Genomic DNA, 55,433 nt, shown 5'->3' with positions numbered 1-55,433 from the left:
CGACGATCTCGCTGACCAGCCCCCGGCGGTCGGCCTCCTCGGCGCCGACGCTGCGCCCGGTCAACATCCAGTCCGCCGCGACGCTGGTACCGACGATCCTGGGCAGGTGGTAGCTCATGCCCATCTCCGCACCCGAAAGCCCCAGCAGGATCGCGGCGTTACCGAAACTCGCCGCGGTGGAGCAGATCCGGATGTCGGCGGCCAGGCACAGCGCGAGGCCCGCGCCGACGCACGGCCCGTTCACGGCGGCCACCACCGGTTGCGGCAGGGCCCAGATGGCCTGCGGGAGTGCGGCCATCGTCTCCTGGAAGCGCATCCGGTCGATCGCCGGTGCCGATACCTCCAACATTCCGGCACCGAAATTACGCACGTCGATGCCGGAGCAGAACCCGCGCCCGGCGCCGGTCAGCACCACGGCGTTGACCGAGGTATCGGCGGCGATCTCGGCGAGGGCCTGCGCCAGTTCGTCGCGCATGATCTCGTTGATCGCGTTGAGTTGCCTGGGCCGGTTGAGCTGCAGGGCGACGATGCCGGGTTGGTTGCGGTCGACGATCAGCGCCTCGGGCACGTCAGACCCGCTCGATGATGGTGGCCGTGCCCATGCCACCGCCGGTGCACATCGTGACCAGCCCGGTGTTCAGGTCGCGGCGCTCGAGTTCGTCGAGGACGGTGCCGATGAGCATGGCTCCCGTCGCCCCGATCGGGTGGCCGAGCGCGATCGCCCCGCCGTTGACGTTGACCTGCGCCGGATCGAGGTCCAGGTCGCGGATCGTCTTTAACGGCACCGCCGCGAACGCTTCGTTGATCTCCCAGAGATCGATGTCGTCGGTGGACATCCCGGCTTTCTCCAGACACCGTTGGGCGGCGGGTCCCGGCGCGGTGAGCATGATGACCGGCTCGCTGCCGATCGCCGCCGTGCACCGGATCCTGGCCCGCGCGGCAACGCCGTTGGCGTCCAGCCAGCGTCGGGATGCCACCGCTGCGACCGCCGCGCCGTCGACCACGCCGGAGGAGTTGCCCGCGTGGTGCACGTGCTCGATGGCCGTCAGCCCCGGATACCGGTCGAGGCAGATCTCGTCGAAGGTGGCGGCCTCACCGTCGACGCACGCCGCGCCCATCTGCGCGAACGCCGGCGGCAGCTTGGCCAGCTTTTCCAAAGTCGTTCCGGGCCGGGGATGTTCGTCGCGGTCGAGGACGACCTCACCGCCGGCATCGGTCACCGCGATGACCGATCGGTCGAAGTATCCCGCCGCGATCGCATCGGCCGCGCGCCGCTGGCTCTCGACGGCGTACGCGTCGACGTCCTCGCGGCTGAATTTCTCCAGCGAGGCGATCAGATCCGCCGAGATGCCCTGCGGCACCGTGGGATGACGTTCGCGGAACGCCGGGTTGTCGCCGTCGATCGTCGGCACGCCGACGCCGACGCTCCACCGCGACATCGACTCGACACCGCCCGCGACCACCAAATCCTGCACGCCGCTGGCCACGCCGGTCGCCGCGACCGTGATCGCCTGCTGACCTGAACCGCAGAACCGGTTGAGCGTCATCCCGGGCACGGTCTCCGGCCAGCCCGCGAGAAGCACCGAGAGGCGGGCGATGTCGTCGCCGTGCTCGCCGGCCAGAATTCCGTTGCCCGCGACCACGTCGTCGACGTCAGCCGGATCGAAACCTGTTCCGGCACATAGCGCCTTCAGGCACTGCGCGAACAGCTCCTGCGGGTGGATGCCGTGCAGGGCGCCGTCGGCCCGGCCCCGTCCCCTCGGTGTGCGTACGGCGTCGACGATCCAGGCGTCCATGTCAGCGCCGCGGCAGACCGAGGACCTGGGTGGCGATGATGTTGCGCTGGATCTCCGAGGTGCCGCCGGCGATGGTTCCGGAGAAGCTGCGTGCATAACGCTCGAACCAACTGGCGAAGTAATGGTCGAGGTTCATGTGCTCGTATCGACCCGTCGTCGACGGATGAATCAGCCCGTCGGCGCCTGAGGCGGTGAAAGCGGTGTCCATCGCCCGCATCTCGGCCTCCGAGCCGAACAGCTTGAGCACCGACACCGAGGCGGTGTCCATCTCACCGCGGGCCGCGCGGGCCAACGCCGCCGAACCCATCGCCCGCAGTGCCTGGTAATCCATGATCGCCGTCGCGTATTGGTCGCGCTGCAGCGCATCGCGAGGGCGGAAATCGGAGATCATGTTGTCGATGCGGTCGGCGAAACCCAGCCACATCATGGTGCGTTCATGGCCGAGCGAGCCGTTGGCCACGCCCCACCCGCCGTTGAGCGGACCGACCAGGTTCTCGGCGGGAACCCGGGCGTCGGTGAAGAACACCTCGTTGAAGTCCTTGTTCTCCTCACCGCACAGGTCGGCGAACGGACGGCACACCACCCCCGGGGTGTCGGTCGGGATGATCAGCACGCTGATGCCCTTGTGCTTGGGCGCATCCGGGTCGGTGCGGACGAACGTCAACAGGAAGTCGGCGTCGTGTGCGCCCGACGTCCACACCTTCTGCCCGTTGACGATGAAATGGTCGCCGTCTTGGACGGCACGGGTGCGCAGCGACGCCAGATCGGAGCCGGCGCTCGGCTCGCTCATCCCGAGCGATGCGGTGATCTCGGCCTTGAGCACCGGCACCGCCCAGCGGTGCTTCTGCTCGTCTGAACCGAACGAAAGCAGCGATGCCGCAATGATGTTCACGCCCTGCGGGTTGAAGCTGTGATAGATGCGGCGGCGGCACAACTCGTCGAGGTGGACGAACTGCTGCAGCACCGTGGCGTTGCGCCCGCCGAATTCGGGCAGCTGGGCGGGCAGCAGCCAGCCGTTGTCGAACAGCAGGCGTTGCCAGTCGCGCGCCCACTGCGGCATGTGCGACACCGAACGCGGCCGCTCCAACGTCTGCGTTTCCGACGGCAGGTGCTCGTCGAGGAACGCCGCGAACTCGGCGCGGAACTCCTCGACGTCGGAATCAAAAGTCAGCTGCATGAAACTCCTCGGCGATGATCGCGCGATGCTCGGCGGCGCCGCCGAGCAGGTGCTCGCCGGCCTTGGCCCGCTTCAGCGCGAACTGCAGGTCGTTCTCCCAGGTGAAACCCATCGCGCCGAACAGCTGCAGGCCGTGGCGGAACACCACTGCCTGGGCCTCACCCGCCGACGCCTTGGCCATCGCCGCGGCCAGCCGCCTGCGCGGGTCGTCTTCGGCGATCGTCAGCGCCGCGAAGTACGCGAGCGCACGCGCGCGTTCGGTGGCGACGTGCATGTCGACGGCCTTGTGCTGGACGGCCTGGAACGAGCCGATCGCGACGCCGAACTGCTGGCGCTGCTTGACGTGTTCGAGGACCAGATCCAGGATGCGCTGGCAGGCGCCGACGGTAGTGACGGCCATCCCGGTCAGCGCGACATGGCGGGCCCGCTCGGGGTCGGCGGGAACCCGCGCGTCGTCGGGCACCCGCACGTCGGCGAAGGACACCTCGGCGACGTGCAGCACGGGGTCGAAGACCGGGCTGCGCCGCGTCGTGGTCCGGTCGGCGTCGACGATGAAGACGCCGGCCTCGGTGACGACGGCCAAGCGCTCGGCGCGGTCGCCGTCGAGCACGTGTCGGGCCGTGCCGTTGAGCACCCAACCGTCGGCGTCGCGGTGGGCGGTCACCCCGTCGTAGACCGCGGTGCCGGCCCGTTGCGGATCGAAGCGGTCACCGGCCAGCGGGGCGAACTGGGTCAACGTCGCCAGAAACGGGGTGGGGTCGGTGGCCCGGCCCAGTTCTTCGAGCACGATCGCCAGCTCGACGGCGTTTTCGGCGTCGCTGAGCTCGGTCCAGCCCGCGTCGACGTAGGTCTTCCACAGCGGCGCCGGGTCGACGCCGTTCTCCGCGATCCCGCGGATCAGGGAGGCCGGGCACTGCTTGGTCACCGCGTCCCGCACGGTCTCCTGCCAGAGCCGCTGGTCAGCGTCGAACTCCAATAACACCAAGGCCTCCCGGGATAATCAGACCGTACGAGAATAACATTCTCGTTAGATGCTGTAACCGTTCTCGATAGAGGACTACCACGTTTCGGCCGACGCATGCCAAGCGACTGACCAGCGCACACCCTGACCTGCACAGAAGTAAGCGATCTGCTGGAGAACACAATTCTTGCCTTTGAAGAACAAGGCTTTACTATGGGGATATGCCCGGCGTCTGCACGTGCTGGTGCCCAACATGGAAATCGGTCGACCGGACCGACATCGGAGGCCTGAGGTGATCGAACTTCCCGGGGGCGAGAAGACGCCTGTCATCGACGCGAGCGTGCACATCTTCAGCAAGTCGAACAAAGACCTGCGCGCCATCCTTCGTGAGCCGTTTCGCAGTCGCGGGTTCCCCGACTACGAGATGGACTGGTACGGCGCTCCCGGCGGCGAGTACGCCCCGGGCACCCAAGGGCCCGACCGGCAGTATCCCGGCTCGGATCCCGAACTGGTCGGAAAGCATCTGTTCGACGACGGCGGGGTGGACGTCGCCGTGCTGCACCCGATGACCCGCGGCATCATGCCGGACCGTCACCTGGGCACCGCGCTTGCCGCCGCCCACAACGAGATGCTGGTGTCACGCTGGCTCGAGGACAACCCGTACGCCGAGCGATACCGCGGCACCATCCGGATCAACCCCGACGACATCGTGGGCGCGCTGCGCGAAATCGACAAGTACAAAGATCATCCGCGCGTCGTGCAGATCGGGGTGCCGCTGCAGTCGCGCGAGCTGTACGGCAAGCCGCAGTTCTGGCCGTTGTGGGAGGCCGCCATCGAGGCGAACCTGCCGGTTGCGGTGCACATCGAAGTCGGCGCCGGTGTCGCCGCGGCGCCCACGCCGTCCGGCAACACCCGCACCTACGAGCAGTACGTCGGGTTCATGGCGCTGAACTACCTGTATCACCTGATGAACATGATCGCGGAGGGGGTATTCGAAAGGATGCCCGCGCTGAAGTTCGTCTGGGCCGACGGCGCTGCCGACATGCTCACCCCGTTCATGTGGCGGATGGACTGCTTCGGCAGACCCCATCTGGAGCAGACGCCGTGGGCGCCGAAGATCCCGAGCGATTACCTGCCCGGACACGTCTATTTCATCCAGGGCGCACTCGACGGGCCCGGGGATGTCGAGTTCGCCGGTGAGTGGTTCGGCTTCACCGGCAAGGAGAACATGGTGATGTTCGGCTCCAGCTATCCGCACTGGCAGCACAACAAGCTCACCGTGCCCGCGTCGTACACGCCGGAACAACGCGACAAGCTGTGCTGGCGAAACGCCGCGGAACTCTACGGCATAGACGTCGGGGCCGGCGTTGGCGCAAAGTGATAGAAGACTTCGGATAGGGAGGCCACGATGACGGTCACAGCGACAGAGAGAAAGCCGGCAACCGAGCGCGTCGCCATTCGGTGTGTCGACTCCGACGTGCACCCGACCCCGCGTCGCGGCGAGCTGGTCCAGTACATCCCGGAGCCGTGGCGCAGCAAGTACTTCCTCACCCGAAAAGTCGGCGAGCAGATCTACTACGACGCGCCCGACTACGCGCACTCGTACGCGATGCGCGTCGACACGTTCCCGCCGGACGGCGAATTCGCCTGCAGCGACCCCGATCTGGCGTTCAAGCAGCTGATCATGGAGGCGGGCGCCGACATCGCGATCCTGGAGCCCGCCGCCTACCCGGCCCGCACCGTCGAAACCCAGCACGCCATGTCGGTGGCGCTGAACGACTGGCAGGCCAACCACTGGCTCGACAGCCACAACAACTGGCACGAGCGGTGGCGCGGCTCGATCTGCCTGGCGATCGAGGACCCGCAGGCCAGCGCGCGCGAGATCGAGCGCTGGGCGGGCCACCCCTACATGGCGCAGACGCTGATCAAGGCCGAACCGCGGCCGTCATGGGGCGATCCGAAGTACGACCCGATCTGGGCAGCCGCCACCAAGCACGACATCACGGTCAGCTGCCACCTGTCGCGCAGCCACCATGAAGAGCTGCCGATGCCGCCGGTCGGCATGCCCAGCTACAACCACGATTTCATGGTCACCTACTCGCTGCTCGCGGCCAACCAGGTGATGAGCCTGATCTTCGACGGGGTGTTCGACCGGTTCCCGACGTTGCGCATCGTGTTCGTCGAGCACGCGTTCACCTGGATCCTGCCGCTGATGTGGCGGATGGACGCCATCTACGAGGCCCGCAAGCCGTGGGTGGACATCAAGCGCAAGCCATCGGAGTACGTCAAGGACCACATCAAGTTCACCACCCAGCCGCTGGACTACCCCGAGGACAAGACGGAGCTGACCCGCGCGTTCGAGTGGATGGAATGCGAGAAGATTCTGCTCTTCTCCTCGGACTACCCGCACTGGACGTTCGACGACCCGCGCTGGCTGGTCAAGCACCTGCCCCAGCATGCGCGCGAGGCCGTGATGTTCCGCAACGGGATCGAGACGTACAAGCTGCCAGAGACCGTTCCGGCGCTCGAGGGCCAGGTGCGGGTGTTCTGAGTTGACCGACGAGAAGAAACCGCCCCGGCTGGCCCAGGGGCGTGAACACGTCGTCGCCACAGTCGACGAAATCCCGCCAGGGACACACAAACTCGTGCCTATCGGCCGACACGGCGTCGGCGTCTACAACGTCCACGGGACGTTCTACGCGATCGCGAACTACTGCCCGCACGAAGGCGGCCCGCTGTGTTCGGGTCGTGCCCGTGGCCGCACCATCGTCGACGAAAGCGTCCCCGGCGACGCGGTGATGGTCCGCGATCTGGAGTTCATCTACTGCCCGTGGCACCAGTGGGGTTTCGAACTGGCCACCGGCACCACTGCCGTCAAACCCGAATGGAGTATCCGGACCTACCCGGTCCGTGTCGTTGGTAACGAGGTGCTGGTACAGGCATGACCACAACCGAAGAGAAGTCCGGGCCCACGCTCAAGCGCGGTGAGGAGGTTTTCGAGATCAACGGCGGAAACGTCGTCTACGAGATCCTCGGCAAGCAAGGCGAATTCATCGCGCTGACACCCGGCGGCCGGTTCAGCAAGGACATCGAGGGCCTGCGGCCGCTGGCGCAGGAACTCGTGAAGGGCGGTTACCGCGTGCTGTTGTGGGACCGGCCCAACTGCGGCAAGTCCGACGTGCAGTTCTACGGGCAGAGCGAATCACACATGCGCGCCGAGACACTGCACGCGCTGATCACCGGGCTCGACATCGGGCCGTGCATCATCGCCGGCGGCTCGGGCGGTGCCCGCGACTCGATGCTGACCACGATGCTCTATCCCGAGATCGTGCGGAAACTGGTGGTGTGGAACATCGTCGGCGGCGTGTACGGGTCGTTTGTCCTGGGCTCCTACTACATCGTGCCCAGCATCCTGGCCGTCCGCGGCGCCGGGATGAAGGCGGTTGCCGCGGTCGACGAGTGGAAGCAGCGCATCGCCGAGAACCCCGCCAACCGCGAGCGGTTCCTCGCCATGGACCCCGACGAGTTCCTCAAGCTGATGCTGCGCTGGCTCAACGCCTTCGTGCCGAAACCGGGCCAGACCATTCCCGGCGTCGAGGACGAGATGTTCGACAACATCAAAGTTCCCACGCTGATCATCCGCGGCGGGGAGAACGACATGGACCACCCGAAGCGGACGTCGCTGGAGATCAGCTGCCTGATCAAGGGGTCGACGCTCATCGACCCGCCCTGGCCCGAGGATGCCTGGGAGCGCGCCGGTGAAGCGCGCGCCTCGGGAAAGGTGAAGCGCTTCAACATGTTCGACACGTGGGTGCAGGCCGCGCCCGCGATCCTGAACTTCCTGGACGACTAGATGACGCGCGTCACCGGGTCAGATCGTGTGGATGTGCACTTCGCAGTTGAGCGACGCCTCCAAAGCGGTGTGGATGCGGCTTTCGGGCACCCGCTCCAGATCCGCCTGGCGCAGCGTCACGTGCACCACGTCCCAGCCGTCCTCCCCCGCCACCCGCTCGATCTCGCCGGTCAACCCGAACCCGGCGAGCACCCCGCTGGCGTCGGCGTCGGTGCCGCGGCTGATGTAGGTGAGCACACCCGGCACGGGCGTGGTGCCGAACGCCTTGGCGCACATGTCTACTGCGCGTCGTTGAAGTTCGGCCGGGTCTTCGCCGGCGATCAGGATCTCCACTTCGCGGCGCTGCGGCGGCAACGCGGGCAGGTTGTTGTCCACCACCTCGATACCCGCCGCCGCGACCAGGTCACGGAGGCGCGCCATGCCATCGCTTAGCTGCGCAGGTGTCAGCTCGCCGGCCTTGTCGACGCCGACACGCACCACCGCCGTTCTCATGTCCGTCAGCCTAGCCGCGGCCCGGAAGGACGTGTCATGACCTCAACGACAACGGATCTCACCGTCGCAGCGTGGCCCAATTGCCCACCCCGGCTGCTGCGGCCGGGACAACCGGGACCGGAGACCTACGCCGAGTACGCACAGGCCGGCGGCTACCGGAAGCTGACCGACGCCGATGCGCTGCTGGAACAGGTCGACCTGTCGGGCCTGCTGGGCCGCGGCGGCGCAGCGTTTCCGCTCGGCACCAAGCTCCGAACGGTGCGCGACGCGCGCCTCCGGGGTTCCGACACGGTGGTGGTGGCCAACGGTGAAGAGGGTGAACCCGCTTCGGTCAAGGATCGTTGGCTGCTGCGCACCCGGCCCCATCTGGTGCTCGACGGTCTACGCCTGGCGGCGGCGATCGCCGGTGCGACCCGCGCCTACGTGTACGTGTCCGACGAGCGGTCGGCGACGGCGGTCACCGACGCGCTGAGCGAACTGAGCCCGCAGGCGTTCGGCGACGCCGAGGTCACCGTCCTCACCGTGCAAGCCGGCTACGTCGCCGGTGAGGAGACCGCCGCGGTACGTCGCATCAACGGCGGACCGGCCAAGCCGACCGACAAACCGCCGCGGCCCTTCGAGGAAGGCGTCCTGGGCCTGCCGACGATGGTCAGCAACGTCGAAACGCTGGCGAACCTGCCGTATATCGCCGAACACGGCGGCCAGGGCTTTCGCGCCGTGGGCACGCCGATGTCACCGGGTACGTTCCTCGCGACGATCACCGGCGCCGGGAAGCCCCCGGCGCTCTACGAAATCCCGCACGGTGCCGCGTTTTCGACGCTGCTCGACGTACACGGCGTGGAGGCCGAATCGGTGCGTGGGGTGTTGATGGGCGGCTACTTCGCCGGGTTGCTCAACACCGACGTCCTGGAAGCCACCCTCGATCATGAAACGATCCGGCGCCTCGGCGCCGGTCTGGGCTGCGGTGCGATCTCCATCCTCACCGAAGACTGCCCGCTGGCGGTCGCCGCTTCGGTGATGTCCTACTTCGATCGGGAGAACGCCGGACAGTGCGGATCGTGTTTCAACGGTACGGCGGCGATGGCAGCGGTGCTGTGCGCACTGCGCGACGGCGTGGCCACCGACGAGGACCTGGCCCGGCTGGAGCGGTGGTCGGTGGTGCTGCGCGGGCGCGGCGCATGCGGCACGCTCGACGGCGCCACCAACATCGCCGCCAGCCTGCTGCGCCAGTTCCCCCAGGTGGTCACCCGCCACCTCGCCGGCGAGTGCCCGGCATGTCGGCCCGCGGTGTTTTCCGCTGTGCGGCCCTACGAAGTGGAGGCGGTGGCTCACCCATGAGTGACGGCTTGAGGATCAAGCTCGATCGCACGTTGTGTGACGGCTTCGGGATCTGCGCCAAACACGCACCCGACTACTTCTCGCTCGACGACTGGGGGTACGCCTCGCTGATCGGCGACGGCACCGTGCCCGAAAAAGACCGCGACGCGGTGATGCGCGCGCTACTGGACTGCCCCGTGCACGCGATCATCTACCTGGGCGAACACCGCCCCTCCGAGGACCAGAACAACCCCACGGAGGTTCGGGAGGCACCGGAGCCCGACCCCAACACCGATGACAGCGAGGCGATTTCGGGGTTTGTTCGGTGACACGGCCACTACCTGAGCTGACAGTCCTAAACGAGTTCTTCTGGACCGCAGGCGCAGACGGGGTGCTACGCATCCAAGAGTGCCAGGACTGTCAGGCGTTGATCCATCCGCCGCAGCCGGTGTGCCGGTACTGCCGCAGCCACAACATGGGGGTGCGCGACGTCTCCGGCAAGGCGACGCTGAGCGCCTTCACCGTCAACCACCGGTTCGGCTTCATGGACCTGCCGCCGCCGTACGTGGTGGCCCAGGTGGCCGTCGTCGAAGATCCACGAGTTCGGTTGACCACCAACATCGTCGACTGCGAACCCGACGAACTGAAACTCGGCCAGGCCGTCGAGGTCGACTTCCAGAAGCTAGAAGACGTCTGGCTGCCCGTGTTCCGGCCCACGGCCGACAGCCAAGCCGGACCCGCGGCCGTCGACGACGTCGCACCCGAGGACATCGGCCGCTACGTGCGCACTCCGTTGACCACCGAGAAGTTCGAAGACAAGTCCGCGATCACCGGTGTCGGCGCATCCCGGCTGGGCCGACGGTTGATGGTTCCCCCGCTCTCGCTGACCATCGAGGCGTGCGCGGCCGCGATCGCTGATGCCGGGCTGACATTCGAAGACATCGACGGACTTTCGACATATCCCGGTCTCGACATCGCCGGCATGGGCGAGGGCGGGGTCAGCGCGCTCGAGAACGCGTTAGGGCTGCGACCCACCTGGATCAACGGCGGCATGGACACCTTCGGGCCCGGCGGATCCGTCATCGCCGCCATGATGGCCGTCGCGACCGGCATGGCCCGCCACGTGCTCTGCTTCCGCACGCTCTGGGAAGCGACGTTCCAGCAGCTGATGAAGGAAGGTAAGGCCTCACCGCCCGGCGGTGCCCGCACCCCCAGCTGGCAGATGCCGTTCGGCGCCATGTCGGCCGCGCACACGTTGGCGCTCAACGCGCAACGCCACTTCGACCGCTACGGCACCACCCGGGAGACCCTCGGCTGGATCGCGATGAACCAGCGCGCCAACGCCGCGCTGAACCCCACCGCGATCTACCGCGACCCGATGTCCATGGACGACTACCTCAACGCCCGGATGATCACCACACCGTTCGGGCTGTATGACTGTGACGTCCCGTGCGACGGAGCGGTCGCGGTGATCGTGTCGGCCGTCGACGCCGCAAAAGACATGCCGCACAAGCCCATCCTGTTCGAGGCCGTCGGGACCCAGATCGTCGAACGCACCGACTGGGACCAGTCCACGCTGACCCACGAACCGCAGGTGCTCGGCCAGGCCGCGCACCTGTGGACGCGCACCTCGCTGCGGCCCGACGACGTCGACGTCGCCCAACTGTACGACGGCTTCTCGTTCAACTGCCTGTCATGGCTGGAGGCGCTCGGCTTCTGCGGCATCGGCGAAGCCAAGGACTTCCTGGACGGCGGAAAGGCCATCGCCCGCGACGGCGTCATCCCGCTGAACACCCACGGCGGCCAGCTGTCTCACGGGCGCACCCACGGGATGGGTTTGATTGCCGAGGCGGTGACCCAGTTGCGCGGCGACGCCGGGGAACGTCAGGTGCGAGGAGCCAGCGTCGCGGTGGCCAGCAGTGGCGGCCTCACCCCCAGCGGGGTCCTGCTGATGCGGACCGACACGTGAGCGCCCCGCGTCCGCGCGTCGTGCTCGCCGACGGTGTGCCGATGTCGGGTCTGCTGGCCGAGGTCGACGACCCGCGGGCCGTCATCGTCGCATTCCACGGGGGCTCCAGCACCGCAGCGTATTTCGACTGCCCGGGACATCCGCGGCTGTCGCTGCTGCGGGCGGGCGCCGCGGCCGGCTACACCACCGTGGCGCTGGACCGGCCCGGTTACGGCAGCTCGGCACCGTACCCGGAGGCGATGGCAGAACCTGAACAGCGCGTCGCGCTGGCATCCGGCGCCCTCGACAAGGTGCTCGGCGACAAGCCGCGCGGCGCGGGCGTGTTTCTGATGGGCCATTCGGCGGGCTGTGAGATGGCGGTGCGGATGGCCGTTACCGGCGCTGACGTCATCGGCCTCGAACTGGCCGGAACCGGGGTCCGATACACCCCGGCGATGGCCGACATCATGAAAGCCGCGATGTCCAACCAGCGCCCCGTCGGGCTGCGCGAGCTGCTCTGGACTCCCGAGGACGTGTACCCACCCGAGGTGCTCTCCGGTATGACGAACTCCTCGGGCGGGGCGCGCTACGAAGCCGATATGACGAACCACTGGCCCAGGCGCGATTTCCCCGGGCTCGCAGCGCAGTTGCGCGTGCCGGTCCAGTTCAGCGTCGCGGAATTCGAGCAGGTGTGGCGGACGGACCCGGAGACGTTGGCGAAGATCGGCGCGATGTTCACCTCGGCGCCGCGGTTCGTGCTCAACGAACAACCCGGGAGCGGCCACAACATCTCGTTGTCGGTCGCCGCCGATGCGTACCACGCCAAGGTGCTGGCGTTCGTCGAGGAATGTGTTCTGGCACAACAAGGATTGGAGACGGGTTGATGCGCGTCGGATTCATCGGACTCGGCAGCCAGGGCGGGCCCATGGCGCGCCGCATCGCCGAAGGTGGTTTCGAAACCACCCTGTGGGCGCGCAGGCAGGCCAGCCTCGAACCGTATGCGGACACCCCCGCCAAGACCGCGGGCTCCCCTGCCGAACTGGGCGCGGCCAGCGACCTGGTGTGCCTGTGCGTGGTCGGTGACGACGACGTCAGGGAGGTGCTGTACGGCGAGAACGGCGTGCTGTCGGCAATGACGTCGGGCGGCGTCGTCGCGATCCACAGCACCGTGCACCCCGACACCTGCCGTGAGGTCGCTGAAAAAGCTGCTGCGCAGGGTGTTTCGGTGATCGACGCTCCGGTCAGCGGTGGCGGCCCCGCCGTCGAGGAAGGCAAGCTGCTGGTGATGGTCGGCGGCGAAGAGGACGTCGCCGAACGATGCCGGCCGGTGTTCGCCACCTACGCCGACCCGATCGTGCACCTGGGCCCGTTGGGCAGCGGGCAGGTCACCAAGATCCTCAACAACCTGCTGTTCACCGCCAACCTGGGCGCCGCGACGAGCACCCTCGATCTCGGTGAGACCCTGGGCATCCCGCGTGACCGGCTCGCCGAGGTGCTCAACGGCGGCTCGGCCACCAGCAAGGCGCTGGGCAGCATCTCGATGTTCGGCGGAACCGTCGACGGGCTGGCGCCGATCGCCGGCGCGTTGCTGCAGAAGGACGTTCGGCACGCGGCGAGCATCGCGGCCACCGCATCGGCGCCCGAGGGCGCCGTGTTCACCGCGGCCGACGCGGCGTTGAAGAAGATGGACTTCCCGCGGTGACACGCGTCGGGTTCGTCGGGGCCGGCCGGATGGGTGCGCCCATGGTGTCGCGGCTCGTCGAAGCCGGCCACGAGGTCCGCGTCCTCGGCAGAACCGACGAGAAGTGCGCGGCGATGCGTGATCTTGGTGCGGACCCCGTCACCGAATTCGGCGCGGTCGGCGACGGCGCCGACGTCGTCATCGTCTGCGTGTTCACCGACGCGCAGGTGCAGCAGGTCTGTCTGTCCGGTGACCTGGTGTCGGCGATGACGCCGGGTGCGGTGCTCGTCCTCCACACGACGGGAAGTCCCCGCACCGCGCAGAACATCGCCGCCGAGGTCCCGGCGATCGACGTCGTCGACGCACCCGTGAGCGGCGGACCTCACAACATCGCGTCGGGCACCCTCACGTTGTTCGTCGGCGGATCCGACGACGCGGTGGCCCGCGCCCAGCGGGTGCTCGCGGCGTACGGCGATCCGATCCTGCATGTCGGCCCGCTCGGCGCAGGCCAGGCGGTCAAGCTGGTCAACAACGCGCTGTTCGCCTCGCAGATCGGGTTGCTGCGGGAGGCGGTCGCGCTCGGTGACCGCTTCGGCGTCGACGAACAGAACCTGCTGACGTCGATCTCGCGCGGTAGCGGTGCCAGCCGGGTCGGGGAGTTCATCGCCATGCGTGGTTCGGTGGCGGCGTTCGTCGACGACACCGCCGAGTTCATCGGCAAGGACGTCGCGGTGGTGCGGGAAATCGCCGCCGAACTGGGCGGCGGTCTTGGCGTTCTCGACGACGTCATCAAAGCGGGAATTCGGCAGTGACAACCGGCGATTCCGACTACTCAAGCCCATCCCGTGAGGCATACTATAGGCGTTACATAAATGCAGCCTCGCGTAACGGAAGCGGTCACTAGCCCGCCGCGAAAGAGGAGACCATGACCAAGCCCAAACTGGTGTTCGATCCGGTTTCGCAGGAGTACTTCGACAACCCCTACGAGATCTACCAGCGGATGCGTGACGAGGCCCCGATCTACTACGACGAGGACCAGGACTTCTATGCGCTGACCCGGCACGCCGACGTCGCCGCGGCGCTCAAGGATCACGAGGCGTTCTCGTCGTCGCGCGGATGTGACCTGGCCATGGTGCGGTCCGAGGAAGGTCCCGTGAAGTCGATCATCTTCATGGATCCGCCGGAGCACCGCCACATGCGCAGCCTGCTCAACAAGGCGTTCACCCCGCGGGCCATTCAGTCGCAGCGCGAGTCCATCACCGAACTCGTCGAGCATTACCTGTCGAAGGTCGACCCCGACAACTTCGATGTGGTGCAGGACTTCTCGGGCCCCTTCCCGGTGGAGGTGATTACCCGGATGGCCGGCGTGCCCGAGGAGTTCCGCCAGCAGGTGCGGCGCTGGATCGACACGAGCCTGGAACGCAGGCCGGGCCAGCTCGAGCTGTCCGAAGAGAACATGCAGGCCAACATCGACTCCGGTATGTATTACTACGGCCTGGTGCAGGAGCGCCGGCAGAATCCGCAGGACGACATGATCAGCCGGTTGATCGCCGCGGAGATCCCCGACGACGACGGAAACCTGCGCAAGCTCGACGACCTCGAAATCACCGGGTTCACCACGCTGCTGGGCGGAGCCGGCGCCGAAACCGTCACCAAGCTGGTCGGCAGCGCGGTGGTCGAGTTCGCGCGCCACCCCGAGCAGTGGCAGATGCTGCTCGAGGACCGCAGCCTGGTGCCCGCGGCTGTCGAGGAGTTGCTGCGCTACGTCGGCCCGGTGCAGTACAACGTGCGCTTCACGCTCAAAGAGGCCGAAGTGCCGAGCGGCACCATCCCCGCGCACAAACCCGTCTTTTTGATGAAGGCGGCGGCCAACCGCGATCCGCGTGCCTTCGACAACGCCGAGAGCTTCGACATCACCCGCGACCGCACCCAGGCGCAGAACCTTGGGCTGGGCTACGGCATCCACAGCTGCCTGGGCGCCGCGCTGGCCCGGTTGGAAAGCACGATCGCCCTGGAGAAGCTGCTCGACTTCATGCCGCGCTACGAAGTCGATTTCGACGGTCTGCAGCGCGTCACCATGCAGAACGTCGCCGGGTACCACCACGTGCCGGTGCGGGTGCTGAAGTGACGCGCAAGGTCGTCGTCGACTTCGGGTTGTGCGAAGCAAACGGCATCTGCATGGGGATCATCCCGGAGGTGTTCGACCTCGACGACGAGGATTACCTGCACGTGCTGCAGGACGAGGTGACGCCCGAAAACGAAGAGCAGATCAAAGAGGCGGTCCGGCAATGTCCGCGACAGGCCATCTCGATCGAAGACGCATGACAGCATCCGAAGTCGTCTTCGACCCGTTCTCCGAGGAGTTCTTCAACGGGCCTTGGGACATCTACCGCCGCCTGCGCGAGTACGCGCCGGTCTACTACAACGCCGAGCACGACTTCTACGCGCTGTCCCGCCATGAAGACGTGGCGGCGGCCTACAAGGACTTCGAAACGTACTCCTCGGCTTACGGTCTGGACCTGGCCACGGTGCGCTCGAATGAGCCGATGGTCGCCAAGATGATCATCGTGATGGACCCGCCCGAACACCGTCAGATGCGCAGCCTCGTCAACAAGGTGTTCACGCCGCGAGCCATCGAGGCGATGCGCCCGATGGTCACCGCGACCATCGACCGCCACCTGTCGCGGGTCAACCCGGATCAGTTCGACGTCGTCGCGGACTTCTCCGCGCTGTTTCCGGTCGATGTGATCAGCCAGATGCTCGGTGTGCCCGAGGAGTACCGACAGCAGGTCGGTCAATGGGTCGACATCACGCTGCACCGCGAACCCGGCCAGATCGACATGTCCGAGAAGGGCTTGCAGGCGGTCGGTGAGCTGATGGGCTTGTACTACAACCTGATTCAGCAGCGCCGAGCCGAGCCGCGCGACGACATGTTCAGCCGGCTGATCGCCGCCGAGGTCGAGCGCGACGACGGCGAGAAGCAGCAGCTGGACGACTTCGAGATCGCCGGGTTCGCGACCCTGCTGGGCGGCGCGGGCGCCGAGACCGTCACCAAGTTGATCGGCAATGCCGCGGCGACGTTCGCCCGCTTCCCCGACCAGTGGCAGAAGCTGCTCGACGACCGCAGTAAGATCCCGGCCGCGGTCGAAGAGCTGCTGCGCTACGAGGCACCCAACCAGTACAACGTGCGGCGTTCCATGAAGGAAGTCCACCTGCACGGGGTGACCATCCCCGCGGGCAAACCGGTGTTCCTGCTTGCCGGTTCGGCGAACCGGGATCCCGAGGCGTTCACCGACGCCGATACGTTCGACATCGAGCGTGACCGCTCCGAGGCGCAGAACCTGGGCTTCGGCTACGGGGTGCACAGCTGCCTGGGCGCCGCGCTGGCCCGCATGGAGAGCGCGATCGCGCTCGAACGGCTGCTCGACTTCATGCCGCGCTACGAGGTGCTGTGGGACCAGTGCAAGCGGGTGGCCGCGCAGAACGTCGCGGGCTGGTCCAACGTCCCGGTGCGTGTGTTGCGCTGATGCGGTTCGTGTTCGTACACGGCGGATTTCACGCCGCGTGGTGTTGGGACGCGACGGTCGACGAGCTGCGCGCACTCGGCCATGACGGCGTCGCCGTGGACCTGCCTGGGCACGGGGCCCGCGTCGACGAGGAGTCGACGCTGGCCAACCGCCGCGATGCGATCCTCGCCGAACTGCAATCAGGAGACGTCCTCGTCGGCCATTCCGGCGGCGGGTTCGACGCCACGCTCGCCGCGGACGCCGCACCGGATCGGGTGCGCCACATCGTCTATCTCGCCGCAGCGCTGCCCCGCGAGGGCCGCACGTACCCCGAGGCGATGGCGATGCGCGACTCCGAAGAAGGCGAGTTCGATGCCGACGTCGGAGACATGTTGGGCTACTTGAAGTTCGACGACGACGGGGCGATGTGGTTCGCCGACTTCGAGGGTGCGTGGCGCTACTTCTACCACGACTGCGACGAAGCCACGGCGCGGTGGGCCTTCGAGCGCCTCGGCCCAGAACGGTTCGGCGACACCACGGTGACACCGGTGTCGATGCCGCGGTTCTGGGCGGCCGAGTTGCCCCGCAGCTTCATCCGCTGTCTTCAGGACCGGTCGATGCCGCGTTGGCTGGCCGATACGGTGACGCGCCGCCTCGGTGTCGAGCAGCTGACCATCGACGCGTCGCACTCACCGTTTCTGAGCCGCCCGCGCGAGTTGGCCGAGTTGCTGGTGCACGCCACCACCACCAGCCCGATCGGCCCGCTGATACCCGACTGACCCGGCCCTCGCGGCAGCGCGACTACATGCCGTGGAGGATGACGCCGTTGCAGTCGGCCGCGGCCTGCCGCAGCTTGGCGGCGGCCTGATATTCGTCGGAGTAGTACCACTTCTTGGCCGCCTCCTCCGACTCGAACTCGAGAAGGACGGTCTGCGTGCCGTGCCAGGTGCCCTCGATCACCTCGGCCTTCTGGTCGAACGCCAGCACCGTGGCGGCAGCCATCGTCTGGCTGGCCGCCTTGCCGTACTCGGCCATCCCGGCCGGATCCTTGACGTCCTCGGTGATGAGGATATAAGCCTTGGCCACTGAAACTCCTTATGGGTCAGTCGATCTCGCTGATCGCTTGTTCTGGACAATTCTGAATCGCGTCCTTGGCGGCCCCTTCGAGTCCGGCGGGAACCTCAGCCGGATCCGCGACGGCCCAGCCGTCGTCGGTCATGTGAAACACCTCGGGGCACAGCGTCAGGCACATGCCGTGGCCGGCGCAGCGGTCCTCGTCGACGTTGACCCTCATCCGGCGTCGCCCTTCACCACATCGAACTCCAGATGCAGCTGGGTCAGCCCGCGCAGGATGTAGGTCGGGATGTAGTTGTAGCGACGCTCCCCCGCCGGACCGTGATGGGCCTCGCTGATCCGGATGTCGGTGGTGCGGTCCAACAGCCGCTCCAGGCCGACGCGCGTCTCGGCGCGGGCCAGCGGTGCGCCCGGGCAGCTGTGAATGCCGCGGCCGAACGCCAGGTGCTGGCGGGCGTTCTTGCGCTCGGGGTCGAAGGCGTCGGGATCTTCGAACCGGCGCGGATCCCGGTTGGCCGCACCGTTGATCACCATCACCGTGCAGCCGGCACCCAACGGTTGATCGCCGACGGTGGTCGGCACCCGCGACAACCGGAAGTCACCCTTGACGGGGCTCTCGATGCGCAGGCACTCCTCGATGAAGTTCGGCAGCAGGCTGCGATCCTCGCGCAGCCTGCGCTGGATGTCCGGGTTGTCGCCGATCACTTTCAGCGCGGTGCTCAGCAGCCGCACCGTGGTCTCCTGCCCGGCCGAGAACACGTTGGTGGCCACCCGCACGACGTCACCCACCTCGGGCACCGTGCCGTCCGGGAAGTTCGCGGTCGCCAGCCCGGTCAGCACGTCGTCGCGGGGGTTGGCCCGACGATCCTCGACGTATTCGGCGAAGACCTCGTAGAGGTACTCCAGCGGCGTCTTGGCCAGCGTCTTGTCGGCGTTACCCAGCCCGCTGCCGTGCGTGCCGCGCGCCAGCCGTTCGAGAAGCTCGGGACGGTCCTCCTCGGGCACGCCGAGCAGATCGGCGATGACGCGCAACGTGAACGGCGCCGCGAAGCCGGCGATGAACTCACCCTCCCCCGTCGCCAGGAAGTCGTCGAGGATGTCGTCGGCGAGCTGCCACATCGCGTCCTCGTTCTCCTTGAGGCGCTTGGGCGTGATCAGCCGCATCAGCAACGCGCGGTGGTTGGTGTGCGTGGGCGGGTCCAGCGTCGGAAGCTGGTCGCTGAACGGGATCTCGTCGCGGTGCTTTTCGATCAGCTCGGTGATGTCGCCGTCTTCATGACCTTCCAGCGACACCGGGAACCCGGGGAACGGACCGGTCACCGAGATACACGAGGAGAACGCCTCCGCGTCGTTGTAGACATCGACGGCTTCCTGCCAACCGGTCACCATCGTGACGCCGTAGTGGTCCTCGCGGCTGACCGGGCACTTGTCGCGCAGCGCCGCGTAGAACCGGTACGGGTCGTCGGTCAGGCGACCGTCCCGGAAGAAGTCCACCGTGGTGAGGTCCTCCGCCATGCAATGCTCCGTTCGACGATCTCAGCTCTGAGAATGTGATTCTCGTCAGATAAGTATTAGATTTCCATAGCCGGACGTCGCCGTCAACGAGGGCGCTGTGCACCCGCCCAGCATTTCAGGCAACTCACTGAATGGGTTCGTCCCCGAGGATGGTGGTGCGCAGCATCTCGCGCGGCGAATCCGGGTCGTATGGCGTCGCCCGGTGCAGCACACCGCGGTTGTCCCAGATGACGGTGTCGCCGACCGACCACTTGTGGCTGTAGACCTTGTCGGCCCCGGTGGCGCGGTCCAGCAGGTCGGCCAGCAGCGCGCGGCCCTCCTCGACATCCATCCCGACGACGTAGTCGGCCGACGCTCCCAGCACCAGCGATTTGCGTCCGCTGCGGTGCGTCCACACCAGCGGGTGCTCGTGGGTGGGCCGGGCCCGCCACCGCGCCAACTGCTCGGGGGTCGGATCCGGGGTCACCCGGCGCTGGGAGGCCTCCAGCGAGTGCACGACGCGCAGCGACGCCAACCGCGCCTTCTCGTCGTCGCTCAGCGCGTCGTAGGCCCCGTAGGCGCTGGCGAACTGCGTCTCACCGCCGCGCTCGGCCACCTGTCGCGCCGAGAGCACCGTGGCCATCTGCGGGTACTCGTCGCCGGTGGGCGTGCAGCCGTCGATGTGCCAGTCGAAGGTGGCCCACAGGTAGGCCGCCGACGCGTTCTTCGACTTGTCCAGCGTCACCGGGTAGATCCCGGCGACCGGGTGGTGCCCGTCGGAGGAGTGATCGATCTGGCCCAGCCGTCGGCAGAACGCGACCTGCGCCTGCGGGTCGAGGTGAAGGCCAGGAAAGACCAGCACGCCGTTGTCTTCCAGCGCCTCGAGCACCGCGGCGCCGAACGCGTCGTCGGATGCCAACGTCTCGGAATCGAGCCCGGGCACCTCCGCTCCGACCGAGGACGTGAGCTTGTTGATCGTCAGCAGACTCATGGCTGCCCTGCACTTTCCGTCATGGCACCGGCGCGCTGACGCGGTGCATGACGGCGTCAGCGGAGTCGGCGGGCTTTTGGGTTCCGAAGATCTCGACGGCCATGGAGACCATGACCATCGAGTAGATGAGGTGCAACAGGTTCAGCACATCGTCGGGCAGGTCGTCGAGCGGGAACTTGTCGCAGTAGTCGATCGCCTCCTCGAAGCGCGGCGTGAACGCGTCGTAGAACCGCCGGATGTCGGCCATCGGCGTGTTCATCCGGGTGTCCCACCGCTCGGCTTCTGTTGCCAGGCACCACTTCTCGGCGAACGGCTCGAACTCGGCGAAGGCACTGGGGAGTCGGGGTTCGGCCATGGTCACACCCCCACCGGTTTACGCTCGGCCTTGTACTGCTCGACCCAGTCGACGGCCACCTTGTGCAGGTGGCGCACCAGGATCTCCTGGTCGCTCAGCGGGAACTCGTCGACGATCGGCTCGTCCAGGCCGTATTCCAGCGCCGCCTGCGTGCCGCCCAGCATCCCGGCATCCTGCAGGGCGAATTCCTTGAGCACCACCGAGGCGACCTCGTGTTCGACGCGCTCACGCACGGTACGGGCCGGGTGAAATGCGGTGTACGCCTCGAACTTATGGGTGTTGTGCGAGGTGGGCCAGTACCGGTACAGCAGGTACCAGCCGTGGTAGATCAGGATCTCCAGGTTCGGGAAGATCTGGAAGTTCGTGATACCCCACGGCTCGATACCGCCGGGGTTCAGCCCGGCCGAGAAGTGCGTCTCCGGCGTGTGCCACGGCCCCACCAGGCCGCTGCGGGTGGCCCGTTCGACCGGATACATGTACTCCGGGTCCAGCAGCCATCGACGCGTGCCCGCGGTGGACACCAGCCGGTGCGGTCCGTCGATCTGGAAATGGCCACACTCGAACGTCGCATTGGGCTGGCGCACAGCCGAAGGCACCTGTTGGGAGTGCAGCGAGGGCACGTGGTAGTACTCCTGGAACGCGTCGGCGAAGATCTTCCAGTTGCTGTTGTTGTGCGCCTCGAACTCGTAGCGCTCGGTCATCAACTCGAAGGGGTAGTCGTCGAGCGCGGTGATCATCGGGCCGAGGAACTCGCGCAGGCTCATCCGGGGCTCCGGATCGAAGTTGATGAAGATGAAGCCGTTCCACACATCGCAGTTCACCGGGCGCAGGCCGCGCTGCGAGGCGTCCAGGTCGAAGAACTCGCCCTCCTGCTGGACGAAGGTGAGCGCGCCGGTGAGGTCGTAGCGCCAGCCGTGGTACTTACAGGTGAACTGCCGGCAGGTGCCCTTGACGTCCTCGTTGGGATAGTCGTTCCACACCAGCTTGTTTCCCCGGTGCCGGCAGATGTTGTAGAAGGCGCGGATCTTCTCATCGCGGCCCTTGACCACGATCACCGAGACCTTGGCCGCGTCGATCTCCTTGGTGAAGTAGCTGCCGACCCGCGGCACCTCCTCGACGCGCCCGATGTTGAGCCAGGCCCGCTTGAACACGGCCTCACGTTCGAGTTCGTAGAACTCCGGTGAGGTCGAGTCCCGAAACGAGATCGGCCCGGTACCCAGCTCCGGGTAGTGCTCCGTCCAGCTGCCCTCCGCGGGCTTAGGCCACTTACCCATGCGAACCTCCCTGTGTCAGTTGGAACCTCATCACATCACCGATCCGCCGTTGACTCCGAGAGTCTGGCCGGTGATGAAGCCGGCTTGGTCAGAACAAAGGAAACCCACCGCGGCGGCGATGTCGTCACCGGTGCCCAGGTGACCCAGCGGGATGCTGGCGGCCATCTGGTCGTTCGGCGGCAGGTGCCCCGCGGCCTGCGACTGATGCTGCATGGGTGTCTCGATGCCCGACGGCGGAATGTTGTTCACCGTGATACCGGCCGGACCGTACTCGCGGGCAAGCGATTTGGTCAGCGACAGCAATGCGCCTTTGGAGGCGGCGTAGTGCGCCATCCCGGGTGACCCGCGTTGGGCGCTTGACGACGAGATCATCACGATGCGGCCCCAGCCGGCGTCGAGCATGTCGGGCACCGCGACCTGACAGCAGTGAAAGGTGCCGGTGAGGTTCACGTCGATCAGCCGCTGCCAGGCCTGCGGGCTGATTTCGGTGAACGGCGCGAAGTCCACGGCGCCCGCGCTGGTGACCAGGATGTGCACCGGCCCCAACTCGGCGCGCACCTTGTCGAACGCCGCCTCGACGGCCGCCCGGTCGCTGACGTCGACCGCGTGCGCGTGTGCCGTGGCACCGGTGGCGCGCAGGTCCTCGGCGACCCGTTGGGCCGCCTCACCGTTGAGGTCGAATACCGCGACCTTGTGACCCCGCCTGGCGAGCTCATGACAGGTCGCTTCGCCCATGCCGGAAGCGCCTCCGGTAACCACCGCTACGCGGCTCATCGAATTCGCTCCATCGCAGGACCTTTCACCTCTACTCGTAGACCACGTGCACCGTTGGGCTGGTGGGCAGCGACTGGCAGGTCAGCACCCACCCCTCGGCCACCTCGTCGTCTTCGAGCGCGTCGTTGTTGAGCATTCTGGCGCTCCCGCTGACGATGCGGGCCATACATGTTCCGCACGAGCCGGTCTCGCACGACGACGGTGCGCGCAGCCCGGCCATGCGCGCGGTCTGCAGCAACGTGTTGCCTTTCCGGTAGTCCGCCGTGGTGGTCTTGCGATCCAGTTCGATGATGATTTTCTCGGTGACCTCGGCGGAGGCGGCGACGGCGTCGCTGGGCAGTGGCTCGACGTGAAACCGCTCCAGGTGCAGGCGGTTGCGTGGCACGCCGGATCCCAGCAGGCTCTGCTCGGCGGTGTCCATGAAAGGTCCGGGACCGCAGATGTAGTAGTCGGCGTCGACGCCGCCGTCGAGGAACGCCTCGACAGCGGCCTGACTGACGACGCCTGACTCGTCGTCGAAATGGTGTGTCACGGTGAGCCGGTCGGGATTGGCCGCGGCGAGCGCGGTCAGCGAGGCGGCGAAGATCACCGATTCGCGGCTGCGGTTGGCGTAGAACAACCGCACCCGCCGTGTCGAATTCGCCAGCGCGCTGCCGATCAGCGAGAAGATGGGCGTGATGCCGCTGCCGCCGGCGAACGCGACGATGTCGCGCTCGTCCTCGCCGAGGACGAAACGCCCTTCCGGTGGCGCGACGCAGATCTCGTCGCCCGCTGCGGCGGCGTCGTTCAACCAATTCGAGACCAGCCCGCCCGGATCACGTTTGACGGTGATCTGCAGTTCGTCGCCGCAGTGCGGGAACGACGACATCGAGTAGCACCGCTGATGACGGCCGCCGTCGACGTCGACCTGCAGCGTCACGTATTGGCCGGCCCGGTAGCGAAAGCTCTGCGCACGGTCGGCGGGCACGTCGAGGACCAGCGACACGGCGTCACAGGTTTCGCGCACCACTCGCTTGATGCGCAGCGGCGCAAACTCCTCGGTCATCGCCGCCCACAGTATCAAGTACTTGTGATTGATCTCAAGAGGCAGTTCGTGCCGTCACGCGGGTGCGTATCGCAGCATCGTGACGTCGTGCTCGGGATAGTCGAAGAACACCGGCCGCACCCGCATGCCCACCTCGAGGTCGGACGGGTCGACGTTGACCAACTCGGTGGAGAACCGCGGCCCCTCGTCCCATTCGACGATGGCCAGCAGCTGCGGCACCGCGTCGGCGAAGTGCGGTCCGACGGGCCGGCGCGCCACGGTGTAGGAGTACAGCGTGCCCGCACCGGAGATCTCGCGCCATTCGAGGTCGTCGGCGAGCGTGCGCGGGGCGCGGACCCGCGGATAGAACACGTAGGCGTTCGCCGACGGCGAGTACTGGATCACGATGCGGTGCTCGCGCAGCGCATCCCAGAACGGCGCGGTGGTTGGCGTCTTGACCGGCATCGGGCGCTCAAAGGTCGTCATCGTCAGTCTCCTTCGAGGACCAGGGCGGTCTGTTCGGACAGGATCCCTCCGTTGCCGGAGACGAACGCGCGGTGGCAGTCGCGCACCTGGGCGGCATTGGCGCGGCCCATGATCTGTCGAGCGGCGTCGCAGACGTGGTGCATGCCGCCGGCGAGTCCGGCCTGACCGAACCCGAGTTGGCCGCCCGCGGTGTTCAGCGGGAAGTCGCCGCGAAAGGTCAGGTCGTGGTCGGCGACGAACTTCATCCCCGTGCCCTTCTCGCAGAACCCGGCGTCCTCCAGGCTCAGCAGCACCGTGATCGTGTAGCAGTCATAGATCGACACCATGTCCATGTCGGCGCGTCCGAGTTCGGTCATCCCGAACGCGGTGTCGGCGGCCTCGGCGATCGGGGTGTGCAACAGGTCGGCCGCGTAGGTCGGGGTCTTGAACGGCACGTGTTCGCCAAAACCCTTGACCCACACCGGACGGTGGCGGGTGCGGCTGGCGATGTCGGCGTTCGCCAGCACCACTGCGGCCCCGCCCACGCATGGCATCACGATCTCGAGCATGCGAAGCGGGTCGGCGATCACCGGGCTGGCGAGCACGTCGTCGACGGTGAGCGGCTTGTCCTTCCAGATGGCGCCCTCGGTGTGGTTGGCGTTGATCCGTTGGTCGACGACGATCTTGGCCATCGCCCGTTCGTCGTAGCCGTACACCGCGCCGTAGCGGGTGGCGACCTGACCGTAGGGCCCGTTCTGGCCGAGGTTGCCGTAGGGAATCTCGAATTCCGCTTGCGGTGAGCCGTACTGGTTGCTCGACGAGCCGAAGAACACGGCGTCGACGAGCGCTTTGGGCTTCTTCTCCGACATCGGCGTGATGTAGCGCGCCGGCAACGCGCACAGCACCACGTCACACAGTCCCAGTTCGATCGCGGCCGCCGCGCGCCACACCATGGCCGCGGCGCTGGCCCCGCCGAGGTCGACGAGCTCAGCGAAGTTGGCTCTCACGCCGAGATATTCGGCGATGGTGGACGGTACGAAGATCTCGGATTCGCCGAGATGCGACGTGACGATGCCGTTGACGAGTTCACCCGAGAGACCGGCATCGGCGAGCGCATCTGCCGAAAGTTCGGCCCACTGCTCGAGCGTGAACGGTGCTGGTGACGCCTTGTTCATCCGCTCCGGTGGCAGCTCGACGTACCCGACGATCGCGGCTTCGCCCCGTAATCCCATGGTGGCCCTTCGCTTGTGGTTGACGGCTATTTGCGCGGTAAGCCGAGGATCATCTGCGCGACGATGTTGAGCTGGATCTCCTTGGTCCCGCCGCCGATCAGTTCGGCGGGCACCCGCAGATACGGCTGCGCGACAGGCGGATCGGATTCGGCGACCATCGCCAGCCGTCCGGTCGACCCGAGCGTGGTGGCGAACGTGCGGCGCAACAGTTCGTTCATCGCGATCTTGGCGACGCTGGAGGCGGCGCCGGTGGTTTGGCCGTCGAGCAGCCGGATGGTCTCGCGCACGCCCAACGCCTTGATCGCATGCGTGTAGGCGTCGAGCTCACCGAGTTCGCGCACCAGGTCGTCGTGGATCTGCTGCGGCGACGCCGCGAGCCGGCGCAGCGCGGCCGCCCTGTCGAACTGCACGTAACCGCTGATCGCCGAACGCTCTTCGGCCATCGTCGCGATGGCCAGCCCCCATCCCCCGGTGGGCTCCCCGAGGAGCATCTCGTCGGGCACGAACACGTCGGTCAGAAAAACCTCGTTGAACTCCGTCTCGCCGCTGGCCTGTCGGATCGGCTGCACCTCGATACCCGCCGACCGCATATCGACGATGAAGTAGCCGAGCCCGCGGTGCTTGCGCACCCCCGGGTCGGTGCGGGCGAGCAGCGCCCCGTAGTCGGCGCGGTGCGCCGACGACGTCCAGATCTTGTGTCCGGTGATGTGCCATCCGCCGTCGACCTTGGTGGCGCGCGTGGTCAGCGCGGCCAGATCTGAGCCCGCGCCCGGCTCGCTGAACAACTGACACCACGCGAGGTCGCCGCGCAGGGTCGGCGGGATCAGCCGCTGCTGCAGTTCCGTCGAGCCGGCCCGGATCATCGACGGCAGGATCCACTCGGCGATCCCCAGCGACGGGCGCACCAGCCCCGGGCGCCGGGCGAACTCCTCGTCGATGATGAGTTGCTGCAACGGTGTGGCGTCGATGCCCCACGGCCGCGGCCACTGCGGTGCGATGAGCCCCGCCTCGGCGATGAGCGTGCGCTGCGCTCCGGTGGCAAAATGCTCGTAGTCGCCCTGCTTTCCGGGTCCGTCGTTGCGCTGTGCGGCGGCCGCGTCCAGCGCCTCGGCCACCCGTGCCCGGAAGTCGGCTTCGGCGTCGCCGAGGTTCACCGAGAAGTTGCGTTCGGTTTGTACGGTCGTCTCGCCCAGTCGCCGGGCCCACCCGCTTCTGGTGCCGATCGAACCGGCCAGGCTGGTGGCCCGTCGCCAGTGCACGTGCAGGTCGTGTTCCCAAGTGAAGCCGATGGCCCCGAACATCATCAGCGTGTCGAGCACCAGGCCCGGGCACGGCAGCACCGCCATCAGGGCCGCGCCGGCCGCCGCCATCCGGTGCTGTTCGAGGGGTTCGTCCGCGGCCCGCACGGCGTCCCACGCCGACGCGTTGGCCAGCTCGCTGTTGACCAGCAGCATCGCAGCATTGTGTTGCAGCGCTTGGAATGTGCCGATCAGCGTGCCGAACTGTTCGCGGGTGCGCAGATGCTCGGTCGCCGCGTCGACACACCACTGGGTGATCCCGGCGGCCACACACGCCGCGAGCGCGACCGCGACGTACTCCGCGCGGTCCGCGTCGATCCCGTCCAGCGTCGCGTCGTCGGCGACCGGGTAGTCCTCGAGCCCCAGAAAACCGATGTCGGTGAGCAGGTCGGTGCCGACGACGGGCTGGGTGCTCGCCGACGGCTGCGTGGTGTCGACGGCCACCCACAGCGTCTCGCCGTCGTCGGTGCGGGCGCCGACCAGAGCGACGCCGGCAGAACAGATCCCGGCGATCACCTCCGAGGCGCCGCTGACCAGCCAGCCGTCGTTGGCCGGCCGCGCGCGAAACGTTCCGTGCTGCGGCAGGATCAGCGCGGCCGGGGTTCCCGCGGCCAGCTGGGTGAGCAGGGTCTGCGCCGACGGTGACGGGTGGGCGAGCAGTGCGACCGCGCCGGCCACGACCGTCGGCACCAGCGGACCTGCCAGGGCCGCTTTACCGGCGGCCTCGAGCACACAACCGGCGTCGAGCAGTTCACCGCCTTGGCCGCCGTAGCGCTCAGGTAGATGCACGGCGTGAAACCCGTTGGCGGTCAAGTCGTTCCACCACGTCGGCAGCTCGCCCTGGGCCAGCGCATCGAACACCTCCCGTGTCGATGCCATCGGGGCGTGCCGCGCAGCGAACCGGCCGACCGAGTCGGCGAGCTCGCGTTGCTCCGGCGTGAGTGCCAGGCTCACAGCGCCCGCTCGCTGCTGGGGTTGCTCATCGCCGCCACGGACTTGATCGGTACGCGTTGTCGTCGGAACCCAGAAATCCGCCTGCTCCGATAACAAGCTTCTTCGTCACTGGCGGGCCCCGGAATCCTCTGGTCTTTACGAGACGAACCGTCTCGTCTTGCAAAGGTTAGTAGTTGCTGTCACCATCTGTAAAGGCCGTCAGATGCGGAGTCGTTCAGTGGTCACCGAAGCGCGCGCCCCACGCCGTCGCAGCGAGAGATCTCGGGTGGCGATCGTCACCGCGACAAAGGAACTGCTGCTCGAGCGCGGATTCGACGGGCTCAGCATCGAGGCCGTGGCCGCGCGCGCCGGGGTGGGTAAGCAGACCATCTACCGGTGGTGGCCGAGCAGGCCCGCGCTCGTCGCCGACGTGCTGCTCGAAGACGCCGACAAGATCTTGCGTGCCGTCGAGCACACCGAGGACCTGACCGCCGATCTCACCCGCTGGGCGGTCAAACTCGCGGCCACGCTCACCACCGCCCGGGGACACGCGATGCTGCGCATCCTCACCGTCGCCGGCATCGAGCACGACGACACCCAAGCCCGCATGTACGCCGGCTTCAGTGTGCCGTTGCACGACAGCGTGAGAAACCGGTTGCGCGCCGCCGGCCTGCGCGACGCGGCGGCCCAGGCCGCCGCCGACGCGATCGTCGGCGGGATCGTCTACGCCATCCTCAGCGAGGGCCGGTCCTTCCGCCGCAGCCGCGCAGAGACGATCACCCGCACGGTCCTCGACGGGGTGATGTCCTGAGTGGCGCCTAGTCGCCGATGTGGTCGTCGAAAAGCGTGTGGCCCGTGCCCTTTTCCACCACACGGGCCAGCAGATCGCGCAGCGTGCGTTGCTCTTCGGGGGTCAGCACGCCGAAGACGTCCTCATGGGCGGCGATCGCGTCGCTGACCACCGCGGCGGCGACCTTGCGGCCCTCGGGGGTCAGGTAGGCCTTCAGAATCCGCGCGTGGTGGGGGTCTGGTTTGCGCTCGACCAGACCACGCTGCTCGAGCGCCTTCATCGCGAGTTGCACTCCCTGCGGGGTGATCAGCAGGCGACGCGCAAGCTCGGCGCCCGAAAGGCCGGGCTCGTTGGTGAGCTGACGCAGCACACCGATCTGTGCGGTGCTGACGCCGTGCTGGCTCACCGCGTCGTTGACCGCCGTCAGCGAGAAGTACCAGGCCTGCTTGAGGTGCCACAGGATGTTGTCGGCCAGTTCCATGCCGAGATCCTCTGCCACGACCTAGCTCCCATCGTGCTTGTAGATGCGGCCGTCCTTCATGACAAACCGGACGTCGAGCGTAGTCGCGATGTCGCGGGACGGGTCGGCGGGGACGGCGATGACGTCGGCGCGGTATCCGGGTGCGAGCCGGCCCAGTTCGTCGTCGGCCTCGATCAGCTCGGCGCTGGTGATGGTGGCGGCGCGCAGCGCATCCATCGGTGACATCCCCCGAGACACCAGAGCACACAGCTCTTTGGCGTTCTGGCCGTGCGGTATCGCCGGTGCGTCGGTGCCGCATGCGATGCGGACTCCGGCGGCGATCGCCTTCGGCAACATGGACTGCGCGCGCGGAAACACCTCTTCGGCCTTCTTGCGCAGCTCGGGGGCGATCCGGTCGATGGCCATCGCCTCGGTCAGATACGTCGTCGACACCAGGAAGGTGCCGTGGTCGACCATCATCTGGATCGTCTCGTCGGAGGCCAGGAAACCGTGTTCGATGCAGTCGATGCCGGCGCGGATGCATGCCCGAATCGCGCTGTCGCCCACCGCATGCGCGGCGACCCGCACCCCGGCGCGGTGGGCCTCGTCGGCGATCGCGGCGAACTCGTCGTCGGAGTACTGCTGGGCGCCGGGCGCGGTGCTGTGCGACATCACGCCGCCGGATGCCGACACCTTGATCAGCTTGGCGCCGTGGCGAATTTGGTAGCGCACACAGGCGCGCACGTCGTCGACGCCGTTGGCGATGCCCTCGGCGACCGACAGCGGCATGATGCCGGGGGCCAGCCGCTGAAAGACCGTGGGGTCGAGGTGTCCGCCGTACGGGGTCACCGCATGCCCGGCCGGGTAGATCCGCGGACCCACGTGCCAGCCCTGGTCGATGGCGCGCTGCAGGGCCACGTCGAGCAGATAGCCGCCCGTCTTGACCATCAGGCCCAGGTTGCGCACCGTGGTGAAACCCGCTTCCAGCGTGGTGCGGGCGTTGACCGCGCCACGCAGTGTCCGATACACCGGATCGTCCTGCACCCCGTGCATCGGGCTGGGCAGACCCTCCGGTCCGCCGGGGCCGCCGATGAGCAGGTTCAGCTCCATGTCCATCAGGCCCGGCAGCAGCGTGACGTCGCCGAGATCGATGTCTTGTACCGGATCTTTGGGCTCCTCAACGGGATTGACTGCGGCGATCCGGTCGCCCTTTACCACCAACACCGCCGGTGCGCGCACCTGGCCGGCCTCGACGTCGGCCCAGCGCTGCGCCCGTAGAACGGTGACGGCGTCGGTCACGGCACGGGTTCGATTACGCAGTCCAGCGTCGAGGCGCCCGAATCGGGCACCCGGGGCTGCTTCCAGCACTCCACCGGGAAGGACACCATGATCATGGAGTACAGCAGGCGCATCAGGTTGAGGACATCCTCGGGCATGTCGTCGAGGGTGAACTTGTCGCAGTAAGTGAGCGCCTCCTCGGCGCGGGCGGTGATCGCGTCGTAGAACGCCTGCATGTCGGTCATCGAACTGGCCAGCCGTTTGGCGTAGCGCTCCGGCTCGGTGGCCAAACACCAGTCCGAAAACGGTTCCAGGTCGGCGAATTCCGGTGGCAGCTTCGCGGTCATCGGACTACACCCCCGCCGTCTCGCGTTGGTACTGCTCGACCCAGGAGGCGGTCTCCTTGTGCAGGTGGCGGATCAGCACCTCCTGATCGCACAGCAGGAAGTCGTCGAGCACCTGCGACTCGATCATCGACTGGGTGGCCTCCAGCGTGTTGGCGTCCTGCAGGCCGTACTCCTTGAACGAGACCGCCGCCAGCTCCTGCGCGACGCGCTCCCGCGGGGTACGCGCCTGAGGGAAGTACAGGTTGCCTTCGAAGATGTGCGTGTTGTGCGACGTCGGCCAGTAGTGGTAGGTCAGGTACCAGCCCTGCCCCCAGAACAGGATCGTGAAGTTCGGGAACAGCTGGAACGAGTCCAGGCCCCACGGATCGCATTTGGCGGGGTTCAGCCCAGCCGGCATCTCGCCGAGATCCGGTTTGTCCCAGGGTCCGAACAGCCCGCTCTGACAGATGTCTTCGATCGGTTTGCGCATCTCGTCGGCCATCTCCCAGGCCCGCACACCCGACGTGCTTACCAGCCGGTGCGGGCCCTCGATGCGGTAGTGCGGCGCCTCGAAACCGGCTTCGGCCGCAGCCTTCGAGTAGGCGGTGGGCGACTGGTTCGCATGCAGTACCGGTGCGTGGTAGAACTCCTGGAACGCGTCCATGTAGAGCTTCCAGTTCGCTCCGATCTCCGAGCGATAGGTGAACCTCGTGGTCATCTTGTCGAACGGATAGCCCTCGAGGTCGGTGATCATCGGGCCGAGGAACTCACGCAGCGACTGTTCGGGTTGTTTGGCGAAGTTGACGAAGATGAAGCCTTCCCACACGTCGCAGTGCACGCCGACCAGGCCGTAGCGGCTCTTGTCGAGGTCGAAGAACTCGCCTTCCTGCTGCACGAACGTCAGGTTGCCGTCGAGGTCGTAGCGCCACGCGTGGTACTTGCAGGTGAACTGCCTGCACACGCCGCTGGTCTCCTCGAGCGGCATGTCGTTCCACACCAGCTTGTTGCCGCGGTGACGGCAGATGTTGTGGTAGGCCTTGACCTCACCAGATGTCGTGCGCACCACGATGATCGACGTGTTGGCGACCTTGATTTCCTTGGTGAAGTAGCTGCCCTTGCGCGGAAGTTGTTCGACGCGGCCGACATTGAGCCAGGCCCGCTTGAAGATCGCCTGGCGTTCGGCCTCGTAGAACTCGGGGCTGATCGAGTCGTCGTAGGACACCGGTTCGGTGCCCAACTCCGGATAGTGCTCGGTCCAGCTGCCTTCGGGAGGTTTGGGGAATCGGGCCATTGACTTCTCCTGTCCACGCGACGATGCCGACGGTATATGCTCCCCACCGCAATCGCAAGTAGTTGATACAGCGCCGCGTGCGGGTGGCTGCGCCGATTTCGGCGCGGGAGCACTCCCCCCGCGAGCAGACGCAGAAGGCCCTAATAGCAGGCGGAAAAGGGGCCATCTGCGTCTGCTCGCGCTTAACGCCCCTCCCGCGCCGGCTGAGGGTCACGGAAGCTTGATCGCCGAGACGTACATATCGACGATCGGCCGGTAGAGGTCGACGTCATCGAGTTCGCTGCCGAGCACGATGGCGTCACTGGTCGCGATCAACACTCGAGCCAGCGTCATCGGCGAAATCAGCACCGTCCCCCCAAGCCTGTCGACCCCGTCGACGATGAACTTCGCCAACTTCTCGACCACCTCCGAGCGTTTGGCGGCCACGCGGTCCCGCGCCTCCGGGTTGCGCAGAAGATAGAGGGTGAACTCGTGGCCCAGTGCGGCGTGCTCGGCGCCGCGGTCGCGGCTGAGCTGTCGCCACCGGGTGGCGATGTCGTCGCGCTCACGCGCACCCACCTGCTCGGCCGCCGACATCACCTCGGCGAAGTTGTCGAAGTAGCGCCGCCAGTACCGGTCGCTGACCGCCAGGAAGAGCTCCTCCTTGGTGGCGAAGTGCTTGTAGATGGCGCCCTTGGTATAGCCCGCCGCAAACGCAATGTCATCCAGAGTCGCTGCGGTGAACCCCTTTTCGCCGAACACATTCTCCGCGGCGTCCAACAACAGGGAACGCGTGTGCTCGAGTCGCCGCTCCCGCGTCCACCGCTCGACCATGACGGAAGTCTGCCACAAAGTTTCTAAGAAACCATTGAGTTCTCCAGATACTCATCGGTATATTCACTCGAGTCGCGCTGCCGAGGCGCGCCGAGGAGGCGTCGTGAGCGAACTGTCAGACAAGAAGTCCCCCGCCACCGAGTCACTGAGCACGGTCGGTCGGCTCGAGGAGCCGACCGCGCGGCCCTCGAATCGGGTCAAGATCTGGGCCACGCTCGGCGGGCTGATCCTCGTCTTCCAGATCTACGTGTGGATCCGCTGGATCACCGGGCCCTACTTCACGCCCGTCGATCCCGGCCCGACGGACCCGCCCACCTTCATGAAGGTCGCCCTGATGATGTGGCAGATCGGTTCGCCGGTGCTCTTCCCGGTCGCGATCTGGTGGTTCATCATCCGGCCGTGGCGCCGCGAGCGGCGCATCACCCTCGACGGCATGATCATGGTGTCCACCGGGCTGTTCTTCTTCCAGGACCCGCTGCTCAACTACATCAACACCTGGTGCACCTACAACGCCTGGGCCTTCAACATGGGCTCGTGGGCACCGCACGTCCCCGGCTGGCTGTCCCCCGAGCGGCCCGGCGCGCAAGTCGCAGAACCGTTGGGTATCAACGTCTCCGGCTACGCATTCGGCGTGCTGCTGTGCACGATCTTCGGCTGCTGGGTGATGCGCAAAGCCCAGCAACGCTGGCCGAACATCGGCACCAAGGGGCTGATCGCGGTCGCGGCGGTGTGGGCGTTCTTCTTCGACTTCGTCATGGAAGGCCTGGTGCTCATGCCGCTGGGTATGTACACCTTCCCGGGAGCCATCCAGTCGCTGTCGATCAACGCGGGCACCTACTACCAGTGGCCCATCTACGAGGGGTTCATGTGGGGCGGCGTGCAGGCCGCGCTGTGCTGCCTGCGCTTCTTCACCGACGACCGCGGACGCACCGTCGTCGAGCGCGGATTGGACAACGTCCGTGGCGGTTTCGCCACCCAGCAACTGGTCCGCTTCCTGGCGATCTTCGCCGCGATCAGCGCATCGTTCTTCGTCTTCTACATCATTCCCGCGCAGTTCATGGCGACCCATGCCGACCCGTGGCCCGAAGACGTGCAGAAGCGCTCGTACTTCACCTCCGGCCTGTGCGGCGACGGCACCGACCGACCGTGCCCCGACCCCAACCTGCCCATCCCCACCAGGCATTCCGGCTACATCAACACCGACGGAGAGTTCGTCCTGCCCGAAGGTGTGGAGATGCCGGCGGTCGTGCCGCACGAACGGAGCGAATGAGGTGTCGGCCAACAACCAATCCGCGACGGTCGAAAACCGCACGGCAGCACCGTTTTACCGTCCGGTCGGCGACGAGGCCGAGGTTTTCCGCGCCGCCGCCCGGCGTGGGCTGCCGGTGCTGCTGAAAGGCCCGACCGGCTGCGGTAAGACCCGGTTCGTCGAGGCGATGGCTCACGAACTCGGCCGTGATCTCATCACGGTCGCGGGCCACGAAGATATGACGTCGGCGGATTTGGTGGGCCGGTTTCTGCTCAAGGGCGGCGAAACGGTTTGGGTGGACGGTCCGCTGACCCGGGCGGTGCGCACCGGCGCCATCTGCTATCTGGACGAAATCGTCGAGGCGCGCCAAGACACCACTGTGGTCATCCATCCGCTGGCCGACCACCGTCGCGAACTCCCGGTCGACCGGCTCGGCACGACGTTGTCGGCCGAACCCGGCTTTCAACTCGTGATTTCCTACAACCCCGGCTACCAGAGCGTGTTGAAGAACATCAAAGAGTCGACGCGCCAGCGGTTCATCGCCATCGAGCTCGACTTCCCGCCACCGGAAGTCGAAACCGAGATCGTTGCGCACGAAGCCGGTATCGACTCCGACACCGCACGGATCCTGGTGTCGGTCGGCAACGCGATCCGCAACATCGATGGCTCACCGCTGGGCGAAGTGTCGTCGACGCGCATGCTGATCCTCACCGGCGAGCTCGTCGCCGAAGGCCTCAGCCTGCGCCGGGCCGTCCAGGCGGCCATCGTCGAGGCGCTCTCCGACGATCGCGATCTCATCCGCGCGCTCGGCGAGCTCGTCGACGCCGTGCTACCGCGGACGTGACTGCGTCCGATCCGCAAGGACCCGAACGCTTTCGGCTTCTCGCCGCGTTCGCCGCCGGTCGATCACTCGACCTCGCGGAGGCACCGGTCGGTCAGCCCGCATACACCGACGGGCAGACCATCTTCGTCTCGGCGAGCCGCTCCCCCGCCGAACAACGCCGCGAAGTGGTGTTACAGGCCGCGCTGCTGGGCGCGGGCAGCCTCGACGCGAACCTGGTCAAACCGTTACGGGGGCGGCCCTCACTTACGCGTCGGTACCTGGCGATCGAGGGCCGCAGGGCACTGGCCGAGTTGGCGCAGCGCCTGCCGGTGGCTACCACGTTCGACATCGGCGGATCCCCGAGCACGGCGTCAGCCGCGGAGTCGCTCGAAATGGCTAGGGGCCGAGCTAGAGTGGGAAGTCCGCCGGAGTGGTTCGGCGTCATCAAACCCGCGCGGTTAGCCAAACCTTCGGCGCGACCCGGTGAGCCCGGCACCGATGATGACCTGCGCCTGAAGATCGACTCGATCAAAGCTGCCCAACCCGAAGACGACGACGAGGACGACGACGAGCAGGGCGAGGAAAGCAAGATCCTCAAGCTGTTCGACAACCCGTTGTTCAACTCCGAAGCGGTCGGTGAGTTCCTTCGCAAACTGCTCGGCAGCGCGCGGTCCTCCTCCAGCAGTTCGGGCGGCGGCAAGGTACCCGTCGGCTCCGTGCGGCAGGCCCGCTCGGCCGGCCAGCAGGCCCGGCCGCTGCCCCGCCGGATCCATTTCACCGACGACGGAAATCCGGGTGCCGCCGTCGGCGTCGGCGGGGCACTGCACCCGGAGTGGGACGTCTACAAGAACCGCTACCGACCCGAATGGTGCCGCGTCATCGAGTATCCGCTGACGACGCGCGCCGACGTGTCCGGTGCCGGCGTCGCGCACGACGACGTGCTCCGTCGTCGCCTGTCTCGCATCGGTCTCGGAACAAAAGTGCTGCGGCGCCGCGCGGACGGCGATGAACTCGACATCGAGGCGCTCGTCGATCTGTCCATCGATCTACGGTGCGGCTACTCACCACCCGAACACGTCTACGTCGAACGCCGAAAGGTCGCCCGCAACCTCGGCGTGCTGATCCTCGTTGACGCGTCGGGATCGGCCACCGACGCCGATCCGCAGGGGCTCGCCGTCCACGACCACCAGCGACGTGCCGCAGCCACCCTGGCGGCCACGCTCGAAGACCTCGGCGACCGCGTCGCGGTGTACGGCTTCCGATCCGAGGGCCGCCACGCCGTGCATCTGCCCGCCATCAAGACCTTCGATCAGCGTTTCAACGCGCTCAGCCGCGCCCGACTGAACCAACTGCAGCCCTCGAACTACACCCGCCTCGGCTCGGCGATCCGGGGCGCGGGCGAAATCCTCAAAGCCGAGTCGGGCACCCCGAACCGGCTGTTGCTCGTCCTGTCCGACGGATATCCCTACGACCCGGGTTACGAGGGCCGCTACGCCGAAGCCGACGCGCACAAGTCGCTCGAAGAGCTGCGCTTGGATGGTGTTGCGTGTCTTTGCCTTTCGCTCAGCACCACCACCGGCGCCGAGGCGCTTGAAAGAGTCTTCGGCTCCGCGAGCCACGCCCGCGCGGCCCGGCTGAACGACCTGAGCCCACAGATGGACAGCCTATTTCTGTCGGCGCTGCGTGAACTCGCCGCCCCACGGCCCGCCCAGCGGAGCACCCACGCCGGCATCGGCCGGGAACCGCGCACCGGCACCGTATCAAGTAGTTAACATTTCAGCCGCGGTGCGCTATGACTTAAGGGATGCTCTCCGGAGAGAAGATCCTCATCACCGGCGCGACAGGGAAGATCGCCTTTCCCATCGCCCGGGCACTCGCCCACCACAACGAGGTGTTTGGGGCGGCACGGTTGCGCGATCCGGCCGACCGCAGCCGATTGGCCGACGCAGGCGTCGCGCCGGTCGCCCTGGATATGAGCACCGGTGACTTCTCCTCGCTGCCCGGCGATTTCACCTACGTCTTCCACGCTGCTGTCGACGACGGCACCGGCGATTGGGCCACCTGCCTCGCCACCAACGCACAGCACACCGGTGACCTGTTGTATCACTGTCGCGCGGCAAAGGGGTTCGTGTTCTGTTCGACGGGGTCGATCTACGCATATCAGGGCCGGCGGCCGCTGACCGAGTCGGATCCGCCCGGGGTGCCACTGCGGGCGAACTACAGCTTCTCCAAGGTCGCCGCCGAGGCCGTCTGCACATGGGTCGCCACGCAATACCAGATTCCGCTGACCATCATCAGGATCTGTTCCACCTACGGCCCCGAAGGCGGCGCGCCCGCCGATCGTCTCGACGCAATCTTGGCGCACAAGCCGATACGGCTGCACCCGGACCGGCCAAACAACTACAACCCGATCTACGAAGACGATTATGTCGCGTCGGGCATCAAGGCGATGGAGGTCGCGGATACGCCGCCGATCACGGTCAACTGGGCGGGCAGCGAGACGGTCAGCGTCGAGGAGTACTGCACCTACATGGGTGAACTCGTGGGCGTCGAGCCGACCTTCAGCTACAGCCCCGAGGCCCACACACCGCTGTGGCCCGACGTCACCCGCATGCACGAAATACTCGGGCGAACGAAGGTTCCGTGGCGCGAGGGGTTTCGCCGAATGATCGAGGCTCGCCACCCCGAAATCACCTTGTCACAACCAGAATCGGAGTAGAGGTGTCGATGGAGCTACCCGGTACACCGTCGGACGAGGTGCCCGAAGTCCTCGCGAACGGCGACGGCGACGTCACCACGCTGTTCGTCTCGATGGCCAGACGACACCCCGACGGGGCCGACGCTGACTACCTACGCTGGCATACCCTCGACCACCGCCCCGAACAGCACCGGCTGTCGGCGGTGCGCGCGTCGATGCGGCTGGTGTCCACCCCCGGATGCCGCTCCGTACGCGCGGCGAGCCAAACTCCCTACGACGCCATCGATCACGTGATGACGTACTTCTTCACCGGAGTCGCCGGGATGGAACCGTTTCTGGCGCTGTCCAAGTCGCTCGGCGATGCAAACCGCAAACTGCCGCTGCTACCGCCGGTCGAACGCGGTGTGTACGACGTAACCGACCGGACCGCCGCGAAACGGATCAAGGCCGGCGCCGACGTGCTGCCGTGGTGGCCGAACCAAGGCGTCTATCTCCTGTTGGAGCAGGGCTCGGCCGAGTTGGAACCGCTGGTCGACATCGACGGTGTGGCCGGCGTCTGGGCAGCGACATCACTGCCGGTCGGCACCCGCTTGGCGAGCGCTCCTGCTGGACAAACGATTTCGTATTGCTTCCTCGACCAGGACCCGGTGTGCACGGCTGAACGACTTAGGCCGGCGCTAAAGAAGCGGTGGCGTGGCGGCGATATCCAACCGCTGTTGGCTGCACCGTTTTATCCGGTCGTACCGTACGAGTGGGACCGCTATCTGCCGTAGGGAGTGGACATGAGAATCGGCTTGATGATCGGCTCGGACAAGGAACGGCCCCGTGCCGACCGGTTGCGCGGCCTGCTCGACGACGGAAAGACCGCGGAGAGCGATGGTTTCGCATCGTTCTGGATTCCGCAGGTGCCCGGCTACCTCGACGCGCTGACGGCGGTCGCGCTTCTCGGCACAGCCACCGAACGCATCGAGATCGGCACCGCTGTGGTGCCCATCCAGACCCGCCACCCGCTGATCATGGCGCAGCAGGCACTGACCACCCAGGTTGCGTGCGCGGGACGGTTCACGCTCGGCATCGGCCCGTCACATCACTGGATCATCGCCGATCAACTCGGGCTCGCCTACGAGCGTCCAGCGCGGCTGGTGCGTGACTACCTCGAGGTGTTGCAGGCGGCCTACACCGGACCCGGCGAGGTCGCCGTCACCAACGACAGTTTCCAGGTCAAGAGTCCCCTCGACATCACCGACTCGTTCACGGTACCGCTGTTAGTGGCCGCGCTCGGCCCGGCGATGCTGCGCACCGCAGGAGAGCGCACCGGCGGGACGATCTTGTGGATGGCCGACGAACGGGCCATCGGTGACTACGTCGTCCCGCGCATCACCGAGGCGGCAGAGGCTGCCGGGCGCAGCGGGGTTCGCGTCGTCGCCGGCGTACCCGTCGCGCTGTGCCCCGAACGAGATGTCGACGGGGCCCGGGCCTACGCCAGCGAGGTACTCGGCCACGCCGACTTCTCCCCCAACTATGTCCGGTTGCTCGAGCACGGCGAGGCCGACGACGTCGGGGACACCATGGCGGCCGGTGACGAAGCCACGGTCCTCGCGCGGCTACGCCGCTACCGCGATGCGGGGGTCACCGACCTGGCCGCCAGGGTGGTGCCGCTCGGCGAGACCGCGTCCCAACGCCAGGCTTCGCGGCGACGCACACAAGAGTTCGTCGCGTCGCTGGTCGCCGAACTCGGCTGACTTAGTTAGACAGACGTCAACTATTCCCACGACATAAACCAGCGGCTACACTGCCGCTGTGCCGAATACTGCGTCGACTGCCGATGCTGACGGTGGTCAACGTCGGGCGTCGTTTCAGCGCGCGCGTTCCCACGAGACCAAGCGAGCGCTGGTGCAGGCCGCGATGGCGCTGTGGCGCACCAACGGTTATGCGAAGACCACGGTGGCCGACATCTGTCGCGCCGCCGGCGTGTCCAGGGCGTTGTTCTACTTCTACTTCCCGGCCAAGGAAGACATCCTCTTCGAGGTCGGCCTGCTCTCCACCCGGGCCGCCCAGCAGACCGTGCGGTCACTCCTGCGCACCGACTACGACGTCGAGGCGGTGATCGCCGAGGCGCTGCGCAGCCTGGAACGGTCGATGGCGCGCAACCCGCCCGAGTTGATCGTCGAAACCATCCTGGAGGGCTACCGCCAACAACACCGCATCCTCACCGGGGAGCGCACCGACGACGCCGACGCCGACATGTTCGGCGAGTTGTTCACCAAGGCACAACAAGACGGAAAGATCGCCGCGGGAATCGACGTCGCCCACCTGTCACATCTGGCCAGAATGCATGTCAGCGAAGGGGTTCGGCACTGGGCGGGCGGCACGTTCGGCGACGCGACGTTCGCCGACATCGTCACCGCCGACATCGCCGCGCTGATCACCGGGTTCAACATCAAAGCCAACCGATGACGAAAGCCGTTCACCGGAAATCGAAGGGAGACCGCCATGGCATGGGATTTCGAAACCGATCCCGAATACCAGAAGGTGCTGGATTGGGCGGATGAGTTCGTCCGCGAGGAGATCGAGCCACTGGACCTGGCGTTTCCCGACCAGCAGTACATGCCGTTGGATGCCAACCGGCGCAAGGTGATCGAGCCGCTCAAGGATGAGGTGCGCCGACGCGGGCTGTGGGCTACTCACCTCGGCGGTGAACTCGGCGGGCAGGGTTACGGACAACTCAAGCTCGCGCTGTTGAACGAGATCCTCGGACGGTCACAGTGGGCGCCGATCATCTTCGGTTGTCAGGCACCCGACACCGGCAACGCCGAGATCCTCGCGCACTACGGCACCGCGGCGCAGAAGGAGCGCTACCTGCGTCCGCTGCTCGACGGCGAGATCTTCTCCTGTTATTCGATGACCGAACCGCACGCCGGCGCAGACCCCACCCTGTTCAAGACCTCCGCCGTACGAGACGGCGACGACTGGGTCATCAACGGCCAGAAGTTCTTCTCCTCCAACGCCAGAACGGCGTCGTTCCTGATCGTCATGGTGGTGACCAACCCCGACGTCAGCGCCTACCAGGGCATGTCGATGTTCCTCGTGCCGACCGACACCCCCGGCGTCAACATCGTTCGCAACGTCGGGCTCTACGGCGAACCCGAGGGCGAAGGGTCGCACGCCCTCATCCACTACGACAACGTGCGGGTGCCCGCCGATGCGCTGCTCGGCGGCGAGGGCCAGGCCTTCGTCATCGCGCAGACGCGCTTGGGCGGCGGCCGTATCCACCACGCGATGCGGACCATCGGGCTGGCCCGCAAGGCGCTCGACATGATGTGTGAGCGCGCGCTGAGCCGTGAGACCCAGGGCAGCCGTCTGTCGGAAAAACAGTTCGTGCAGGGCTATATCGCCGACTCCTACGCCCAACTGCTGCAGTTCCGGCTCATGGTCCTCTACACCGCGTGGTCGATCGACAAGTACAACGACTACAAGAAGGTCCGCAAGGACATCGCCGCGGTCAAGGTGGTGATGCCCTCGGTGCTGCACGATATCGCCTGGCGGGCAATGCAAGTGCACGGTGCGCTCGGCGTCACCAACGAGATGCCGTTCATGGGCATGGTCACCGGCGCCGCCGTCATGGGGCTGGCCGACGGGCCCACCGAGGTGCACAAGGCGACGGTGGCCAAGCAGGTACTGCGTGACTATGAACCGACCGATGACATGTGGCCCTCGGAGTGGACGCCGCGCAAGCGCGAAGCCGCGCGGGCGAAGTTCGCCGACTACCTCGAAAGCGAGGTGGGCAACCTGTGACCGATATCGACGTTGGGCGGCTTGCGGATTGGATGGACGATGCGGCGCTGCCCGGCAAGGGTGAACCGCTGCAGACCCGGCTGCTCTCCGGCGGCACCCAGAACGTGATCTACGAGATTCGCCGCGGCGACGAACGCTGCGTGCTTCGCATGCCCCCGCCCGGCGCTCCACCGGACCGCGACAAGGGCATCCTGCGCGAGTGGCGGATCGTCGAGGCGCTCGACGGCACGGAGGTGCCGCACACCAAGGCGGTCGGGGTGTGCACCGACGCCGCCGTGTTGGGCCGCCCGTTCTATCTGATGGGCTACGTCGACGGCTGGTCTCCGATGGAGTTGGCCGACCGGCGCTGGCCGGAGCCGTTCGACAGCGACCCGCAGGCGCGCGCCGGTCTGGCCTATCAGCTCGCCGAAGGTATCGCGCTGCTGTCCAGGGTCGACTGGAAAGCCAAAGGGTTGACCGACCTTGGGCGCCCGGACGGCTTCCACGAACGCCAAGTCGACCGGTGGACAACCTTTTTCGAGCGGATCAAGGGACGCGAGATCGACGGCATCGAGGTCGCCACCGAATGGCTGCGCAGGCATCGGCCGCTGGACTACGTGCCCGGCCTGATGCACGGCGACTACCAGTTCGCCAACGTGATGTACCGCCACGGCGCACCGGCGCAACTGGCCGCGATCGTGGACTGGGAGATGGGCACCGTCGGCGATCCCAAACTCGATCTGGCGTGGATGGTACAGAGCTGGCCGCAGAACACCGACGCCCCGTCAAGTTCCGAGATGAGCTACGTCGACATGCGCCACATGCCCTCTCGCACACAGGTTGTCGAGCACTACGCGAAACTGTCCGGTCGCCAGGTCGACGACCTCGACTACTACCTGGTGCTGGCCAAATGGAAGCTGGCCATCGTGTTGGAGCAGGGTTTCCAGCGCGCCGGCGACGACGAGAAGCTGCTCGCCTACGGCCCGATCATCGTCGAGTTGATGCGCTCGGCAGCCGACCTCGCCGAATCCACCGACTACAAGTGATCCGCGCCGCCGTCTGCCCCGGCTACGGGGCACCTGAAGTCGTCCGCATCGAAGAGCGGCCGACACCTTCGGTGAATCCCGGCCTGGTCAAGGTCCGCGTCAACGCCGCGGCGGTCAACTATCCCGATGTGTTGTTGATCGCCAACGAATATCAGGTCAGCGTGCCGCCGCCGTTCGTGCCCGGCAGCGAGTTCGCCGGCGTCGTCGTCGACACCGGAGCCGACGGGTTCCGCGTCGGCGACAGGGTCACCGGCACCGGCATGTACGGTGCGTTCGCCGAGGAGGTCGTCGTGCCCGCCGCCCACGTGTCCCCTACCCCCGATGGCGTCGACGACCGCACCGCAGCCGCATTCGGGGTGGCGTACCGCACCGCGTATCACACGTTGCGGTCGATGGCGCGAGTGCAGCCGGGCGACGATGTCGTCGTCCTCGGCGCGGGCGGCGGCGTCGGGCTGGCCGCGGTCCAACTCGGTGTGCTTCTCGGCGCGTCGGTCACCGCGGTGGCCTCCTCAGACGAGAAGCTCGCCGCAGCCCGCGCTTACGGCGCAACCAATGTCGTCAACCACCGTTCGGCAGGCCTTCGCGATGCGTTGCGCGGCGCCGTGCCCGACGGCGCGCACGCCGTCGTGGATCCGGTCGGCGGCGCGCTCGCCGAACCGGCGCTGCGGTCGCTGCGCCGCGGCGGCCGGTTCGTCACCGTCGGGTACGCCTCGGGCGTCATCCCGCGGATCCCGCTGAACCTGGTGTTGGTCAAGGGCGTACACGTGCTCGGGTTCCACTTCCAGGACGTCCCGGCTGACGAATTCGACCGAAACGAAACCGAACTGCGCGAGCATCTGGTCAGCGGACGCGTCCACCCGCACATCGGCGCCGTCTACCCGTTAACGCAAACCGTGCAGGCGTTGCGTCACGTCGCCGACGGTCGCGCCATCGGCAAGGTGCTCATCGACCTCGCCTAGATCTGCCGGGCAGAAGAAATCAGCTGGCCGGGATCAGGTCCGCCGCAACGGAGGCCATCATCCCGCTACGAAAGGTCTCGGTATGGCCGACGGCGACACCCGCCTCATCGGCCGCCGACAGCGCCTTGGCCTTGAAAGCCCTTGCCGCCGCGCTCAACCGGTGCTGCACGGAGTCGACGCTGCGGTCCAGTTCAGCGGGCAGGCGCTCGCCCCACACGGTTACTTCGGCAGCGCTCTGGTCGAGTGCATTGCGGACATGGGCCAGTACCCGCGGGTCGCGGTCGAAGAGATCCGCGGCGACGGCGACGGTCTGCGGATGAGGCCGGTCTTCCCATGCGTTGAGCACAGATTCCAGATCCAGTGTCTCGGCGCCGAGAATCTCGAGCGGTCGGACGTCGCCGGGCTGGGCGATCAGGACGGTGACATCCCAACCGGCCATCACCCGGTCATAGACCCAGCCTCCGGCGAACTTCACCGCGTCGAGCACGGTGGGAGCGACGACGTCGAGCCGGTACCTCATTTCGTGCCCCTGGGTGCGAGATCGCGGGCCAACGACTCCGCGTACTCCTTGAATACCTCGCTCAGCGGTATTGACCGATCGAGCAGCCATGAGATCTCCATTCCGTTGATGAAGGCGAGAATTTCCACGGCCTTGTTGGCCGCTTCGAAGTCTGTGCGGTAGGTCCCGTCGCGCTGACCGCGCGTGATGATCTCGGTGATGATGGCGGTGGCGTCGTGGTACCGCTTGTGCAGGCGGTCGTGCAGCGGCGCATCGGGGGCGATGTTCTCCACCAGCAGCACCGTGAAGGTGCCGATGAGTTCGGGTGCCCGGCGGAACCGCTCCGGCACGCGGCTGAGTTCGCTGACGAGGTCGCCCGAGCGGTAGTCGGCGTGGATGGCGTCGTCGGCGTCGCGCGCGTCGAGCACGGCGTTGAGCAGCTGTTCCTTCGACTCGAAGTGGTGCAAGAGGCCCGCCGGCGTGACCCCCGCTTCCTTGGCGATCTGCGCCAGCGAGGTGTTGCGCCAGCCGTTGCGCGCCAGCAGCCGCTCGGCCACGGAAAGGATCCGGTGCCGACGGTCCTCACCCTTGGCGAGCAGCGTCTCGTACGGCCTCGAGCCTGACTCCGGTGTCACGCAAACCCTTCGGTCAACCAACCTAGTGAACACACAGTAGGTAGGTTTGCCGGCTGTGACAAGGGTCTCAGGCGAAAAAGGTTTGGCCGGGCGTCACAGCGCTGGTCAGGCCCGCTTCGGGGTGAACTCGATGTGCAGTTCGGACAGGCCGCGCAGCAGAAACGTGGGGTCATAGGCGTAGCGGCGGTCATCCGCGGGCCCGTGGACCGTTTCGTCGATCCGCAGGTCGTCCACGCGGTCGAGGAGCCGCCGAACGGTGATCTGGCCCTCGACACGCGCCAGCGGCGCGCCGGCACAGGAGTGGATGCCGCGGCCGAACGAGAGGTGCTCGCGCACGTTCTTGCGGTCCAGCCGGAACTCGTGCGGGTCGTCGAACTTGCGCGGATCGCGGTTGGCCGCGCCCAGGCACAGCATGACGACCGTGCCCGCCGGAAGGTGCACATCGCCCAGCGTGGTGGTCTTGCGGACCAGGCGGAAATCGACCTTCGTCGGCGCCTGCATTCGCAGCGCCTCTTCGATGAACGCCGGAATGCGTTTCGGGTCATCGCGCAGAATCTGCTGGAACTCCGGGCGATCCCCCAGGGTCTGCACGGCGGCGCTGAGCAGCTTGGTGACCGTCTCCTGCCCGGCCGCGAACAGAAACGTCGCCGGTTTGACGACCTCGATCAGCTCGGGTGTCGAACCGTCGGGATACAGCGCGGTCGCCATCGCCGACAGCACGTCGCCGCGGGGTTCGCGACGACGGTCGGCGAGGTAGCCGGCGAACTTGTCGTCCAGATACTGCAGCGGATCGCGCCCCACCGGCGCGCCGTCGAGCGCCCCTACGCGGCTGCCGTAGCGCTCCTCGACGCCGAGCGCGGCGAGGAACTCGGGCCGGTCCTCCTCGGGCACGCCGAGCAGGTCGATGATCGCCGAGGTGGCGAAGGGCTTCGCGTACTCGGCGAGGAACTCGCATCGTCCGTTAGCGAGGAACTGGTCGAGCTGGCTGTCGACCAGCCGCCACATGAAGTCCTCGTTCTCCTTCAGCCGCTTCGGGGTCAGCAGCTTGGTCAGCAGCGAGCGGGCACGTGTGTGCGCGGGTGGATCCATCACCACCAGGTGCTCGTGGATCGGGAACAGGTGGCGATGCGCCTCGATCTGGTCGGTGATGTCGTCGCCGTGCGGTTCGAACGGCAGCGGCGGAAACGGGCCACCGATCGCGTTGACGGCGGAAAATGCATCGTGGTCCTTGAACGCCGCCAGCACTTCCTGATAGCCCGTGACGGCGACCACACCGTAGTTCGGTTCCCGAAACACGGGCCCCTGCGAGCGCAGGTAGTCCCAGTAGTCGTAGGGATCTTGGCTGATCGCCGGGTCGGAGAAGTAGTCGACGGATGCGAAATCTGTCACGGACCGGTCCTTTCGGCGCCACCGCGTTTGGTCGATCGATAAAACTGTTAGAGTGCGCTATGCGTACCACGGGGTATGACGGGTGGTCAAGCAAATCGATCGACAGGGGTTTGCGAAATGCCAAGTAGGGCCAAGGCCGCCGACACGGGGGCACGGCAACGGCTGATCGAGGCCACCGCCCAGGTCATCCGCGAGGAGGGCTATGCCGCGGCGACGTCCCGCCGCGTCGCGGCCGCGGCGGGTGTCAAACAAGCGCTGGTCTACTACTACTTCCCCACGATGGACGACCTCTACGTCGAGGTGCTGCGCACCGGTGCGGAAGCCTCGCTGCAACGCATGCGCGCTGCGCTCACCGATGCCGATCCGTTGCGCACGCTGTGGGCGATGAACAGCGACCTTCGGCTCACCGGGCTGAACACTGAGTTCATGGCGATGGCCAACCACCGCAAGGCCATTCGCAAAGAACTCAAGGCCTATGCGGAGCGGGTCCGCGATATCGAGACGGCGGCCGTGGCGGTTGCGCTGCGGGCACGCGGTGTCGACCTCGACGACTACCCGCCGGTCGCGATCTCCATGCTCATCGCACAAACCGCGCGCAGCCTGTGCAACGAGAGCGCCGTCGGGGTCGACCTGGGCCACGACGAACTGCGCGCGTTCATGGAACGCCAGCTCGATTTTCTGGCGGCGGGGCTTTCCGCGCCGAACGCCGGCCGAAGCTCGCGGTGAGCGATCGGTTGACAACCGCAGCCGGCCGGTGACAGGCTCCTGATCGATCGACCAAACTTACCGATTCGAGGAGGGCACATGGGCGGGCGCGTTGAGGGCAAGGTTGCGTTCATCACCGGGCTTCCCGTCACGGTCGACGCCGGCAGCATGCTCAAGTAGCTGCGAAGATCATCACATGAAGCTCGTCTTCAACCTGCCCCACATGCTGCGGCTTCCGGCGATGATGCAGCCGTGGGAAGCATCGGTCACCGGCGCCGACCAGACCCGGATGGCCAAGTGCGCCGACCAGTGGGGCTACGACATGATCGCGGTGCCAGAGCATTTCGTGATCCCCAACGAACACGTGCAGTTGTCGGGGCCGCACTATCTGCAGTCCACCGTTGCGCAGGCCTATCTCGCCGGGGCGACCGAGCGCATCCTGCTCAACTCCTGTATCACCGTGTTGCCGTTGCAGCATCCGATCGTGCTCGCCAAAGCGCTGGCGACCGCGGACTGGATGAGCAGCGGACGGATGATGGTCACGTTCGGGGTCGGCTGGCTCGAGCGCGAATTCGACTTGTTGGGGGTGCCGTTCCGCGAGCGCGGCCGCATCGCCGACGAGTACCTCGCCGCGATCGTCGAACTGTGGACCAGCGAGTCCCCGAGTTTCACCGGCCGCTACGTCTCGTTCGACGACGTGGCCTTCGAGCCCAAACCGCTTCAGAAACCCCACCTGCCCATCTGGATCGGCGGTGACGCCGACGCCGCGATGCGTCGCGCGGCGAAGTACGCGTCGGGCTGGTGGTCTTTTTTGACCCCGCCCGAGCAGATCGCCGAACGGGTCGACTTCCTCAAATCTCAAGACGGCTACGACGGCCGACCCTTCGACGTGGTCCACGGGCTGGGCACCAACCGCGTCGGCGAGGGACATACAGCCCAGGACGACCCGAACGCCCGTCCCGGTATGAGGGCAGCGGAGATCGTGGACCGGATGGGTTATCTCGCCGAACAGGGAGTGACGGTCAGCGCGGTCCCGTTGCCGCCCGTCAGCGGTGTCGACGAGTACCTCGACTACGCGCAGTGGATCATCGAAGAGGTCAAACCCCAACTGCCGTAAGTGCCGCGGCGGTCAGCGGCCGTCGACCACCACGCCCGCGGCGGCTTCGATCGGTTTGATGACCGCGGTGAAATCGGAGTCGGCGCCTTCTTCGCGCAACGTGGTCTCCCACTGCTCGGCGACCGCCGCCGAGATCACCCCGGCCGCGCCGAGGCGTTGCGCCTCCTCGAGGTAGAGCCGCACGTCCTTGACCATCAGGCCGGTCGCGAAGCCGTAATCGAAGGTGCGTGGCAGCACCGAGCGAGGGAACTTGTCTCGGCTGGCATGGGTGCCACCGGAGCCGGCGTTGAGCACGTCGATCATCACGCGGGGGTCCAGGCCGGCCTTGACGCCCATGACCACGACCTCCGACGTCACGGCCAGGGCCGTGGCCGCCACGAGGTTGTTCAGCAATTTCATCGTCTGCGCCGACCCCGGCTTCTCACCGACGTAGATCGCGCGGCCCAGGGTCTCGAAAAGCGCGTGCAGCGAATCGAATTCCGCCTGCGGCCCGGACACCATCAGCGTGAGCGTGCCGTTTTCGGCCCCGGCCACCCCGCCGCTGACGGGACTGTCCAACGCCGCGACGCCGCGTTCCTGCAATGCCCGGGAAACGGCCTGCGAAGCCTCGCTGCCCACGGTCGACAGGTCGACGAACCGTTTGATCCGCGTGCCGTGTGCGACGCCGTGCGCACCGGCGACGACGTCGAGGCACACCTGCCCGGACGGCAGGCTCGCGAAAACCGTCTCCGCGACGTCGGCGACCTCGCGCGGCGCCGACGCCGGCTGTGCGCCGAGTTCCACCGCCGCCGTCACCGCATCCTCGCGGGTGTCGTAGACGACGACGGTGTTGCCGGCGTCGAGCAGACGGCGCGTCATCGGGAATCCCATGTGGCCCAGCCCGATGAAACCCAGCGTCACGGCGCATCCTCCTGTTCGGCGAACACCTCGCGGGCCTGCCGGAAGCTGTCGACGGCGGCGGGCACACCGGCGTAGACGGCGACCTGCAGGAACACTTCGCGGATTTCTTCGCGCGTCACACCGTTGTTCAAGGCGCCACGGATATGCGTGCGCAACTCGTGGGGCCGGTTGAGCACCGAGAGCATCGCCAGGTTGAGCATGCTGCGGATCTTGCGCGGCAACTCGTCGCGCCCCCACACCGCGCCCCAGCAGTACTCGGTGACCAACTCCTGCAGCGGTGCGTCGAAGTCGTCGGCGCTGCGGGTGGCGTTGGCGACGTAGTCGGCGCCGAGCACCTCGGCACGTATTCTGGCGCCCTTCTCGAAGGTCTGCCGGTCCATGTCCGCTCCGTTCGCCGCGACGTGGTGTTACAACCCAAGAGATTTGGCGATGATCACCTTCATCACCTCGCTGGTGCCCGCGTAGATGCGGGCGACGCGGGCATCGGTGTACAGCCGCGCGATCGGATACTCCATCATGTAGCCGTAACCGCCGAACAGCTGCAGGCACCGGTCCACCACACGGGCCTGCATCTCGGTGCAGAACAGCTTCACCCGCGCGGCGTCGGCGCCGGACAGCTCACCTTCGACGTGCAGCGCCACCGCACGGTCCAGCATCGCCTGGGCGGCTTCGACCTCCGTCGAGCACGCAGCCAACTCGAACTTGGTGTTCTGAAACGAGGCCACGGGTGTACCGAACGCCTTGCGGTCCTTGGTGTAGTCGATGGCCGCGGCGATCGCCGAGCGCGCCTGACACACCGATCCGACGGCCACCGTCAGCCGCTCCTGGGGCAGGTTGTGGCCGAGATAGCCGAACGCCTCGTCCAACTCACCCAGCACGTTGGCCGCGGGCACCCGCACGTCGACGAACGACAGCTCCGCGGTGTCTTGGACCTTGCACCCCATCTTCTCCAGTTCGCGCCCGCGGGTGAAGCCCTCCATACCGTCCTCGACGACGAACAGCGTCAGACCCTTACGCCGGTTGTCCGGATCGGTGGAGGTTCGCGCCACCACGATCACCAGGTCGGCCTGCATGCCGCCGGTGATGAATGTCTTGGCGCCGTTGAGAATCCAGTCGTCGCCGTCGCGCACGGCGGCGGTGCGCATCCCCGCCAGATCCGATCCCGTGCCCGGTTCCGTCATCGCGACGGCCGTCAACAGCTCACCGGAGGCCAGGCCGGGAAACCACCGCTTGCGCTGCTCCTCGTTTGCGTAGTGCAGGAAGTACGGCAGGATCACCTCCAACTGGGTGCGTACCGTCGACAGCGTGACCAGCGCGCGCGCCGCCTCTTCCTGCAACACCACGTTGTAGCGGTAGTCGGGGGCACCACCCCCGCCGTACTCCTCGGGGATCGCCATCCCCAGCATGCCCAGCGCACCCATCTGTTTGAAGACCTCGCGCGGCATCCGGCCGCCCTTCTCCCACTCCGGATAGTGCGGCACCACTTCCTTTTCGACGAAGTCGCGCGCAAGTTCGCGGAATGCCTCGTGGTCCTCGGTGAACAGGTCTCTACGCACGGGGCGTCCTTCCTAGGCGATGAGTTCTACTAACGTCGCGTTGGCGGTGCCGCCGCCTTCGCACATGGTCTGCAACCCGTAGCGGATTCCGTTGTCACGCATGTGGTTGAGCATGCGGGTCATCAGCACCGCGCCCGAGGCGCCCAGCGGATGACCGAGGGCGATCGCCCCGCCCAGCGGGTTGAGCTTGGCCTCATCGGCGCCTGTCTCGGCGAGCCAGGCCAGCGGGACGGGGGCGAAGGCCTCGTTCACCTCGAACACCCCGACCTCGTTCAGTGCGACGCCGGCCTTGTGGAGCACCTGCTCGGTGGCCGGGATCGGGCCGGTGAGCATCAATACCGGGTCGGCGCCGGTAACCGCTCCGGCGCGGTAGCGCGCAATGGGCCGCAGCCCCAAGGTGATCGCGTTCTCGGCCGTCGTCACCAGCAGCGCTGCGGCGCCATCGGAGATCTGTGACGAGTTGCCCGCGTGGATGACCCCGTCGTCCTGGAACGCCGGCTTGAGCCCGGCGAGCTTCTCGACGGTGCTGCCGCGCCGCACGCCTTCGTCGGCCACGACCGGCTCGCCTCCGGTGAACACCGGCATGATCTGCGCTTCGAATGCGCCGTTGTCCTGCGCGGCGGCCGCGAGTTCGTGTGAGCGCACCGAGTACTCGTCGAGGCGGGTCCGGGTAAAGCCCCACTTCTGTGAGATCAGCTCGGCCGAGATACCTTGGTTGAAGGCGAAACCTTTATAGCGGTCAAGGACTTTCGGTCCGTACGGTGTGCCCGTGGCCCGTGCCGCGCCCAGCGGCACCCGGCTCATCACCTCGACGCCGCCCGCGACCACCACGTCCTGCTGGCCCGACATCACCGCGTGCACCGCGAAGTCCAGCGCCTGCTGGCTGGACCCGCAGGCGCGGTTGACCGTGGTGCCCGGGATCCGCTCCGGCCATCCAGCGGCCAGCACCGAGTAGCGGCCGATGTTGCTGGACTGGTCGCCCACCTGCGAGACGCAACCCCACACCACGTCGTCGATGATGTCGGGGTCGATACCGGCGCGCTCCACGAGCGCGTTGAGCACGATCGCGGACAGGTCCGCCGCGTGTATCTCCGACAGTCCGCCGTTGCGCTTGCCGACGGGGGTGCGAACCGCCTCGACGATTACGGTCTCACGCATCTTGTCACTCCGTTCTTGGCACTGCCCACCGGCCGGTGAACGTTGCCGTCCGCTTGGCGGCGAACGCCGCGTACGCCTCTGTTGAATCTTCGGTGGCGAAGTTACCCGGCTGTGCGCGGGCTTCGTTGGCCAACGCCTCGCGCAGCGTCACATTGGCGCCGTCGTTGAGCAGCGCCTTGCTCTGCGCCAGCGCGACCGGCGGGCCCGCGGCCAGCCGGCCCGCCAGTTCGTCGACAAACGCGTCGATCTCCTCGGCGGGCTTGACCCAGGTCACCAGGCCCAACGACCGCGCCTCCTCGGCGTCGATCGTGTCGGCCAGCAGCACCAGCCGTTTGGCCTGCTGCAGGCCGACCAGTTTGGGCAGCAGCCACGAGCCACCGAGGTCGACCGACAGGCCCCGCTTGGCGAAGACCTGACAGAACGTCGATTCGGGCGTGGCGACCACGAAGTCGCAGCCCAGGGCCAGGTTCCAGCCCGCACCGACGGCGACGCCGGTCACCTTCGCGATGGTGGGCACGGTCAGTTCGTGCAGCGCAAGGGCGACTTCGGTGAGCCGGCGCAGCTTGTGTCTGGGGTGGATGTCCTCCGGGGTGGAGATGTCGGCGCCCGAGCAGAAGGCACCTCCGGCCCCGGTGATGACCAACGCTCGAAGGTCGGTGTCGCGGGCGGCCGCGCGCAGCGCATCGGCCAACTCTGCCCACAGTTGCGGGTTGATCGCGTTCTTGCGCGCCGGCCTGTTCAACGTCAACGTGCGAACGCCGTCGGTGTCGGTCGAGCGCAGCACGGGCTCGGCGTCGCGGGACGTCACCGGTAGGCCGGTCCGATCACGCCGCGCTTGCGCAGCACCGCGATCTCCTCGTCGTCGATTCCCAGTTCGGCGAGCACGGCGTCGGTGTGCTGGCCCAGCCCGGGGACCGCGCCCATCGGTTGTTCGAACCCGGCGACGACGGCCGGCGGCAGCAGCGCCTGGATCGGGCCCGCCGATGTTTCGACGTCACGCCACCGGTTGCGTGCGCTCAACTGCGGATGCGCCACCACCTCGCTGGGGGTGTTGTAGCGCGAGTTCCCGATGCCTGCCGCGTCTGCGATCTTCTGCACGTCGGCGAGGTCGCGCTGCCCGCACCAGTCCGCGATGGCTTCGTCGAGCACGGTTCGGTTGGCCACCCGGTCGGCGTTGGTCGCGAAGCGCTCATCTTCGGCTAAATCGGTGCGCTGCAGGATCTCCCGGGCAAAGCGCTGCCATTCGCGGTCGTTGGTGGTGCCCAGTACCACCGTCTGGTTGTCGGCGGTGGCGTAGGCCCCGTAGGGCGCCACCGCCGGCGAGCCCATGCCCAGCGGCACCTGGTCGACACCGGAGTGCTGGGTATAGGTGAGCTGGTAGCCCATCACGTCCATCATGGTGTCGAACAGGCTGACCGCGACGTTGCCGCCACCTGCCCGTCGGCCGGTATCGCGCGAATACAGCAGGGCCAGAATCGAAATCGCCGCGTGCAGTCCCGTGGAGACGTCGGCGACCGGCGGCCCGGGTTTGGCCGGGGCGCCAGCCTGACCGGTGACCGCACACGTCCCGGATTCGGCTTGGATCAGCAGGTCGTAGGCCCGCTTGTGCGACAGCGGCCCGCCAGGGCCGTATCCGTCGATCTCCACTGCGATGACGTTCGGATGGCGCGCTTCCATCTCTGCGGGGGTGATGCCGAGCCGCCCGGTGGAGCCGGGCGCCAGATTGGATACCAGCACATCGGCGTTGTCGAGCAGTCGATGCAGGATGTCCAGACCCTCAGTGGTTTTCAGGTCGACGGTCACCGACTCCTTGTTGCGGTTGCACCAGACGAAGTGTGCGGCAAGGCCGTTCACCACGTCGTCGTAGTGCCGTGCGAAGTCGCCGCCCTTGGGGTTCTCCACCTTGATGACGCGTGCGCCGAAGTCGGCGAGCGTCCTGGTGCACATCGGAGCCGACACGGCCTGTTCGAGCGTCACGACCGTGATGCCGGACAGCGGCGCCTGCGGTTGGGAGGTCACTACATCACCATTCCGCCGTCGACCGGCAGCACCTGGCCGGTGATGTAGGACGCCGCGTCGGACGCCATGAACACGAAGGCGCCGGCCACCTCGGCAGGTTCGGCCCACCGCTTCATCGGGATGCGGTTCATCATGTTGGCCGCGAACTTCTCGTTGGTGCGGATGGTTTCGGTCATCGGGGTGGCCGCGAGCGGAGCCAGCGCGTTCACCGTGATGGATTTGGTGGCCAGCTCGCGGGCAAGGGATTTGGTGAACCCGATGATGCCCGCCTTGGCCGCCGAGTAGTTGACCTGGCCCAGGGTTCCGGTCAGCCCGGCAGCCGATGTCACATTGACGATGCGACCCTTGCCGTCGGTCGGGATGTGCGGCAGCGCCGCCTGGGTCACGTTGAAGGCACCCATGACGTGGATGTCGAAGAGCAGCCGAAACGACTCCTGGCTGGTCTTGGCGAACATCGCCGGCTGGGTGACGCCCGCGTTGTTGACGACGATGTGCAACGCGTCACCGGTCAGCGCCGCGGCTTGCGCCGCCGCGGCGTCGGCGGCGTCCCGGTCCGAGACGTCGAGACCCGTCGACTCCGCCCTGCCGCCCGCGGCCGAAATGCGTTCGGCGACCGCGGCGGCGGCGTCCTTGTCGACGTCGGTGACCATCACCGTCGCGCCCGCATCGGCGAGTGCCGTCGCGACCGCTGCTCCGATTCCGCCCGCGGCCCCGGTCACCAGTGCCGATCGCCCGGTGAGATCGAAATAGGTTGGCATCAATAGCGCTCCACTCTCAATAACTACGGGGAAGTCCCAGTACATGCTCGCCGAGAAAGTTCAGGATCATCTCCTGGCTGACCGGCGCGATCTTCATCAGCCGTGATTCGCGGAAGTACCGCGACACGTGGTACTCCTCGGAATAACCCATGCCACCGTGCAGCTGCAGGGCACGGTCGGCGGCGCCGAATCCAGCGTCAGCGCACAGGTACTTGGCGGTATTGGCTTCGCGCCCACAGGGTTTGCCGTTGTCGTAGAGCCACGTGGCCTTGCGCAGCACCAGTTCGGCCGCGTCGAGTCGGGCCAGCGAATCGGCCAGCGGGAACTGCAACCCCTGGTTCATGCCGATCGGCCGGTTGAACACCACCCGCTCGTTGCCGTACTTGACCGCCTTCTCCAGCGCCACCCGCCCGATACCGAGCGCCTCGGCGGCGATCAGCATCCGTTCGGGGTTCAGGCCGTCGAGGATGTACTTGAAACCCTTGCCCTCCTCACCGACCCGGTGTTCGACCGGAACGATGAGGTCGTCGATGAACACTTCGTTGGAGCTGACCGCGTTTCGGCCCATCTTGTTGATCGGGCGGACATCGACGTGGTCAGGGTCGAGGTCGGTGAGAAACAGCGTCATGCCGTCGGTCTTCTTGGTGACCTCGTCGTAGGGGGTGGTGCGGGTCAACAGCAGGATCTTCTCGGACTCCACCGCCTTGGAAATCCATACTTTCCGGCCGTTGACGCGATAGTGGTCGCCCTCGCGCTTGGCGAACGTGGTGATGCGTGAGGTGTCCAGTCCGGCGCCCGGTTCGGTGACCCCGAAGCAGACGTGCAAGTCGCCGTTGACGATTCGGGGCAGCGTCGCGGCCTTGAGCTCATCGGAGCCGTGCTTGACGACGGGTTGCATCCCGAAGATCGACAGATGGATGGCGCTGGCGCCGTTCATCGCAGCACCGGAGCGGGCGACCTCTTCGAGCAGCAGGGTGGCCTCCGTGATGCCCAGCCCGTGTCCCCCGTACTCCTCGGGGATGGTCATGCCGAGCCAGCCGCCCTTGGCGATGGCGTCGTAGAACTCCTGCGGGAATTCGTGCGCCTGGTCCTTCTGCATCCAGTAGTGGTCGTCGAACTTGCCCGCCAGTTCGGCCACGGATTTACGGATCAGTTCCTGATCCTCGGTCAGCGCGAAACTCATCCCGTTCGACACCGCATACTCCTTCGAGTCATCGTCGGCACAGCGCAGTGCGCCGGTGCGATCAACGTACATTCGCACCGGCGACACCGTCAGCCGGTAATCCTGCTCAGTCCGTGTTGCCCGTTATCTGCTTGGCGCTCGAGGCGAAATCCGAGAACGACGCTCCGGTCTTGTCCTTCTTGGATAGCGCTTGGATGGAGACATCGTGACCCTCGGCGGCTTTGCGTAGTGCGCCGACGGTGGCTTGGTCTTTGGGTATGTGGGTGAAGGGGTCCCAGTTGTACCAACGCATGGCGTTTTGGTAGGTCATCTTGTTGATCTCGTCGTCGGGGACGTTGTTGGCGGTCAGCACCTCGTCGAGC

At 66.8% G+C, this 55,433-nt stretch carries 59 protein-coding genes and 1 pseudogene (1 of these 60 running past the window's edge); 27 read left to right on the top strand and 33 right to left on the bottom strand.

The window, feature by feature from the left end; genetic code table 11:
* The 4 genes in view from ABQE93_RS15870 to ABQE93_RS15855 are tightly spaced (at most 1 nt apart) and all read right to left on the bottom strand, a layout consistent with a single transcriptional unit that may run on beyond the window.
* Nucleotides 1–568, bottom strand: partial view of an enoyl-CoA hydratase/isomerase family protein gene (locus ABQE93_RS15870; RefSeq protein WP_448409042.1) — the 5' portion only. Its footprint begins 212 nt before the window's first position; 568 of the gene's 780 nt are visible here — the first part of the coding sequence; it begins with the start codon at nucleotides 566–568; its stop codon lies beyond the left edge, outside the window.
* 1 nt (nucleotide 569) lies between these two features.
* Entirely contained in the window at nucleotides 570–1,796 is a 1,227-nt protein-coding gene (locus ABQE93_RS15865; RefSeq protein WP_448409043.1) for an acetyl-CoA C-acetyltransferase, read from the bottom strand.
* Between the two features lies 1 nt (nucleotide 1,797).
* Nucleotides 1,798–2,973 (bottom strand): acyl-CoA dehydrogenase family protein, encoded by a 1,176-nt coding sequence (locus ABQE93_RS15860; RefSeq protein WP_448409044.1) that lies wholly within the window; start codon nucleotides 2,971–2,973, stop codon nucleotides 1,798–1,800.
* On the bottom strand, nucleotides 2,957–3,955 hold the full coding sequence (locus ABQE93_RS15855; protein WP_448409045.1) for an acyl-CoA dehydrogenase family protein: 999 nt from the start codon (nucleotides 3,953–3,955) through the stop codon (nucleotides 2,957–2,959). The genes ABQE93_RS15860 and ABQE93_RS15855 overlap by 17 nt, the downstream gene beginning before the upstream one ends.
* 271 nt (nucleotides 3,956–4,226) lie before the next feature.
* On the opposite strand from ABQE93_RS15855, the gene ABQE93_RS15850 reads away from it, so the two are divergent.
* Genes ABQE93_RS15850 through ABQE93_RS15835 form a run of 4 tightly spaced genes read left to right on the top strand, consistent with a single transcriptional unit; the run spans nucleotide 4,227 to nucleotide 7,787 of the window.
* A complete protein-coding gene (locus ABQE93_RS15850) occupies nucleotides 4,227–5,315 on the top strand; it encodes an amidohydrolase family protein (RefSeq protein ID WP_448409047.1) in 1,089 nt (362 codons plus the stop codon).
* A 27-nt stretch (nucleotides 5,316–5,342) separates the two neighbouring features.
* Nucleotides 5,343–6,485 carry an amidohydrolase family protein gene (locus ABQE93_RS15845; RefSeq protein WP_448409049.1) on the top strand — a complete coding sequence of 381 codons (1,143 nt, stop codon included), beginning with the start codon at nucleotides 5,343–5,345 and terminating at the stop codon, nucleotides 6,483–6,485.
* Between the two features lies 1 nt (nucleotide 6,486).
* Nucleotides 6,487–6,879 carry a Rieske (2Fe-2S) protein gene (locus ABQE93_RS15840; RefSeq protein WP_448409050.1) on the top strand — a complete coding sequence of 131 codons (393 nt, stop codon included), beginning with the start codon at nucleotides 6,487–6,489 and terminating at the stop codon, nucleotides 6,877–6,879.
* The gene (locus ABQE93_RS15835; protein ID WP_448409051.1) at nucleotides 6,876–7,787 is read left to right on the top strand and encodes an alpha/beta fold hydrolase; all 912 of its coding nucleotides are present in this window, start codon (nucleotides 6,876–6,878) and stop codon (nucleotides 7,785–7,787) included. The genes ABQE93_RS15840 and ABQE93_RS15835 overlap by 4 nt, the downstream gene beginning before the upstream one ends.
* Before the next feature lie 18 nt (nucleotides 7,788–7,805).
* On the opposite strand, the gene ABQE93_RS15830 is transcribed toward ABQE93_RS15835, so the two are convergent.
* On the bottom strand, nucleotides 7,806–8,279 hold the full coding sequence (locus tag ABQE93_RS15830; RefSeq protein ID WP_448409053.1) for a hypothetical protein: 474 nt from the start codon (nucleotides 8,277–8,279) through the stop codon (nucleotides 7,806–7,808).
* Between the two features lie 36 nt (nucleotides 8,280–8,315).
* Between ABQE93_RS15830 and ABQE93_RS15825 the strand changes: the two genes are divergently transcribed.
* The 10 genes from ABQE93_RS15825 to ABQE93_RS15780 all read left to right on the top strand — a co-directional run bounded on the left by ABQE93_RS15825 (nucleotide 8,316) and on the right by ABQE93_RS15780 (nucleotide 17,510).
* A complete protein-coding gene (locus ABQE93_RS15825) occupies nucleotides 8,316–9,617 on the top strand; it encodes an NADH-ubiquinone oxidoreductase-F iron-sulfur binding region domain-containing protein (RefSeq protein ID WP_448409054.1) in 1,302 nt (433 codons plus the stop codon).
* Entirely contained in the window at nucleotides 9,614–9,925 is a 312-nt protein-coding gene (locus tag ABQE93_RS15820; protein WP_448409056.1) for a ferredoxin, read from the top strand. Before ABQE93_RS15825 ends, ABQE93_RS15820 begins: the two co-directional genes overlap by 4 nt.
* Nucleotides 9,922–11,565 carry a thiolase C-terminal domain-containing protein gene (locus tag ABQE93_RS15815; RefSeq protein WP_448409058.1) on the top strand — a complete coding sequence of 548 codons (1,644 nt, stop codon included), beginning with the start codon at nucleotides 9,922–9,924 and terminating at the stop codon, nucleotides 11,563–11,565. Before ABQE93_RS15820 ends, ABQE93_RS15815 begins: the two co-directional genes overlap by 4 nt.
* A gap of 41 nt (nucleotides 11,566–11,606) precedes the next feature.
* A complete protein-coding gene (locus ABQE93_RS15810) occupies nucleotides 11,607–12,428 on the top strand; it encodes an alpha/beta hydrolase (protein ID WP_448409151.1) in 822 nt (273 codons plus the stop codon).
* Nucleotides 12,428–13,246, top strand: coding sequence for an NAD(P)-dependent oxidoreductase (locus ABQE93_RS15805; RefSeq protein ID WP_448409059.1), 819 nt, complete (start codon nucleotides 12,428–12,430; stop codon nucleotides 13,244–13,246). Before ABQE93_RS15810 ends, ABQE93_RS15805 begins: the two co-directional genes overlap by 1 nt.
* Nucleotides 13,243–14,037, top strand: a complete 795-nt coding sequence (locus ABQE93_RS15800; protein WP_448409061.1) for an NAD(P)-dependent oxidoreductase — start codon at nucleotides 13,243–13,245, stop codon at nucleotides 14,035–14,037. The genes ABQE93_RS15805 and ABQE93_RS15800 overlap by 4 nt, the downstream gene beginning before the upstream one ends.
* Before the next feature lie 113 nt (nucleotides 14,038–14,150).
* Nucleotides 14,151–15,353, top strand: coding sequence for a cytochrome P450 (locus ABQE93_RS15795; protein WP_448409063.1), 1,203 nt, complete (start codon nucleotides 14,151–14,153; stop codon nucleotides 15,351–15,353).
* Nucleotides 15,350–15,550: a ferredoxin gene (locus ABQE93_RS15790; RefSeq protein ID WP_448409064.1), complete on the top strand. Its 201-nt coding sequence runs from the start codon at nucleotides 15,350–15,352 to the stop codon at nucleotides 15,548–15,550. The genes ABQE93_RS15795 and ABQE93_RS15790 overlap by 4 nt, the downstream gene beginning before the upstream one ends.
* Entirely contained in the window at nucleotides 15,547–16,752 is a 1,206-nt protein-coding gene (locus ABQE93_RS15785; RefSeq protein ID WP_448409065.1) for a cytochrome P450, read from the top strand. Before ABQE93_RS15790 ends, ABQE93_RS15785 begins: the two co-directional genes overlap by 4 nt.
* A complete protein-coding gene (locus tag ABQE93_RS15780; RefSeq protein WP_448409067.1) occupies nucleotides 16,752–17,510 on the top strand; it encodes an alpha/beta fold hydrolase in 759 nt (252 codons plus the stop codon). Before ABQE93_RS15785 ends, ABQE93_RS15780 begins: the two co-directional genes overlap by 1 nt.
* Nucleotides 17,511–17,532: 22 nt before the next feature.
* Here ABQE93_RS15780 and ABQE93_RS15775 read toward each other — a convergent pair whose 3' ends face one another.
* The 11 genes from ABQE93_RS15775 to ABQE93_RS15725 form a co-directional block, all read right to left on the bottom strand.
* A complete protein-coding gene (locus tag ABQE93_RS15775) occupies nucleotides 17,533–17,817 on the bottom strand; it encodes a DUF1330 domain-containing protein (protein ID WP_448409068.1) in 285 nt (94 codons plus the stop codon).
* Nucleotides 17,818–17,833: 16 nt separating this feature from the next.
* The gene (locus ABQE93_RS15770; RefSeq protein WP_448409070.1) at nucleotides 17,834–18,025 is read right to left on the bottom strand and encodes a ferredoxin; all 192 of its coding nucleotides are present in this window, start codon (nucleotides 18,023–18,025) and stop codon (nucleotides 17,834–17,836) included.
* On the bottom strand, nucleotides 18,022–19,320 hold the full coding sequence (locus tag ABQE93_RS15765) for a cytochrome P450 (protein ID WP_448409072.1): 1,299 nt from the start codon (nucleotides 19,318–19,320) through the stop codon (nucleotides 18,022–18,024). Before ABQE93_RS15765 ends, ABQE93_RS15770 begins: the two co-directional genes overlap by 4 nt.
* Nucleotides 19,321–19,444: 124 nt before the next feature.
* Nucleotides 19,445–20,290 (bottom strand): TauD/TfdA dioxygenase family protein, encoded by an 846-nt coding sequence (locus ABQE93_RS15760; RefSeq protein ID WP_448409073.1) that lies wholly within the window; start codon nucleotides 20,288–20,290, stop codon nucleotides 19,445–19,447.
* 19 nt (nucleotides 20,291–20,309) lie between these two features.
* The gene (locus tag ABQE93_RS15755) at nucleotides 20,310–20,645 is read right to left on the bottom strand and encodes a hypothetical protein (RefSeq protein WP_448409074.1); all 336 of its coding nucleotides are present in this window, start codon (nucleotides 20,643–20,645) and stop codon (nucleotides 20,310–20,312) included.
* 2 nt (nucleotides 20,646–20,647) lie between these two features.
* Complete coding sequence (locus tag ABQE93_RS15750) at nucleotides 20,648–21,919, bottom strand: aromatic ring-hydroxylating oxygenase subunit alpha (RefSeq protein ID WP_448409076.1); 1,272 nt, start codon at nucleotides 21,917–21,919, stop codon at nucleotides 20,648–20,650.
* Between the two features lie 30 nt (nucleotides 21,920–21,949).
* Entirely contained in the window at nucleotides 21,950–22,693 is a 744-nt protein-coding gene (locus ABQE93_RS15745) for an SDR family NAD(P)-dependent oxidoreductase (protein ID WP_448409078.1), read from the bottom strand.
* A 31-nt stretch (nucleotides 22,694–22,724) separates the two neighbouring features.
* On the bottom strand, nucleotides 22,725–23,738 hold the full coding sequence (locus tag ABQE93_RS15740) for a 2Fe-2S iron-sulfur cluster-binding protein (RefSeq protein ID WP_448409080.1): 1,014 nt from the start codon (nucleotides 23,736–23,738) through the stop codon (nucleotides 22,725–22,727).
* A 54-nt stretch (nucleotides 23,739–23,792) separates the two neighbouring features.
* Nucleotides 23,793–24,203: a Zn-ribbon domain-containing OB-fold protein gene (locus ABQE93_RS15735; RefSeq protein WP_448409081.1), complete on the bottom strand. Its 411-nt coding sequence runs from the start codon at nucleotides 24,201–24,203 to the stop codon at nucleotides 23,793–23,795.
* A 2-nt stretch (nucleotides 24,204–24,205) separates the two neighbouring features.
* Nucleotides 24,206–25,414: a thiolase family protein gene (locus ABQE93_RS15730; RefSeq protein ID WP_448409083.1), complete on the bottom strand. Its 1,209-nt coding sequence runs from the start codon at nucleotides 25,412–25,414 to the stop codon at nucleotides 24,206–24,208.
* A 26-nt stretch (nucleotides 25,415–25,440) separates the two neighbouring features.
* Nucleotides 25,441–27,666 carry an acyl-CoA dehydrogenase family protein gene (locus ABQE93_RS15725; protein ID WP_448409084.1) on the bottom strand — a complete coding sequence of 742 codons (2,226 nt, stop codon included), beginning with the start codon at nucleotides 27,664–27,666 and terminating at the stop codon, nucleotides 25,441–25,443.
* A 202-nt stretch (nucleotides 27,667–27,868) separates the two neighbouring features.
* On the opposite strand from ABQE93_RS15725, the gene ABQE93_RS15720 reads away from it, so the two are divergent.
* Complete coding sequence (locus tag ABQE93_RS15720) at nucleotides 27,869–28,456, top strand: TetR/AcrR family transcriptional regulator (protein WP_448409086.1); 588 nt, start codon at nucleotides 27,869–27,871, stop codon at nucleotides 28,454–28,456.
* Nucleotides 28,457–28,463: 7 nt separating this feature from the next.
* Here the strand turns inward: ABQE93_RS15720 and ABQE93_RS15715 are convergent, their stop codons facing one another.
* The 5 genes from ABQE93_RS15715 to ABQE93_RS15695 all read right to left on the bottom strand — a co-directional run bounded on the left by ABQE93_RS15715 (nucleotide 28,464) and on the right by ABQE93_RS15695 (nucleotide 32,603).
* On the bottom strand, nucleotides 28,464–28,916 hold the full coding sequence (locus ABQE93_RS15715) for a MarR family winged helix-turn-helix transcriptional regulator (RefSeq protein ID WP_448409153.1): 453 nt from the start codon (nucleotides 28,914–28,916) through the stop codon (nucleotides 28,464–28,466).
* A gap of 21 nt (nucleotides 28,917–28,937) precedes the next feature.
* Complete coding sequence (locus tag ABQE93_RS15710) at nucleotides 28,938–30,194, bottom strand: metal-dependent hydrolase family protein (protein ID WP_448409087.1); 1,257 nt, start codon at nucleotides 30,192–30,194, stop codon at nucleotides 28,938–28,940.
* Nucleotides 30,191–30,520, bottom strand: a complete 330-nt coding sequence (locus ABQE93_RS15705; protein WP_448409088.1) for a hypothetical protein — start codon at nucleotides 30,518–30,520, stop codon at nucleotides 30,191–30,193. The genes ABQE93_RS15710 and ABQE93_RS15705 overlap by 4 nt, the downstream gene beginning before the upstream one ends.
* A 4-nt stretch (nucleotides 30,521–30,524) precedes the next feature.
* Complete coding sequence (locus ABQE93_RS15700; RefSeq protein ID WP_448409089.1) at nucleotides 30,525–31,790, bottom strand: aromatic ring-hydroxylating oxygenase subunit alpha; 1,266 nt, start codon at nucleotides 31,788–31,790, stop codon at nucleotides 30,525–30,527.
* Between the two features lie 210 nt (nucleotides 31,791–32,000).
* A complete protein-coding gene (locus ABQE93_RS15695; RefSeq protein WP_448395361.1) occupies nucleotides 32,001–32,603 on the bottom strand; it encodes a TetR/AcrR family transcriptional regulator in 603 nt (200 codons plus the stop codon).
* Nucleotides 32,604–32,706: 103 nt separating this feature from the next.
* Between ABQE93_RS15695 and ABQE93_RS15690 the strand changes: the two genes are divergently transcribed.
* The 10 genes from ABQE93_RS15690 to ABQE93_RS15645 are packed head-to-tail and all read left to right on the top strand — an operon-like array spanning nucleotide 32,707 to nucleotide 43,152.
* Entirely contained in the window at nucleotides 32,707–33,873 is a 1,167-nt protein-coding gene (locus ABQE93_RS15690) for a spirocyclase AveC family protein (protein ID WP_448409091.1), read from the top strand.
* A 1-nt stretch (nucleotide 33,874) separates the two neighbouring features.
* Nucleotides 33,875–34,696, top strand: coding sequence for a CbbQ/NirQ/NorQ/GpvN family protein (locus tag ABQE93_RS15685; protein ID WP_448409092.1), 822 nt, complete (start codon nucleotides 33,875–33,877; stop codon nucleotides 34,694–34,696).
* The gene (locus ABQE93_RS15680; protein ID WP_448409093.1) at nucleotides 34,693–36,447 is read left to right on the top strand and encodes a nitric oxide reductase activation protein NorD; all 1,755 of its coding nucleotides are present in this window, start codon (nucleotides 34,693–34,695) and stop codon (nucleotides 36,445–36,447) included. The genes ABQE93_RS15685 and ABQE93_RS15680 overlap by 4 nt, the downstream gene beginning before the upstream one ends.
* A gap of 32 nt (nucleotides 36,448–36,479) precedes the next feature.
* On the top strand, nucleotides 36,480–37,394 hold the full coding sequence (locus ABQE93_RS15675) for an NAD-dependent epimerase/dehydratase family protein (protein ID WP_448409095.1): 915 nt from the start codon (nucleotides 36,480–36,482) through the stop codon (nucleotides 37,392–37,394).
* Between the two features lie 8 nt (nucleotides 37,395–37,402).
* A complete protein-coding gene (locus ABQE93_RS15670; protein WP_448409097.1) occupies nucleotides 37,403–38,146 on the top strand; it encodes a hypothetical protein in 744 nt (247 codons plus the stop codon).
* A gap of 9 nt (nucleotides 38,147–38,155) precedes the next feature.
* Entirely contained in the window at nucleotides 38,156–39,115 is a 960-nt protein-coding gene (locus ABQE93_RS15665; RefSeq protein ID WP_448409099.1) for a TIGR03564 family F420-dependent LLM class oxidoreductase, read from the top strand.
* A 58-nt stretch (nucleotides 39,116–39,173) separates the two neighbouring features.
* The gene (locus ABQE93_RS15660) at nucleotides 39,174–39,830 is read left to right on the top strand and encodes a TetR/AcrR family transcriptional regulator (RefSeq protein WP_448409101.1); all 657 of its coding nucleotides are present in this window, start codon (nucleotides 39,174–39,176) and stop codon (nucleotides 39,828–39,830) included.
* Between the two features lie 36 nt (nucleotides 39,831–39,866).
* Nucleotides 39,867–41,168, top strand: a complete 1,302-nt coding sequence (locus ABQE93_RS15655) for an acyl-CoA dehydrogenase family protein (RefSeq protein ID WP_448409103.1) — start codon at nucleotides 39,867–39,869, stop codon at nucleotides 41,166–41,168.
* Nucleotides 41,169–41,200: 32 nt separating this feature from the next.
* Entirely contained in the window at nucleotides 41,201–42,193 is a 993-nt protein-coding gene (locus tag ABQE93_RS15650) for a phosphotransferase family protein (RefSeq protein WP_448409155.1), read from the top strand.
* Entirely contained in the window at nucleotides 42,193–43,152 is a 960-nt protein-coding gene (locus ABQE93_RS15645; RefSeq protein ID WP_448409156.1) for an NADPH:quinone oxidoreductase family protein, read from the top strand. Before ABQE93_RS15650 ends, ABQE93_RS15645 begins: the two co-directional genes overlap by 1 nt.
* Nucleotides 43,153–43,171: 19 nt before the next feature.
* Here ABQE93_RS15645 and ABQE93_RS15640 read toward each other — a convergent pair whose 3' ends face one another.
* The 3 genes from ABQE93_RS15640 to ABQE93_RS15630 all read right to left on the bottom strand — a co-directional run bounded on the left by ABQE93_RS15640 (nucleotide 43,172) and on the right by ABQE93_RS15630 (nucleotide 45,675).
* Nucleotides 43,172–43,672 (bottom strand): hypothetical protein, encoded by a 501-nt coding sequence (locus tag ABQE93_RS15640; protein ID WP_448409105.1) that lies wholly within the window; start codon nucleotides 43,670–43,672, stop codon nucleotides 43,172–43,174.
* Nucleotides 43,669–44,286 carry a TetR/AcrR family transcriptional regulator gene (locus tag ABQE93_RS15635; RefSeq protein ID WP_448409107.1) on the bottom strand — a complete coding sequence of 206 codons (618 nt, stop codon included), beginning with the start codon at nucleotides 44,284–44,286 and terminating at the stop codon, nucleotides 43,669–43,671. Before ABQE93_RS15635 ends, ABQE93_RS15640 begins: the two co-directional genes overlap by 4 nt.
* A gap of 105 nt (nucleotides 44,287–44,391) precedes the next feature.
* Nucleotides 44,392–45,675 (bottom strand): cytochrome P450, encoded by a 1,284-nt coding sequence (locus ABQE93_RS15630; RefSeq protein ID WP_448409109.1) that lies wholly within the window; start codon nucleotides 45,673–45,675, stop codon nucleotides 44,392–44,394.
* A 117-nt stretch (nucleotides 45,676–45,792) separates the two neighbouring features.
* On the opposite strand from ABQE93_RS15630, the gene ABQE93_RS15625 reads away from it, so the two are divergent.
* Entirely contained in the window at nucleotides 45,793–46,401 is a 609-nt protein-coding gene (locus ABQE93_RS15625; RefSeq protein WP_448409110.1) for a TetR/AcrR family transcriptional regulator, read from the top strand.
* A gap of 175 nt (nucleotides 46,402–46,576) precedes the next feature.
* Nucleotides 46,577–47,497, top strand: a complete 921-nt coding sequence (locus ABQE93_RS15620) for a TIGR03619 family F420-dependent LLM class oxidoreductase (protein WP_448409112.1) — start codon at nucleotides 46,577–46,579, stop codon at nucleotides 47,495–47,497.
* A gap of 12 nt (nucleotides 47,498–47,509) precedes the next feature.
* On the opposite strand, the gene ABQE93_RS15615 is transcribed toward ABQE93_RS15620, so the two are convergent.
* The 9 genes and pseudogenes from ABQE93_RS15615 to ABQE93_RS15575 all read right to left on the bottom strand — a co-directional run.
* A complete protein-coding gene (locus ABQE93_RS15615; RefSeq protein WP_448409114.1) occupies nucleotides 47,510–48,397 on the bottom strand; it encodes an NAD(P)-dependent oxidoreductase in 888 nt (295 codons plus the stop codon).
* A complete protein-coding gene (locus ABQE93_RS15610) occupies nucleotides 48,394–48,777 on the bottom strand; it encodes a carboxymuconolactone decarboxylase family protein (protein ID WP_448409116.1) in 384 nt (127 codons plus the stop codon). Before ABQE93_RS15610 ends, ABQE93_RS15615 begins: the two co-directional genes overlap by 4 nt.
* Nucleotides 48,778–48,804: 27 nt before the next feature.
* Nucleotides 48,805–49,953 (bottom strand): acyl-CoA dehydrogenase family protein, encoded by a 1,149-nt coding sequence (locus tag ABQE93_RS15605; RefSeq protein ID WP_448409118.1) that lies wholly within the window; start codon nucleotides 49,951–49,953, stop codon nucleotides 48,805–48,807.
* Between the two features lie 12 nt (nucleotides 49,954–49,965).
* Entirely contained in the window at nucleotides 49,966–51,111 is a 1,146-nt protein-coding gene (locus ABQE93_RS15600; RefSeq protein WP_448409120.1) for a thiolase family protein, read from the bottom strand.
* Nucleotides 51,112–51,115: 4 nt separating this feature from the next.
* On the bottom strand, nucleotides 51,116–51,919 hold the full coding sequence (locus ABQE93_RS15595) for an enoyl-CoA hydratase/isomerase family protein (RefSeq protein ID WP_448409122.1): 804 nt from the start codon (nucleotides 51,917–51,919) through the stop codon (nucleotides 51,116–51,118).
* A complete protein-coding gene (locus tag ABQE93_RS15590; protein WP_448409123.1) occupies nucleotides 51,916–53,130 on the bottom strand; it encodes a CaiB/BaiF CoA transferase family protein in 1,215 nt (404 codons plus the stop codon). Before ABQE93_RS15590 ends, ABQE93_RS15595 begins: the two co-directional genes overlap by 4 nt.
* Nucleotides 53,130–53,888: an SDR family NAD(P)-dependent oxidoreductase gene (locus ABQE93_RS15585; protein ID WP_448409124.1), complete on the bottom strand. Its 759-nt coding sequence runs from the start codon at nucleotides 53,886–53,888 to the stop codon at nucleotides 53,130–53,132. The genes ABQE93_RS15590 and ABQE93_RS15585 overlap by 1 nt, the downstream gene beginning before the upstream one ends.
* 16 nt (nucleotides 53,889–53,904) lie before the next feature.
* Nucleotides 53,905–55,071, bottom strand: a complete 1,167-nt coding sequence (locus tag ABQE93_RS15580; protein WP_448409157.1) for an acyl-CoA dehydrogenase family protein — start codon at nucleotides 55,069–55,071, stop codon at nucleotides 53,905–53,907.
* 106 nt (nucleotides 55,072–55,177) lie between these two features.
* Nucleotides 55,178–55,433, bottom strand: a pseudogene (locus ABQE93_RS15575) (amidohydrolase family protein); the annotation flags it as partial.

Source organism: Mycolicibacterium sp. XJ662 (assembly GCF_053484035.1).
This window is presented reverse-complemented; position numbering and strand designations above follow the sequence as displayed.

Excerpts from the sequence above, each read along its gene's own strand:
- ABQE93_RS15785 (WP_448409065.1), top strand. The coding sequence starts at position 15,547 with ATGACAGCATCCGAAGTCGTCTTCGACCCGTTCTCCGAGGAGTTCTTC.
- ABQE93_RS15655 (WP_448409103.1), top strand. The coding sequence starts at position 39,867 with ATGGCATGGGATTTCGAAACCGATCCCGAATACCAGAAGGTGCTGGAT.
- ABQE93_RS15805 (WP_448409059.1), top strand. The coding sequence starts at position 12,428 with ATGCGCGTCGGATTCATCGGACTCGGCAGCCAGGGCGGGCCCATGGCG.
- ABQE93_RS15860 (WP_448409044.1), bottom strand. The coding sequence starts at position 2,973 with ATGCAGCTGACTTTTGATTCCGACGTCGAGGAGTTCCGCGCCGAGTTC.
- ABQE93_RS15695 (WP_448395361.1), bottom strand. The coding sequence starts at position 32,603 with ATGGTCGAGCGGTGGACGCGGGAGCGGCGACTCGAGCACACGCGTTCC.
- ABQE93_RS15675 (WP_448409095.1), top strand. The coding sequence starts at position 36,480 with ATGCTCTCCGGAGAGAAGATCCTCATCACCGGCGCGACAGGGAAGATC.
- ABQE93_RS15730 (WP_448409083.1), bottom strand. The coding sequence starts at position 25,414 with ATGGGATTACGGGGCGAAGCCGCGATCGTCGGGTACGTCGAGCTGCCA.
- ABQE93_RS15585 (WP_448409124.1), bottom strand. The coding sequence starts at position 53,888 with ATGCCAACCTATTTCGATCTCACCGGGCGATCGGCACTGGTGACCGGG.
- ABQE93_RS15780 (WP_448409067.1), top strand. The coding sequence starts at position 16,752 with ATGCGGTTCGTGTTCGTACACGGCGGATTTCACGCCGCGTGGTGTTGG.
- ABQE93_RS15820 (WP_448409056.1), top strand. The coding sequence starts at position 9,614 with ATGAGTGACGGCTTGAGGATCAAGCTCGATCGCACGTTGTGTGACGGC.
- ABQE93_RS15810 (WP_448409151.1), top strand. The coding sequence starts at position 11,607 with ATGTCGGGTCTGCTGGCCGAGGTCGACGACCCGCGGGCCGTCATCGTC.
- ABQE93_RS15755 (WP_448409074.1), bottom strand. The coding sequence starts at position 20,645 with ATGGCCGAACCCCGACTCCCCAGTGCCTTCGCCGAGTTCGAGCCGTTC.
- ABQE93_RS15740 (WP_448409080.1), bottom strand. The coding sequence starts at position 23,738 with ATGACCGAGGAGTTTGCGCCGCTGCGCATCAAGCGAGTGGTGCGCGAA.
- ABQE93_RS15610 (WP_448409116.1), bottom strand. The coding sequence starts at position 48,777 with ATGGACCGGCAGACCTTCGAGAAGGGCGCCAGAATACGTGCCGAGGTG.
- ABQE93_RS15665 (WP_448409099.1), top strand. The coding sequence starts at position 38,156 with ATGAGAATCGGCTTGATGATCGGCTCGGACAAGGAACGGCCCCGTGCC.
- ABQE93_RS15580 (WP_448409157.1), bottom strand. The coding sequence starts at position 55,071 with ATGAGTTTCGCGCTGACCGAGGATCAGGAACTGATCCGTAAATCCGTG.
- ABQE93_RS15705 (WP_448409088.1), bottom strand. The coding sequence starts at position 30,520 with ATGACCGCGAAGCTGCCACCGGAATTCGCCGACCTGGAACCGTTTTCG.
- ABQE93_RS15600 (WP_448409120.1), bottom strand. The coding sequence starts at position 51,111 with ATGCGTGAGACCGTAATCGTCGAGGCGGTTCGCACCCCCGTCGGCAAG.
- ABQE93_RS15825 (WP_448409054.1), top strand. The coding sequence starts at position 8,316 with ATGACCTCAACGACAACGGATCTCACCGTCGCAGCGTGGCCCAATTGC.
- ABQE93_RS15670 (WP_448409097.1), top strand. The coding sequence starts at position 37,403 with ATGGAGCTACCCGGTACACCGTCGGACGAGGTGCCCGAAGTCCTCGCG.
- ABQE93_RS15650 (WP_448409155.1), top strand. The coding sequence starts at position 41,201 with ATGGACGATGCGGCGCTGCCCGGCAAGGGTGAACCGCTGCAGACCCGG.
- ABQE93_RS15715 (WP_448409153.1), bottom strand. The coding sequence starts at position 28,916 with ATGGAACTGGCCGACAACATCCTGTGGCACCTCAAGCAGGCCTGGTAC.
- ABQE93_RS15750 (WP_448409076.1), bottom strand. The coding sequence starts at position 21,919 with ATGGGTAAGTGGCCTAAGCCCGCGGAGGGCAGCTGGACGGAGCACTAC.
- ABQE93_RS15795 (WP_448409063.1), top strand. The coding sequence starts at position 14,151 with ATGACCAAGCCCAAACTGGTGTTCGATCCGGTTTCGCAGGAGTACTTC.
- ABQE93_RS15830 (WP_448409053.1), bottom strand. The coding sequence starts at position 8,279 with ATGAGAACGGCGGTGGTGCGTGTCGGCGTCGACAAGGCCGGCGAGCTG.
- ABQE93_RS15620 (WP_448409112.1), top strand. The coding sequence starts at position 46,577 with ATGAAGCTCGTCTTCAACCTGCCCCACATGCTGCGGCTTCCGGCGATG.
- ABQE93_RS15770 (WP_448409070.1), bottom strand. The coding sequence starts at position 18,025 with ATGAGGGTCAACGTCGACGAGGACCGCTGCGCCGGCCACGGCATGTGC.
- ABQE93_RS15835 (WP_448409051.1), top strand. The coding sequence starts at position 6,876 with ATGACCACAACCGAAGAGAAGTCCGGGCCCACGCTCAAGCGCGGTGAG.
- ABQE93_RS15720 (WP_448409086.1), top strand. The coding sequence starts at position 27,869 with ATGCGGAGTCGTTCAGTGGTCACCGAAGCGCGCGCCCCACGCCGTCGC.
- ABQE93_RS15700 (WP_448409089.1), bottom strand. The coding sequence starts at position 31,790 with ATGGCCCGATTCCCCAAACCTCCCGAAGGCAGCTGGACCGAGCACTAT.
- ABQE93_RS15765 (WP_448409072.1), bottom strand. The coding sequence starts at position 19,320 with ATGGCGGAGGACCTCACCACGGTGGACTTCTTCCGGGACGGTCGCCTG.
- ABQE93_RS15745 (WP_448409078.1), bottom strand. The coding sequence starts at position 22,693 with ATGAGCCGCGTAGCGGTGGTTACCGGAGGCGCTTCCGGCATGGGCGAA.
- ABQE93_RS15865 (WP_448409043.1), bottom strand. The coding sequence starts at position 1,796 with ATGGACGCCTGGATCGTCGACGCCGTACGCACACCGAGGGGACGGGGC.
- ABQE93_RS15625 (WP_448409110.1), top strand. The coding sequence starts at position 45,793 with ATGCCAAGTAGGGCCAAGGCCGCCGACACGGGGGCACGGCAACGGCTG.
- ABQE93_RS15735 (WP_448409081.1), bottom strand. The coding sequence starts at position 24,203 with ATGACGACCTTTGAGCGCCCGATGCCGGTCAAGACGCCAACCACCGCG.
- ABQE93_RS15640 (WP_448409105.1), bottom strand. The coding sequence starts at position 43,672 with ATGAGGTACCGGCTCGACGTCGTCGCTCCCACCGTGCTCGACGCGGTG.
- ABQE93_RS15760 (WP_448409073.1), bottom strand. The coding sequence starts at position 20,290 with ATGAGTCTGCTGACGATCAACAAGCTCACGTCCTCGGTCGGAGCGGAG.
- ABQE93_RS15845 (WP_448409049.1), top strand. The coding sequence starts at position 5,343 with ATGACGGTCACAGCGACAGAGAGAAAGCCGGCAACCGAGCGCGTCGCC.